We start from the raw sequence: 45,766 nt of genomic DNA on the forward strand, positions 1-45,766 counted from the left end.
CATCGCATCGGCTTGTGGAATCCGCAGGTGTATGCGATCCAGAACATCTTCGGCTACGGCTGGTTCACGCCGTTCAAGGCGATTCGCACCGGCGACAACTGGTTCTACAACGGTGCGCCGCACTACAACCCAGGTGCAGGCATCGGTGCGCTCGATGTCGCGAATCTGGATGTGTTCCTGCGTAGCGGGTTTTAAGTAGCCGCCCCTTCCCTCCCCCGTTATCGGGGGAGGGAACTCAAGCGCACGCATGCATGGTTATGATGGCAGTTCTCTCCGCCATCTCATACGCCATGTCTTCCAAGCGCCGCTTCATGCAACTGGATGTGTTCTCGCACCTGCCGATGAAAGGCAATCCGCTCGCGGTCGTGATCGATGGCGACGGCTTGGACGAGGCCACCATGCGCGCCTTCGCGCGCTGGACGAATCTTTCCGAAACCGCTTTTCTGCTGCCGCCGACGGTGCCGGATGCGGATTATCGCGTGCGCATTTTCACGCCACGCCGGGAATTGCCGTTTGCCGGGCATCCGAGCGTCGGCAGCGCCTATGTGGCGATCGAAGCAGGCTTGGTCGATAGCGGCAAGACAAGCTTGATCCAGCAGTGCGCCGCCGGCCTGCTGCCGGTGACCGTCGAGTGTTCCGGCACCGAACGGGTGATCCGTGTGCAGGCACCGGCCGCTCGCGTGCATGACGTGAGCGCCGATGTGCGCCAGGCCATCGCGCAGGCGATCCACGTGGCGCCCGGCGATGTTTCGATCAGCCTGGTGGACAACGGTCCGCACTGGTGGGTGTGCGATATGGCGGAGGCATCGCGCGTGCGCGCCTTGAAGCCCGATCTGAGCGCCATCGCGGCGTTGACCGAACAGCATGGCGTCATTGGCCTCAGCGTGTTCGGCCAGGAACACGGCGGTATCGCGAAGATGGCCGTGCGCGCCTTCTGCCCGGCGGACGACATGCCGGAAGACCCGGTTACCGGCAGCGTTAACGCCGGCATCATGGCGCTGCTTGCCGAACGCGGCGATCGTCGTTTCGGCTTCGATTACGTGGCCAGCCAGGGGCGCGAAGTGGGCCGCGACGGATACGTGCACGTCAAGCGCGATGCCGCCAGCGGCGCCATCACCATCGGCGGGCGATGCGCGCTGGTGATTCGTGGCGAGCTGGATTTGGGCGAGACGGCTTCTGCTTAAGCGATCTGCTCCCTCCCCTGCGAAGTAGGGGAGGGCCGGGATGGGGTGAAGCAAGCTCGCGGAGCATTTCAATATTGCAGCAAGCCCAAACAACCCCACCCCAACCCTCCCATGCGCGCAGGGGAGGGAGCCATTGCTCGCACAGGAGCAGGAACTGTTCGCAGCGAACCCTTCATTTCTGCGCTGACACCTATCCAACGCTTGAGACCTTGCCGGATCAGCTGCCGATTGCCATGCTCTGCCTTTCCATTCCAGGGGCATCCCCATGACGTCACCGGTTACCGGCTATCAGCGCAGCCTTCGCCTGCGGGACGCGGCGCTGGTGGTGATCGGCGGGATCATCGGCGGCGGCATTTTCCTGAATCCAGGCATTGCCGCGCAGCGTACGGAATCGGGACTGGCGCTGCTGCTGATGTGGGTAGGCGCGGGCGTGCTGACCTTGATCGGCGCGCTGTGCTACGCCGAGCTTGGCGCGCGCCGTCCGCATGCCGGCGGCACGTATGTGTATTTGCGCGAAGCCTTCGGCCCGCTCGCGGGATTCCTGTTCGGCTGGACCATGCTGTTGGTGATCTATTCCGGTTCGAGCGCGGCGGTGGCGACGATCTTCGCCAGCTACGCGGCCTCGGTGTTCGGCCTGCCGGCGGGCGTGGCCACGCCGCTGGCGGTGGGCGCGCTGGCGATGGTGGCGGTGATCAACCTGTTCGGGCTCAAGTTCGGCGTGCAGATGCAGAACCTGTTCACGCTGCTGAAACTGCTCGCGGTGGCGGTGCTGGTGGTGTGCGGCCTGTTCCTGGCCGGCGTCGGCAGCGGCGCGCCGTGGCTGGCGGCCGATCCGGCACGCGCCGACGTCGGCTTCATGAGCGCGTCGCTGCCGGTGCTGTTCGCCTACTCCGGCTTTACCTATCTCAACAACCTCGCCGGCGAAGTGCGCGAACCGCAGCGGACGCTGCCGCGCGCGTTGTTCTTAGGCATGCTGGGCGTGATCGCGGCGTATGCGCTGGTCAACGTGGCCTATCTGGCGGTGCTGGGCCATGACGGGCTGGCGCACAGCCGCACGCCCGCGGCGGAGGTGATGAACAAGGTGTTCGGCCCGGCCGGTGCGAAGGTGATCGCCATCGGCATCGCCATTTCCACCTTCGGCTTCTGCAACATCACCCTGGTCGCCGGCGCGCGTGTACTGCAGGTGATGGGCGCCGACGGGTTGTTCTTCGCCAGCGTGGGACGGCTGCATCCGCGTCATCACACGCCGAATCTGGCGCTGGTGCTGCTGGTGGGCTGGTCGATCGTGCTGGTGCTGTCGGGCAGCTACGGCCAATTGCTCGATTACGCCACCTTCGGCGACTGGCTGGCCTGCGCCGTGGGCGTGGCCACGCTGTTCTGGTACCGCCATCGGCAGCAGGGCGAGGTGGCGTTCCGCGTGCCGGGCTATCCGCTGCTGCCGCTGATTTTCGTCGTCGTCATCGGGCTGGTGGTGGTGCAGAGCCTGCGTACAAGTTTGGTGAATACGGGCATCGGCGTGGCGATCATGGCGGCCGGCATCCCGGTGTATTTCATCTGGAAGCATTTGTTCAGGGCGGTTCGCACCTAAATTCCCGTGGCAATGCCAAAATGGGGGAATGAGGGATGCTCTGATCAATTCTGCGCAGGTGTCACCGGTTCTGTCTGTTCGCAGGCCACAGGGCCGTCGGCGAAGGCAGACTGGCCGTCTGTCGAGACGATGGACCGAAGGCATGCGGACAGACAGAGCCGGCCCGAAGGGTGAAGCCCAGAAAGCCCGCAGGCCGTGCCGCGCGACTTGAAAAGACGGCCAGTCTTCCCTGCATCGCGCAACACGCCCTGCGGGCTTTCTGGGCTTCATGCCACCTACGCAGAATTGATCAGAGCATCCCACTACGGAGACATCACCCGATGGCGCAAGACCACGCCGCGCTGCCCAGTAAGGCTGCGGATATCACGCCCACCCCAGTCCGCCCCGGCATCGAACTGCAGATCAACGGCGAGGCGTTCCGCCATACCGGCGATCCGGAGATGCCGCTGCTGTGGTACCTGCGCGATGTGCTGCGCCTCAACGGCACCAAGTACAGCGGCGAGCATGGCGAAGGCGGCGCGGACCTGGTGCTGGTCAACGGCAAGGCCACCTCCGCCATCGGTATGAGTGTGAGCAAGCTGGCCGGCAAGAAGATCACCACGGTGGAAGGCCTTGCCGATGCCAAAGGCAACCTGCATCCGCTGCAACTGGCGTTCATCGACGAAGACGCGATCGGCTGCGGCTACTGCACGCCGGGCTGGTTGATTGCATCGATGGATCTGCTTGGCCGCAACAAGGATCCTTCCGACAACGACATCGACGGCCTGCCCAACCTCTGCCGCTGCGGCTGCCAGACGCGCGTGCGCAAGGCGATCAAGCGCGCCGCCGCGGCGATGAAGCAAGGGGCGAAGGCATGAGCTGCCAGGTGAGATTGTCGCGCCGCCGCTTTTTGCAGGTACTCGCCGGTTCGGCCGGTGCGTTGATTGTCGGCATTCGTACTGTCCGCGCCGCCACCGCGCCGACACCTCCGGACATGCTGGGCGATACGCTGTACGACTTAGGTCCCTATGTGCGCGTCGATGCCGATGGCACCGTGCTGATCGGTGCGCGCGATCCGGAAACCGGCACCGGTGTGGCGACCGCGCTCGCACGCATCATCGCCGACGAAATGGACGCCGACTGGCAGTACGTGCGCGTGCTGCCGCTGGGCCTGGGCGTGGCCGACGACAACGGCAAGCCGCGCTGGCTCTACGGCCAGCAAGTGGGCGGCACCGGCAATTCCATGCCGCGCGCATGGCGCGACCTGCGCTCGGCCGGCGCATTGGTGCGCTGGCTGCTGATCCGCGCCGCCGTCCCGCAGCTTGGCGTACCACCGGAACAATTGCGCACCGAGCAAGGCGCAGTGATTGCACCGGACGGCCGCCGCATCGGCTACGGCGCACTGGCTGCCGCCGCCGCAAAAATCGCGCTGCCGCCCGGCCCGATCTCGCTGAAAACGCCGGACCGTTACACCCTGATCGGCAAGCCCGCCGGCGATATCGACGCACGCGCGATCGTCACCGGACAAACACCCTACGCACTCGATCAGCACCTGGGCGAGACATTGGTTGCCGTGCTGGCGCATTGCCCGTGGCCGGATGGCCAGCTCACCGGACTCGACAGCAGCGCCGCGCTCGCCATCAAGGGCGTGGTGAAAGTGATCGAGCTCAAGCCCGAGCCGAACCTGCCTCCGGGCCAGACGGTGATCGCGCCGGCGGTCGCCGTGATCGCGGAAAACACCTGGGCCGCCCTGCAAGGCCGGCGCGCGCTGAAGCTCACCTGGAAACCTGGCGCCAGCGGCAGCGAAAGCACCGCGGCGCTGGAACAACAGGCCACTGCCCTGCTCAACAGTGACGCCGCGCCCACCACACGCGTGCGTGACGAGGGCGACGTCGACAAGGCCAAACGCAAGGCCGCACGCCGCGTCGAAGCCACCTACTATCAACCGTGGCTGGCGCACGCCACCAGCGAACCGATGAACTGCCTGGTGCGCCTGGACAAGACCAGCGCCACGCTTTACGTACCCACGCAATCGCCGCAGCAGGCGTGGACGGTGGTGCAGCGTCTGACCGGCCTCACGCCGGACCAGATCGACATCCGCGTGCCGCGCATCGGCGGTGGCTATGGCCGTCGCCTCGATCACGATTACGTGGCCGAAGCGGTCATGCTGGCCAAGGAAGTCGACAAGCCGCTGCAACTGTTCTGGCCGCGCGACGAAGATCTCACGCACGATTTCTACCGCTCAGGCACCGTGCACAAGTTCAACGCGATCATCGACGCCAAACGCCATGTGATCGCCTGGAACCAGCGCGTCGCCAGCGCTTCCGCGCTCACCGGCCGCGGCGTGCCGAGCGATCATCTGTGGACGTCGGAGGTCGGCGCGAACCAGTTGCCGGCGGGCTTCGTTCCCAATTACCGCAGCGACTGGTTCGGGCTCACTTCCTCGCTGCCACGCGGTCCGCACCGCGGCATGCCGGATGTCACCAACGCGTTTGCCGTCGGCAGCTTCATCGACGAGATCGCGCATTCGCTGAAGGAAGATCCCCTCGTCACGCAACTGCGCCTGCTTGGCGAGCCACGCCTGGTACCGCTGCAAGGCGGCGGCGCGATCGACACCGCGCGCCTGGTGAATGTCTTGAAGCTGGTCGCCGATCGCATCAGCTGGAAAGATTGGCTGCACACGGTGAATGGCCTCGGCATCGCCTGCTGGTACACCGGCGGCGCGTACGTGGCGCATGCGATCGAAGTATCGATGAAAGGCGAAAAGCTCACCATCGAGCGCGCCGTGTGCGCGGTCGACGTCGGCCGCGTGATCAATCCCACCGGCCTGGAAGGCCAGGTCGCCGGCGCCACGCTGGATGCGCTTTCCACCACGTTGAATCTTGCCATCACCACCAAGGATGGCAAGGTGCAGCAAAGCACCTGGAAGGATTACCCGCTCGCCGGCATGTCGCAGTTGCCGCGCACGGTCGAAGTGATCGTCGTGCCCGGCGAAGGCGATCCGGCCGGCGCTAGCTTCCTCGCCATGCCGACCGCGGCGCCGGCGCTCGCCAATGCGGTGTTCCGCGTCAGCGCGGTACGCGTGCGGCGGTTACCGTTAATGAAGGAACTGCTGCGGTTGTTGTAAGCGCAGCGGCGCGACCGAACCCAACATCGCTCTGCATGTCGACATGGCGATGCTGGGTTTCGCTTCGGGATCAAGTCCAGGGCTCTGCCTAATGAAATTGATCGCTGGCCGGCACCCACGAACCTGATTTCGGCGTACCCACCGGCCTGATCGGCTGCGGCAGGGGTTTCAACGGCGCCGTGGGTGATGGCGGACAGTTCGGCGGCATCGGGCCGCCACTCACACGCGCCGCCGCGCATTCGGCACTGTTGTCCAGCACCACTGGCGCGACGGGCGCAGGCGTGCTTGCCGCGCCAGCCGTTTCGCTCTTGGGGATGGATGCGTTCTGCGTGGGCAGGTTCAGGCGGTCGTAGATCTTCTTGTCCAGCGGTTGCGCCGGTGGATCCGGGTTGTGGCAACTGAACAGAGCCGACGGCAGCAACGGCATCACGCCGCATTCGATGCGCACGCCCTGCGGCAGATTGAAGGTGTGTTTCACCGTGGTCTTTTCGACCGCGTGGCGCAAGGCGGTGTCGACCGAGCTCTCGCCTTCGGGCGTCCAGTATTTGTCGAAGCGCGTCGCCTTGTAGCGCGGCAGGTTGGTGTTGTGCGACATGATTTCCGTATCGCCGCGCGGCTTGAGCTGAATATACGTACCGTTGGGCGTACCTGGCGTGCCGCCACCCTGCTCGCCCGCGGTGTTGTTGCCGGTGCCGATCGACGACGACGGCTGCGTGCCCTGCCCGGTGTTGTTTTCCGTCTGCGACTGGATCACGCCGTTGGGTTGCCCCGGATTGCCGGTCTCGCTGCCTTGCGGCGTGGCGTTAGGCGCGGTGCTCGCGCTTGCGTTGCCTTCGCTGGCGGCAGCGCTCGATGGCGATGGGTTGGGCGAGGATGTCGCCGCAGTTTGCTGCTCGCTGCTGGACGACGTCGACGGCTTGGATTCGTTCTGTGGCGTGGTCGGCGTCGGCGAAGGCGCCGGGCTCGATTGCGGACGCAGCGAAACCTCCGGCACCGCCAGCTTGGGCGCTTCGATATTCAACGCCGGGGCCGAAGGCGTAACGCTCGGCGCCGGCGCGGCAACCGGCGTCACCGGCACGGGCGCAAGTTGCGATTGTTCCTGCGGACGCGCGACGGGGCCGGCCACCTGCTGCGATAGCTGCGGCACGCTCGGCGCCGCCAATGGCGTGGCCGATGGCTGCAGGTTGACCGTGGGCGCCACCTGCGCCGGCAAGGGAATCGGCTGCAAGGTTGGCGATGGCGGCGCCGCGGTCGCGGTGCTGGGTTGAACCGCCGCCACGGTTGGCATGGGTGGCGGCGTCAACGACGGTTTTTCCACGGCGATCTGTGGCGGTGTAACCGTGGGCGCCGATTGCGCCGGCTGCGTGGGCAAGGCCACCGACGGCAACGGCGGCATCGGCTGCGTACCTTCCGGCTGCGCCTTGCGCACTGGTTCGGGCTGAAACGCCGGCGGCACCGGTTGCGGCGCCTGCACGGCCTGCAACGACAGCGCCGCGGGTGGCAGGCCGCTGGGCGTCGGTTGTTCGATCGGCGGCGCCGACGGCTTCGGCAGCGTGATCGGCGGCATCGGCGCGGCTGGTGCTTGGGCTTTCTCCGCGGCTGGCTGCTTGGCCTGCGCCACCACCGGCTCCTGTTTTGGCGCGGGCACCGGCGGCTGCGCTACCGCCGCCACCGGTGCGGCGGTGGAGGTTTCATGCGTGGCGTGCGTCACCTGCGAGGTGTTGCCGCGATGCGTAGGGCCATGCTCCTTGGGCGGCACACCGCGCACGGGCGGCGGCGGTGGCGGCTGCGGTTTGTTCTGGATCAGGCGCACCAGCAGCGCATTGCCCTTCGGTTCCGGCGGTGGGGGCGGAAGGTCGTAGGGCGAACCGAGGATCATCGTAAGCAGCACCACCAGGTGCACCAGGATGCTGCCGATAAGCCCGATCGATTTCAGCAGCCGATCGCGCGGCCGGTCCTGCCTGCGCCGCCGATACACCAACGCCCACGTCGCCGCATCGCGCGGCGACTTGATCATCAGCACCTGCTGGGGCGGTTTGGATTTATCGGGAGATGGCGGCGACATAAGCGCCAGTGTAATGGCGGACGCGCTTCTTTCTTCGTCCGCCGGCACGCGGCCGTAGGCGGAAATGCCAACCCGGGCATTGCGCGCGAAGCGATCTGCCGAAACCAGCGCGCGGATTTTCTCAAGCGCCGAAAAGCATCTCCGCCAGCGCGGCTTTGGACACGCCGCGCTGCTCGGCCACGTCCGCCAGGATCGCGGCAAGCGTGCCGAGCTTCAACGGAGCATGGTTAGGAACAGTGAGCGAATGCGGCTGTGGGTGATCGGTTTGCAACCGTATGTGGCTGCCTGTTTGTCTCACCGTGCGGTAGCCAATGCGATGCAGCGCCTTGATCAGTTCAGAGGCGTCCACATCCCTGGGCAACCTCATGCGGCCAATACCTCGTCACGCACATAATGAAGGCGTATGACCGCAGGACCCTTGCCCGGATCAAAATGACAATGCACCGCATCGCGCACGTTCTGGCGCAACGCTTCTACCGTTTCGGCCTGAGTAAAGATCGACTCGCCCAGTGCGCGCGCGGAATAACCGCCTTCGGCAGCTTCTTCGACCAAAAAAACGATTTCGCTCATGGAGGTCTCCGGGCGTTTTGACCTGATGGTACGCCAGAACGTCAAGCCGCCCAACATGCGATCTACGATCCTGGCTGCTTCTTTTCCGCATCCACCGCACGCGCGGGCGTATCGACCGGGCAACCTTGGGGCAGCGGTTTGCCAGCCCGGTAATCGGCAATGCAGGCGGCAAGATCCGGTTTCGGCGGCGCATTGCCCTTGACCAGCGCTGCTGGCGCCATGTTCAAGCGTTCATCACCATCGGTGGGGGGAGGCGGAGGCGGCGGATCGCCACCGCATCCACCCGCAAGCGCGGCAAATGAAATGCCACAGTGGATGCGCACGCCACCCGGCAACTGGATCGTTTTCTTCACCGTGGTTTTTTCGACGACTTTCTGCAGGGCATCGTCGATGGCGTTCGTGCTCTTGCGCCAATACGGATCCAATTTGGTCGGTTTGTACTTGATCGGATCCTTGTCATGCATGATCTGCGTATCCCCTTGCGGCGCACGCTGCACGTAGTCGGCGGAAGGCGCGGCCGACGCACTGGATGCATTCGCCGGCAGCACGATCTGCCCTGTGCGATCGAACAATACCGGGCGCGGCGCCGAGCTGGCGGGCACGGGCGGCGGTGGCGGCGATGCAGGCATGTGCAAGGTCATCGCGTTCTTCGATACCGGCTCGCGCGCCGGCGGCGGCAATGGCGGCGGCGTGATGGGCGGTGGCGCGGCTTTGGCGGTCGCCGGGGCGCGCGCGATGAAACGCACCTGGATGCCCTGGTCGAGCTGCACCTGCACCACCTGTGGCGGCATCGACGTGGGCTTCATCTCGTACCACACCACCACCACGAACAAAGCATGCAGCACCAGCGCGATCGCCAACGCCATCCACAGCCGTCGGTGATCGCGCGGCGGCTTGCGCCAGCGCAATTCGTGCAGCATGGCGCGGGTGGGGCCGTCGAGCAGCGCCAGGCCGCGATGGGCTTCTGGTGACCAGCGGTGATGCTCGACCTGATCGGGGCGTTCGATAAGCGTCCTCGCTGCGGGGATGGCGGTGTCGGTGGGTGCAGACAAAGACCGTGAGTTTCCCCGGCAGTTCCATGCGCAATCACACCGCTTTAACGCCTGCCGTCCAGCAGGGTCTTCGCACTGCAACTTGACCATCCCGGCCAATGAGAGAAGGCTAACCGAACGCGAAGCCAGCAGGCTCGCCGGTATTCCCGCCATGACCCGCCCAGCGTCCCATACGCAAAGGACGAGCATGACGCCCCGCCACGAACTAGCCGCCACGTGCGGCTCTTGCAGAGGAGGGTCGCATCGTGTCCTACAACACGGAAAACATCCGCAACATCGCGCTCGCCGGTCACGCCGGCGCCGGCAAGACCACCCTGTTCGAGGCCTTGCTGCAAGCCGGTGGCGTCATCCAGAACGCCGGATCGGTCGAGCGCGGCACCACGCAATCGGACACCGACCCGCAGGAAAAGGCGCGCGGCCACTCCATCGACAGCTGCATCGCCGGCATCGACCGCAACGCCTGCCACATCAACCTGATCGACACCGCCGGCTACACCGATTTCCGCGGCGGCACGCTCGCTGCGTTCGCGGCCGTGGAAACCGTCGCCGTAGTGGTGAATGCCGCCAACGGCATCGAACACGGCACGCGCCGGATAATGGAACGCGCACGCGAGCGCGGCCTGGCGCGTTTGCTGGTGATCAACAAGATCGACGCCGACGTCGCTGCCCTTCCCGCCCTGGTGAACGCGCTGCGCGAGGAATTCGGCAGCGAATGCCTGCCGGTGAATCTTCCGGCGAACGACGCCGGCAAGGTGCTGGATTGCTTTTTCCATCGCGACGGCGCCACCGATTTTTCCTCGCTGGCCGAAGCGCACCAGCAGATTCTCGACCAGGTAGTGGAAGTCAACGAAGCGACCATGGGCGCGTACCTGGATGCCGGCGAAGAGGCGCTTACGCCACAGCAATTGCACGATGCGTTCGAGCAATGCCTGCGTGAGGGCCACCTGGTGCCGATCTGTTTCGTCAGCGCGCGCAGCAGCGCGGGCGTAGGCGAATTACTGGATATCTTCGATCGCCTGCTACCCAATCCGGCCGAGGCCAATCCGCCGCCCTTTCGCAATGCGCAGAATTTGCAGATCGCCGTCGAACCGGACCCGAACGCCCATGCGATCGCCGACGTCTTTAAGGTGGTGAACGATCCCTTCGTCGGCAAGCTGGCGATTTTCCGCGTATGGCAAGGCACGGTGCGCCGCGAAAGCCAACTCTTCATCGATGACAACCGCAAGGCGTTCAAGGTGGGACACCTGTTTCGCCTGAACGGTAAAACGCATATGGAAATGGAACAGGCCATACCTGGCGACATCGCCGCCGTGGCGAAAGTGGAAGACATCCATTTCGACGCCGTGCTGCACGATTCCCATGACGAGGACAGCATTCGCCTGGCGCCGGTGCATTTCCCACAGCCGATGTTCGGTCTTGCGCTCGAACCCAAGCACAAGGGACAGGAACAGAAACTCTCGCAGGCGCTGTCGCGGTTGGCCGAAGAAGATCCCTGCTTTCGCGTCGAGCACCATAAGGAACTCAACGAAACCGTCATCCGCGGGCTGTCGGACCTCCATTTGAAGATCATGCTGGAGCGCATGAAGGAGCGCTATGGCGTCGAAGTCATTACGCATCCGCCACGCATCGCCTATCGCGAAACCATTTCCGGCTCGGCCGAGGGTCATCATCGTCACAAAAAGCAGACCGGTGGCGCGGGACAATTCGGCGAAGTATTTCTGCGCGTGGATCCGCTCGAACGCGGCGCAGGTTTCGAATTCATCGATGCGGTGAAAGGCGGCGTCATTCCCGGCCAGTTCTTGCCGGCGATCGAGAAAGGCGTGCGGCAGGCAATGGAGTTCGGCGCGGTGGCCGGTTATCCATTGCAGGACCTGCGCGTTACCGTGTACGACGGCAAATACCATCCGGTCGATTCGAAGGAAGTCGCCTTCGTTTCCGCGGGAAAAAAAGCGTTTCTCGACGCGGTCGGCAAGGCGCGACCGATCGTGCTGGAACCGATCATGGATGTGGAAGTGGCCATTCCCGAACCGAGCGTCGGCGACGTCACCGGCGGCCTGGCCAGCAAGCGCGCACGCATCATGGGCACGGACGCCAAAAGGGACGGCGAGCTGGTGATCAAGGCGCAGGCGCCGCTGGCCGAACTCACCGATTACCCGACCGAGCTGAAAGCCATGACGGGCGGACGCGGCCGCTACAGCCTCGACCTGAGCCACTACGAACCGGTGCCGCCGCCGGTGCAACGCCAGCTCAGCGAGGCGTGGAAACCCAAACTGGACGAAGACTGACTTCGCCAGACTGAACCGGTCGGCCGGCATGGCGTTGCAGCCATCCGGACCGACCTTATGTACTCAGAAGACACCCGCCGCCCAGGCAGGTTTTGAACACATGATTCCTATAGGAGGGCCGCAATGAGCCGAGCCTTCGTCAAAGACAATGATGACGACAACCAGGATGCCTTGCCCGAATTGCCGGCAAGCACGCACCCCAATTACGTCACGCCGCGCGGCCTCGCCGTCCTGCGCGAACGCCTGGCCGATGCGCTGGCGCGCCGCGATGCGCTCAAGGCCAACGAACAGGATGCGCTCGCCCAGCGCAACGAACTGGCTGCGCTGGAGCGCGACCTGCGTTATCTCAACGCACGCGTCGCCAGCGCGATCGAAGTGGACCTTTCCAAGCAGCCACACGATCGCGTGGCGTTCGGCGCGACCGTCACCGTGGACAGCGATGAAGGCGAGCGGCGTTGGCAGATCGTCGGCGAAGATGAAGCGGATGCCGAGCATGGCCTGGTGAGTTATGTATCGCCGCTGGCGACGGCGTTGCTGGGTGCGAGTGTGGGTGATGAAGTGCGCTGGGAGCGGCCGGCGGGGGATATGACGATCGAGGTGTTGCGGATCGAATACGGTGATTGATGACCAATACGCTTCGATGCTGCCGACATTCAATTCGTGCCTCACCGTCATTCCGGCGAACGCCGGAATCCAGTTTTTGAATACATCGTGCGAAGCACACAAAACCCATATGCCGTGTGCTTCGCACGTAATTCTTGACTGGATTCCGGCGTTCGCCGGAATGACGGTGAGGTGAGATTGCGACCTACAGGCGGCTTTCGCGTTTCAACCGCAGATAACGCTCGATCAACGCGCTGGACAACTGCGCGCATTCCACATCCAGCGTCATCACGCCGCGACGGTTGAGATCGTCATGCACGCGCTCGCGCCCGTCCAGGTAATGCATGGCCGCGGCGCTGCGGATGGCGCTCTCCAGCTCGTCGCCCGCATGCTGCGCCGCCTGCTCCACCGCCTGTTCGCGCAAGCTCGCGACCAGCACCAGATGACGTTGCGCGAGCAGCGTCACGGCCATGGCCAACTCGCTGTCGTCTTCGTCACGCACGTTGGTGATCAGGATCACCAGTGCGCGGCGGCGCTGCCGTTCCTGTAATGCGCGTGCAGCAGCGAGGTAGTCGGTCGGCGCGGAGGTGGCCTGCAAGTCGTAGCCGGTGCCGAGCAGCAGATCCATACCGCCGCTGTCGCGCTGGGGCGGCAACCAGCGTTGCGTGCGCCCGGTGCAAGCCAGCAGGCCCACCGCATCGCCCTCGCGCATGGCGATGTAGGCCAGCGACAAGGATGCGTTCAACACGTGATCGAAATGCGAGAGCGTGCCATCCTTTGCCAGCATGCGGCGGCCGCAATCGAGCAGCAGCACGATCTGCTGGTTGCGCTCCTCGCGGTATTCACGCGAGATGAAATGGCCCATGCGCGCGGTGGCTTTCCAGTCGATCTTGCGCATGCTGTCGCCGACGCGGTAGTCGCGCAGCTCCTGGAATTCCGTCCCTTCGCCGCGCCGCCGCTGCAGACGCGCGCCAAAGGTATGCGAAGCCAGTTCCACCGTGAGGCCGGCCATCTTCGCCAATGGTGCGAAGTTGGGATAGACGCGCACGGTATTTACCACGTCGAGCGTGCGGCACTGCCGCCATAACCGCCAGGCGGACTGCATGCGCAGGTGGCAGCCGGCGAACAGCGCAGATCCGCGTTCGTCCGGCGTCAGGCCATATTCGAATGCGTAATTGGTTTCTGCAGGCAGGTGCAATCGATGCGGCAGCCCACGTACCGGCCAACTGCCGGGATGCAGGTCGTGCACGTCGATCGTACGCAGGTTTTTTCCGGCCGACTGCATGCGCAGGCGCACCAGCATGTCCACGCCCAGCGGCACTACCGGGGCCACGTCGCGCTGCACGGCGGGTGACGCGGTACGTTGCAGCCGCCACGCATCCAGCAGCATCACGCACGCCAGCGCGGCACCGCAGGCCAGCCATGCGTTCAATGGAAGCATGTCCAGACTCGCCAGCACGCCCACCAGCGTCCAGCCGAACAGCAGCCACAACAGCAATGGAGCCGGTCGCATCATTGCCGCGGCGCAGCCACCTTGTGCAGCAGCGCGCGGATCACGTCATCCGGACGCTGCCGTTCCACCAGCGCTTCGGGCGCCAGCAGCAAGCGATGGCGCAAGGCCGGCAACGCCACCGTGCGCACGTCGTCCGGCGTGACGAAATCGCGTCCGTCCATGGCAGCGTGCGCACGCGCCAGACGCGCAAGCGCCAGGCCACCGCGCGGCCCCGCGCCACCGACCACCGCCGGCCATTCGCGTGTTGCACGCGCGATGCGCACGGCGTAATCGGTGACGGCCGGGTCCATGTGCATATGCGCTACACCCTGCTGCATCGCCTGCAATGCTTCCTGCGTCATCACCTGCTGCACGCGCGATACGTCGAGATCCGCCGCGACTTTCCCATGCAGCACGTTTTCCACCATGCGCTTTTCGTCATCCAGCGAGGGATAATCGATCAGCACCTTGATCAGGAAGCGATCGAGTTGCGCTTCGGGCAGCGGATAGGTGCCTTCCTGCTCGATCGGGTTTTGCGTGGCGACCACCATGAATGGCGCAGGCAACGGAAAGCGGCGCCCTTCGATGGTGGCCTGCCCTTCCTGCATCGCTTCAAGCAAGGCCGCCTGCGTCTTGGCGGGTGCGCGGTTGATTTCATCGGCCAGCAGCAGGTTCGCGAACACCGGACCGCGGCGAATCTGGAAGCGCTCGGCTTTTACGTCGTAGATCGCGTGGCCGGTGACGTCGGTGGGCATCAGGTCCGGCGTGAACTGGATGCGCCCGAAGCTGCAGTTCATCGCTGCCGCCAGGGCACGCACCAGCAAGGTCTTGCCGAGACCCGGCACGCCCTCGATCAACACGTGTCCGCCGGCCAGCAAGGCCATCAGCACCTGGTCGAAGACCTCGGTCTGACCGATGAAGGCGTGCGCCACCTGCTGGCGCAACGCGTTGGTACGTGCGTGGATGATGTCGACCGTCATCGGCGCAGGCGGCGCGGCGGGCGCAAGGGTTTCGGCCAAAGTATCGGATTTCGTCATAGGTGGCTCCTCAGCCGCGCCAACGTGATCATGCTGCCGCGGAACGCAGCGGCGTTCGCGGGCGAAAGGAATGCTTGCTCGATATGGGAAGCGTCCAGCCGGCTGCGTTGCGCCAGCCATGCATACAACTCGTCGCGCTTGAGCGTGGTGCTGACCGGGTCGCGCCGATGTAGGCGTGCAAGCAGCGCCTCGCACGCCAGCTGGTGCAGGCTGCGCCCGCCATCGCGCCGGAACAGGAACTCGCCGACGGCCTGGATGTGTTCCAGCAAGGCGCGCCGATGCGCCGCGGGCGCCGGCACCAGCGGACCGAGCCGCTCGCTGCGCATAAGCATCCAGCCTGCGACAAGCAACAACGATGCAAGCAGTGCCGGCCAGCCACGCACGAACAGGCTGACCCAGAACGAACTGCCGGCCAACTCGTACAGCAGATAGCAATGGCCGCGCCCGAAGTTCGGCGCCAGCAAACGCCAAGCGAACGCTTGCTGTGCAGGCTTTTTCAGGCTGTTGTCGGCCAGCACGCCGAGATTGCTCAACATGCTGACAGCGCCATCGCCTTCGGCCACGCGCGCAAAGACCAAACCCTTGTCCGCATTGTCCCCAAGCAGCACCTGGGCATGCGCGAGCGCCTGCCTGGTCAGATGAAAACCGCTGCCGCAGATGCGCATGGGATTCTTGTCGCCGTTGCCCGCAAGCGCGACGCAGGTGTACTTGCTTTCCTGATTGCTGAGCAGGCCCAGTTCGTCCAGCAAAGGCACGTCGCGCTTGGCATAGGCGGTAGGCGAGAACACCAGATGGCCGCCCTCGCGAACCCATTCGGCCAGGTTCACCGCATCGTCGGGCTTGATGCGGCCGATGTCATCGCCGATCACCACCGTGTCGCCGGCATCCAGCTCGGGAAGGATCTTGTAAAGCAGCACGCTGCTGCTGGCCGGTTGCCCCATGCTCTTGAGCACATTCTGGAGCGCAAAGAAACGGTTGTAGCGTGCCTCGCCGGTGGCGGGCGTGGTTTCCGTGGTCCACTCGCGCTTGAAGGTCTGGAAAAACATCGCGACGCACGCAGCGACCACAATGATCGCCAGCAGCACGAAGATGCTGCGGCTCTTCATGGCGTCACCTGCTGCGCGGGCCAGCCCGACAGCAACGCGTCGATGTCGGCGTCGCCGGGATAACGGTCGGCGTAGGCGGCAAGCTGCCAGGTGCGCACGATGATGATCAGTCGCTCGCGCCGCGCAGCGTCTTCCAGCGAACGCGCGTGCCGCAACCAGTCCGATTCGGTCGCATCGATCGGCGGCTGCATGCGCAAGGCGACGGCTGCACGCTGCACGCTGCCGCGATAAAGCAAGGCCAATGCTTCGCGCCGACGGCCTTCGCGCCACAGTTCGCGCACGGCGGCGGGCAAGTCGTCCGGCACCGGCGCTTCGTGGACGACACTGCTGCGCAACGCCTTCGGCTTTTCGGCGGGTTTTATCGCAGGCATCGAGATGCCGCGCAGATGACGCACGGCGAACACGATCAAGGCTGCCACCACGGCCGCCAGCAACGCCCATAAACCCAGGTTCAACAAGCCGGATCCAAGATTGCCGAATATAGCCAGCCACCCGCCCGAGGAATCGGTCGACGGCTTGGGCGGTTTCAAGTCCCAAGGCTTTTTCAAAACCCAGTGCATCACCTTGTGTTCCTGCCCGAAGCGCGGATCGCGATAGACCTCGGCGGCCTTGCGCGCGAACAAGGCATCCTTGTCGTTCACCGGCTGATGGAACACCTCGGCGATGTTCTGCGGTGCCGGCTCGGCGTCCGCATGCTTGTCGGCGGCGCGTGCGATGGATGGCGCGCCGACGATGCACGCAAGCAACACCATTGCCACGCCTGCTTCCAGCAGACGCTGACGCAAGCGCCGGAAAGCGAGATCGATATCCCACGCCTCCAATTGCGTACGGCGATTGAGGTACAGCGCAAAACCGGCCGCTACGTACAGCGGCTCGACGATGCTCATCGACAGGTATGTCACGCCCCATACGATCCACACCAGCGCGTGGCGGAAGGCCGGCATCGTGAAGGCCTGGTTCATATCACGCATCGAATCGGGCAGCGATTCGCTCGGCAGCATCCACACCGCAAAGATGCACAAGCTGAGCGAGATGGTCAGCTCGAACGCGATGCAGGTCCAGGTCAGGCCGCTCGCTACACCCACCAGCGGCCGGCTGAGCACGCGCCAGCGCGCACGCCGCTGCTTGGCGGCCACACCTTCCAGCAGTTCCATCGGCAAACGCAGCGAACGGTTGGTATCCACGCGCAGGTAGGACAAGGCGGCGAGCGTTCGCTTCCATGGCCACGCCCACTGCGCACGCAGCGTGGCGCGCCAGGTCGGCGCTTGCTCGAACACCGCGCGCGACAGCACATAGAGCGGAATGCGATCGAACAGCGGCCGCAGCCACCAGGGCAAAAGCAAGCCCAGCCACGGTGCGCCGAGCAGCCAAGCCAAAGCTTGGCAAAGCAGAAAAATCGGCAAGGTAAAGGCGAACCACGCCAGCCACACCGCACGCGCATGCGCGCGCAGCATGGTCATGCCCAGGTCCATCGCTTCGGGCGAAGTGCGCGGACGCAAGGCGACGCCGATGCGTTCAAGCTGCATGACGGCTCCCTGCGCCACCGCGCGCCAGCCACCACAGCACCAGCAACCAGATGCCGGCGCCGCTGCTGAATTTCACCACGTCAGGCAACGCAGCAATCGACGACCAATACGCCTCGATAAATGCCGCGGCGATCAACATCGCGAACGCACCCATCGCCAGTCGCGCGCCGGTCCATGCCGCCTCGCGCAGCGCGTCCTCGCGCCGCAATCGTCCCGGCGCGAGCAGGCGCAGGCCAAAATGCAGTCCCGCGCCGCCGGCGATCACGATGGCGGTCAGTTCGAATCCGGAATGGCCCACCACGAAGCGCCAGAACGGGCCGCCATAGCCGATCGCGTTCAAGTGTCCCGCCACGCCGCCCATGATCACGCCGTTGGCGGCCAGCACGTAGATCGCGCCCACGCCGAACAGCAAACCCGACGCGAACGTGCGGAACGCGATGCTGACATTGTTCATGATGTAGTAGCCGAACATCTGCAGATCGGTACCGCTGCTGCGCCCGATATGGCTGTTGGCCGGGTCGTACATCTTGTCGAAGTCGGCAAGCTGTCGCGTGCTGAACAGCGAATACGCCAGCGCCGGTTTCCACTGGATCAGGATGTACGCCACGATCGCCGGCAGATACAGCAGCAACGCGGCGATCAGCATGCAGCGCCATTGCTGGCGCACCAGGCGCGGAAAATCGGCCAGCAGGAACACCGCCACCTTGTGCCAGCGCGGCGCCGGCGGGCGATAGAGCTGGCGGTGTCCCATCTGCACGATGCGCTGCAGGCGATCGGTCACTTCGCGGCTGTAGCCGCGCGCCTGCGCCAATGAAAGCTGATGGCAGACGCGTCGATAGGCTTGCGGGAAATCCAGCATGCGCTCGGCGCGCATCGCCGCTTGCGGTTTTCGATCGAGTTGCGCGAGCCACGCTTGCAACGTGTCCCACTCTTGCGCATGCGAGGCGACGAACTGCTCCTGCTTCATGGTCTTCCCAGCAATCCATTGGCATAGGCGGTGAGCTGCACGACCGCCGCGGTGCCTTCGCGGCCGGTCAGCGGATACAGGATATCGGCCAGTTCTTCCTGCCGCTGCACCGTGAGCTGCGGCGAGCGCTCGGCGAATTCGATCACCGCGGCTTGCTCGTCCTGATCCAGCGGCAAGGGCAGCGGCTGCGCAGGCGCGACCGGCACCTTGCTGCCCGCAGGCAGATCGTCCGCATGCACCACCAGCGTGCCGGCCACGATGTCGCCGATGCGGCGCGCGGACGGATCGATCATGCCGCACACCAGGCCAACCCCGTAGATGCCCGGCAGGCCATCGACCACGCGCAGCAGGTTGCGCGTGATCGACGGCAGCAAGGTCACCGGTGTGCCGTCCGCGCTGACCACGCGCAGGCCCAGCGCGCGCTTGCCCAGCGTCTGGCCGTGGAACCATACCTCGCACACCACGTTGTAGCCCCAGGTGAGCGCGAACAGCAGCAGCAAGGCCAGGCCCGTGCCGCCGCGGCCGAGCGCGGCAAAGATGCCGACCGCGGTGGAATACACGATGGCGCGCAAACCCAGATCGAGCAGCCACGCCTGCGCACGACTGAACGCGCCGGCGGCACGCAGACGCAGGCTGACGCCTTCCGGCGTTTCGATCTCGCGTACCGTATCGAGCATCAGTCGGTGATGACGATGGTGTCCGCGATGTAATCGTGGATGCAGCGTTTGTCGCTGCCGAAGATCACCAGCGCGTCGGCGAGGCCCGCCAAGCTGCCGACAAACGGTATCCAGCGCACGACAAACAGCGGCAGCCAACGCAACACGACCACACGCCAGACTTCGACCGTGCTGCCGTCGGTGCGCACGAGCTTGGTGCCGACCGTGCGCTTGCCGATGGTCTGCCCGTTCTTGCTGAGCAAGTTGAGATTGATGGCAACGATCACCAGCAACAAGACTGCGCTGACGGTCATGGCCGTCGTCCCGGTAAAGGGAAGCTTTTCCAGCAGCTGCGCGGTGGCGGCATGATTGATGCCGTAATGCGAGGCCCACCACATCGACAAGGGCCAGGCGAACATGCCTACGATGAAGCTATCGATGAAGGCGCCCCAGAACCGCTGCCATCGCGTCGCCTTGCGCGACTCCAGATCTGTATTGACCGGTGCATCTTCCACCACCGCGCCCGGCGCGGCATACGGATTCGTTTCCATGTTTCGTGTTCCTCCTGCGTCAGCTGTTGATGACGATGGTGTCCGCAATGCGGTCGTGCAGGCAGCGCTTTTCCTGGCTGAAAATCATGAGCGCGTCGATCAACGCAGCGAACCGACCCACCAACGGAATCAGGCCAAGCAAGCCAATGGGCAGGGCGCGCAGGAAAAAGATGCGCGCAAGCGACGCCCGATCACCATCGGTTCGAACAATCTTGATGCCCAGTACACGCTTGCCGATGGTTTGGCCGCTGCGATGGAGGAGAATCAAGTTGTAGACAGCAAGGCAGAAAAAGATGGCGGCACATAGCGCGGCAACGGCCCCATAAGTGGAAGCTGGCGCCGTTTCCCCACGCGCTCTTGCAAGGTAACCCGTGTATGCCGGAACGGCGACTGGCAGCAAGCACAGGCCGAAGAACAGATCGTCGAGCAAAACCGCCCCTAGACGTCGTCCACGCGTTGCTTTGCGTGCCTCCAGGTCATCACCGCCAAACGCAGACACATCGTCGACCACCGCGCCAGGCGCGGCATACGGATTGTTTTCCATGGCTTGTTTTCCCTGTCAGAACCGGCCCCCATGCCGGCGCCCGAGTATATGGGCAACTCATGACAGGCGTACAAGTGCCCGCGAAGGTTCGTAGGTTGGGGTGTGAACCCCAACGTTGCCATGTATGGACGAATCGGATGTTGGGGTTCGCGCCCCAACCTACGCCGCCAGCAGCTCGATGAAGGCCTTGCCGAACGCCGGAATATCGTCGGGCTTGCGACTGGTGATCAGGTTGCCGTCGCGCACCACTTCGCGGTCTTCCCAGCGCGCGCCCGCGTTTTCCAGATCCTGCTTCAGGCTGGGCCAGGAGGTCATGGTGTGCCCCTTCACCTGGCCGGCGTTAATCAGCGTCCACGGACCATGGCAGATCGCCGCGATGGGCTTGTTCGCTTCGCCGAAGGCGCGCACGAACGAGACGGCTTCCTCTTTCATGCGCAGCTTGTCGGGGTTGATCACCCCGCCAGGCAGCAGCAGCGCCTGGTAGTCGTCGGGCTTGGCCTGGTCGAGCGGCCGGTCCACTTTCACCGCGCCGCCCCAGTCGCTGACTTTCCAGCCCTTGATTTCTTTGGCGTCGCCGGGGGCGATCACGTCGACCTGGGCGCCGGCTTCTTCGAGCATCTTCTTCGGCTCGGTCAGTTCGGCGTATTCGAAACCGTCGGTGGCAAGCAGCGCAATTTTCTTGCCGGACAAGGATTTGCTGGGGCTCATGGCGCAGACTCCGGATGGTAAGGCCCGAAGTCTGCAAACAGCGCTATACAAGTTACGTATGCCGCCGGTGAGGGCGGCGTGACGCGGCTTACTTGGCGCGCTTGGGCTTGAGCAAGGTGCCCGTGCACTTGGGCGAACCGCACAGGCAGGCCCATTTCTTCTTGAGGCGCGCGGTATGCGGCACTTCCAGCACGATGCCGTAGTCGTAGGTGAGTTCCTCGCCGGCCTTGATGTTGCGCTTGGCTTCGATGATCACCTTGTCCTTGCGCAGATCGCCCTTCTCGTTTTCGATCACGAAGGCCACGCAGTTGGGCGCGCAGCTGTGGTTGATCCAACGCGCGATGTTGCCCTTGCGGTTGGCGTCGAGGATGTACTCGTCGTTGAGCGTAAACAGGAAGGTGTGCCCGGTTTCGCCACCGTCGCCGTACATCTCGTCGGCGTCCTCGTGGGTCATCAGCGTGCCCTTGTATTCGATGATTTCTTCACCCTTCTTGATCGGGGCGACGGCAAAAACGCCATTGCCGTGGATGGGTGAGCGGCGAGCAACGATGCGACGGGACATGGATATCCGGATTTGGAAGGATGGAAAGTGCAATCGCTAATGATGCCTGCTCTGTGTGACGTTGGGAACCGTGACGGCGATGCGATGAGCGACATGCATCGTAGGTTGGGCTGAGCCCCGGACTTGAACCGGGGCGAACCCCAACATCGGGATGCGACTGGCGAGCTGGATTTCGGCTGCGCCTCCACCCAGCCTACGGGGCCGTTTCAAACATTTGGCATGTTGCGCGGTCCCATTTCACCTGTCCCGTTCCCTGCTATATTCAAACAATCGTTTGAGGTGCTTCCATGAAACGACTGCTCCACGGATTGGCTCTCGTACTGCTGGCTGGCGTGCTCACCGCCTGTGGGCCGCAGCGCCAGAGCGTATTCCCGCCCACGATCACCATCCAGCAAATGAAAGTGGAGCCCAACGGCGCCTGGCAGCTCAGCCTGCGCATCCAGAACAACAGCTACACCGGCATGGACTACCAGTCGATCGAAGGCCGGCTGCAGATCGCGCAAGGCATGCCGGTGCGCGTGCACGCCAAGTTCGAGATGGATATCCCCACCTTCGCCGGCGACGTGGTGCAGGTCCAGGTGCTGCCCACGCCGGAGATGAGCCAGGCCCTGCAGGCGATCGCCGGCAAGGGCAGCGCCGGCTCCCTGCCCTACACGCTCAACGGCATCGTGCATGCCGTGCCCAATCTGGAAGATCACCCGGACAACAAGAATCCGCGCGATTTTCCGTTCACCAGCAACTCTTTCCTTTCGCCGGTTCCCGGCGTACCCAACACGTATCGCTAACGCTCCACGAAGGATCCCGTCATGACGCTCTACAAGGCCCCGCTCGACGATCAGCGCTTCGCACTCTTCGATGTACTCGGCGCGGAAACGGCACTTACCAAGCTGCAAGGGGGCGAGGGCCATACCCGCGACCTGCTCGATGCGGTACTGGAAGAAGCCGGCCGCCTGAGCGAGCAGGTGCTGGCGCCCACCAATGCTTCGGGCGATGAAGAGGGCTGCCATTTCGACAAGGCCAGCCGCACCGTCACCACGCCCAAGGGTTTCAAGGAAGCCTTCAGGCAGTTCGCCGAAGGCGGCTGGGCCGGGCTCACCATGGCGGAGGAATTCGGTGGCCAGGCGCTGCCCTCGGTGCTGGGCACGGCCACCACCGAGCTGTTCCAGTCCGGCAACTTGTCGTGGAGCCTGTATCCGCTCTTGTCCGAAGGTGCCTGCCATGCGCTGGAACTGCATGGCACCAACGAGCAGAAGCACACGTATCTGAAGCCGATCGTCGCCGGCCAGTGGACCGGCACCATGTGCCTGACCGAACCACAGGCCGGCTCGGATCTGGGCCTTTTGAAGACGCGCGCCGAACCCGGCGAAAACGGTAATTACAAGATCACTGGCACTAAGATTTTCATCAGCGCCGGCGATCATGACCTGGCCCAGAACATCATCCACCTGGTGCTCGCGCGCCTGCCCGATGCACCGGCCGGCAGCCGCGGCATCTCGATGTTCATCGTGCCGAAATTCAAGCTGAAGGCCGACGGCTCGCTGGGCGAACGCAACAACGTCTACGCCGGCGCGATCGAGCACAAGATGGGCATCCGCGGCTCGGCTACCTGCGTGATGAATTTCGATGAGGCCGAAGGTTATCTGATCGGGCAACCGAACAAAGGTTTGCCGGCGATGTTCACCATGATGAATGCGGCGCGCCTTGCCGTGGGCGTGCAAGGTTTGGCATTGGCCGAACGCGCATGGCAGAACAGCGCAAACTACGCGCGCGAACGTTTGCAATCGCGTTCGCTTTCCGGCGCGAAATTTCCCGACAAGCCGGCCGACAACCTGCTGGTGCAACCGGACGTGCGCCGCATGCTGCTGACCCAGCGCGCTTTCGTGGAAGGCTCGCGCATGTTGCTGCTGTACGCCGCACTGCAGACCGATATCGAAGCGCGCGGCATCGACGATGCGCAGCGGCAAAAAGGCAGCGAACTGCTCGCCTTCCTGATCCCGATCGCCAAGGGGCTGGTCACCGAACTGGCGCAGGAATGCACCAAGGAAGCGCTGCAGGTGTACGGCGGCCACGGCTTCATCGTCGAGAACGGCGTGGAGCAGTTCGTGCGCGATGCACGCATCATCACACTGTACGAAGGCACCACCGGCATCCAGGCCGCCGATCTGCTCGGCCGCAAGATCCTGCAATTGAAAGGCGTGGGCCTGCAGCACTTCCTTGCCGAGATCGGCGCGTTCTGCAAGCAGCATGCGGCGGACGAAAGCCTGAAACCGTACATCGGCCCGCTCGGCGCCTTGGCGAAGGAATGGGGCGAGCTGACCATGCAGCTGGCGCAGCGCATCCAGGCCAATCCGGAAGAACTCGGCGCGGCCGCCAACGATTATCTCTACTACAGCGGCTACATCACGCTGGCGTATTTCTGGGCGCGCGCGGTGGCGGCGCTGGCGCACAGCACGCAGCAGCCCGAGTTCAAGCAGGCAAAAAGGGATACAGCATCGTTCTACTTCGCACGCCTGCTGCCGCGCACGCATATGCACAAGGCGGCGATCGAAGCGGGCATCGATACCATTCCAGCGATCGCGTAGGCTGGGGGCGCAAACCCCGACATTTAGCTCCGACCATGCATGGCAACGTTGGGGTTTGCACCCCAACCTACACGCCGCCTGCCGTCATTGCGGCGAAGGCCGGACGTAGCGCGCAGTGCGGAGAACGTCCGAAGGACGGCCCCGAAGAGGTAAGCGAAGCGAATCATCCATTGCCAGTCCGCAGCATAGATTCCGGCCTTCGCCGGAATGACGATTGGGCGTTTACAAGATTCACGCCTTACAACACATAACGACGAACACAGAAATTTTTCTGCGTTCGCCGCATGATTACTCCCTATTTGTGTCAGTGCAGCGCCGTATGCGCGATATCGCACTGGTTGGTGTCATTGGACCACGTGCTTTGCATTGCATAGCTGCCATTGCCCATGGCCACGTTGGCCGAAGCGCCCTGGCCTGAGCTGATCCAAGCGCATTCGTCGCCGTTTTCCTCGCCGTTGTAGGAACTGCCCGTCTGGTTGGTCCAGCCGCCCGCGGGATTCTGGTCGGTGCTGGTTTCGGCATATTCATGACCCTCGACGATGGTGACACCGTCCAGCGTGCCGGCTGCACCGGCATTCACGAAGTTCGCGCCGCAGCTTGCCCCGGCGTCGGGGACGTAAGGCATGTTGGTGAAGGCGATATCACCGTAGGGCGAAGAGACACCGGCGTCCTTGTTGTAATCGTGCCACGCACAGAAACCGCCGCCGGCGTTGAAACCGTCCGGATGCGTACCCGTCGGCGATACCACTACATATTGCGTATAACGATTGCTTGCCGCGGTGGTATTGCCGAAATGCGCTGCCGCCTTGATCGCCTCCTGCGCCAATTGCTTGGCAGTGGCCCGGCTCGGCGACTTGGCTGAGTTGTCATACCACACGCCGGCGAGCACCGTGGACTTCGGATACGGCACGAACGAAGCGCCCGACGGACAGGACGTGGCACCCGCCGATACCGCGCCATCGCAATACTGCGTGAGCACGCCCGACCAAAGCTCGCCACCCGTGCCCAGGCCCTTGAACATCATCTGCAAACGCGGCGCCACCCCGGCGGTGTCATTGGACAGCACTACGTTGCCGTTGGAATCCTTACCCGCCGTACCCCACTGCGAGCCGTAGATCACCAGGTACACTTTCTGCGGACCGCTGGTGACGCCGATACTGTCGATCCCGCCACCATAGGCGAGCGTTTCCGGACCGGTCGCGGCGGCGTTCGGATAGGCCATGCGGAATGTTTTCATCAGGTTCAAGGTTTCGCGCGTGGGTACGGCGCCGTGCCGATAGGCATGCCCGTAAGCCGGCGAATAAGGATTGGCGACTTGCGCCGCAGCGTTGTCGCTTGCCATGGCCGTGCCAGCGGCAAGGACCAGCAAGCCTGATACGGCGACTTTGACGAGAGCACACTTGGAATAACCGAACATTTCGTATCCCCATTCAAAATGGACAGAAAAGCCCGCTGCGGCCGGACGACCTCAGAAGCATCTGCACGACAGCGGGACCCGTTCACTAAAATCACGCTTAAACACACTTGCGACCTTTGGCCAGCCGCGTTTGCTGATCCGATCCCTGTGGCAAAGACCATCGCGTACAGCGATGGTCCGGATGTGCGGCATGTCCCCGGCAAGGTCATTCGCCGCCCCCCCCCGGCGACGAATGCGCGGACGCTAGAAGAAGCCGTGTGAGCGGATCATGTGTGTAGCGTGATGGACAGCTATACAAATCGGGCACGAGCAGGACTTCTGCGCAAATACGCTCGGGACATGCGCAACAAGGCACAACGGGCCGACGCAGTCGCCTACACACCGCCGGCTGGCGTACCCACGCACCCAACAATTACCGCTAGGCTAGGCCTGCTTATCCAAAGGGGAGTCACCATGAAGACTGCTGTATGCGGTATCAAACCCGCCTTGCTTGCGCTGCTGCTCACCCTGAGCGGCGCGGCACTCGCCACGGATGACACCACACCGCAGTATTCCAATTACCCCAGCGAAACCCCGGCCGCGTTCAAGCCGGCCACCGAAAGCTTCGACTACGTCGAGCGCGACGTGAAGATCCCGATGCGCGATGGCGTGAAGCTCAACACGGTGATCCTCATTCCGAAAGGCGCGCACCACGCCGGCATCGTGATGACGCGCACGCCCTACGATGCCAAGGCGCTTACGCATCACGTGATGAGCGGCCATCTCGGCCCGATGCTGGAAGGCTACGACAATGCCGCCGACGTGATCGTGGAAGACGGCTATATCCGCGTAATCCAGGACATTCGCGGCAAGTATGGCTCTGAAGGCGATTACGTGATGAACCGTCCGGTGCACGGGCCGCTCAATCCCACGCCGGTCGACGATGCCACCGACACCTACGACACCATCGACTGGCTGGTGAAGAACGTGCCCGAATCGAACGGCAAGGTCGGCACCATCGGCATTTCCTACGACGGCTTCGAACCGCTGATGTCGCTGGTCAGTCCGCATCCGGCATTGAAAGTGGCGGTGCCGATGAATCCGATGGTGGACGGCTGGATGGGCGACGACTGGTTCCATCACGGCGCGTTCCGCCAGCAGAACATGTCCTACATCTACGAACAGAGCGCCAGCCGCGACAACAGCTACAAGTGGTGGACCAACTTCCACGACGAATACGACCTGTTCATGCACTACGTTTCCGCCGGCGAGATGGGCCGCGCGTATGGCATGGAGCAATTGGGCTTCTGGACCAAGCTGACGGCGCATCCGGCGTACGACGCGTTCTGGAGCGAACAGGCCGTCGATAAACTGCTCGGCGCGCAGCCGCTGAAAGTACCGACCATGCTGGTGCACAGCCTGTGGGACCAGGAAGACATCTACGGCGCGCTTGCCGTGTATCGCGCGATCAAGCCGAAGGACAAGAATGGCGACATGGTGAAGCTGGTGATGGGTCCGTGGCACCACGGCCAGGAGATCGATGAAGCCAGCTCGCTCGGCGCGATCCGTTTCGGCAGCGACACGGCCAAGTATTTCCGCGAACACATCCTGCGGCCGTATCTGGCGCAATACCTGAAGGATGGCTCGCCCAAGGCGGACATCGCAGCGGTAACCGCCTATCAGACCGGCAGCAACCAGTGGCAGCGCCTGGGCCATTGGCCGCTGGCCTGCGAGGAGGGTTGCAAGGTGAAGAGCCGTCCGTTGTATCTGCAGGCGGATCGCAAGCTCGGCTTCAGCGCGCCCGGCGGCAGCGATGCGTATGACGAATACGTCTCCGATCCCGCGCATCCGGTGCCGTTCCGCGCGCGCCCGATCCAGCCGGTCGGCTACGACAACAGCCTTACCTGGTCGCAGTGGCTGGTGGACGACCAGCGCGAGGCGTCCGGCCGTACCGATGTCGTCAGCTATGTTTCCGACGTGTTGACCGAGCCCTTGATCATCAGCGGTTTCCCGGTGGTCCACCTGACCGCCTCCACCAGCGGCACGGACAGCGACTGGGTGGTGAAGCTGATCGACGTTTACCCCGACCAGGTAGCCGAGCAGCCGGAGATGGGCGGCTATCAGCTGGCGGTGTCGATGGATATCTTCCGCGGCCGTTATCGCGAAGGCTACGACAAGCCCAAGGCCCTGGCCGCCAACCAGCCGCTCACCTACCGCTTCGACTTGCCCACCGCGAACCACGTTTTCCTGCCGGGCCACCGCGTGATGGTGCAGGTGCAATCGAGCTGGTTCCCGCTGTACGACCGCAACCCGCAGACCTTCGTGCCGAACATCTTTTTTGCGAAGCCGGCGGATTACCAGAAGGCGACGCAGCGGATCTATCACTCGGGGCATCAGGCCAGTTACATCGCGCTGCCGGTGATCGGCGGCTGAGGCGCTGCGCTCTACTCCCTCCCCTGCTTGGCAGGGGAGGGCTGAGGTGGGGTTGAACGAGCTTGCCGCACAATTGAAATTCATCGCGAGACGGCTTCACCCCACCCCAACCCTCCCCTACTGCACGTAGGGGAGGGAGCTGTTCTGGGTAGATTTGCAGTTCGCATCTCGTGCCCAGTGGGGGCTTCCACCCACAACCCCGTTGGGTGTAGAACCGGGCTTACGCGTTCCTATCAACCGGCCGACGCATGAGCGACACCCATTTCCTGATCCGTCTGGCCGAGGATGACGACGACTTTATCCTCGGCCTGGTCCCGCGTTTCGTGGATTTTTCGCTGCCCGCCTGGCGCAAGCGGCACGAATGCATCGAGGGCATCCGCAAGGATCTCACCCGTCATCTGGACGACCAGCCTTCGAACAGCTACGTCTTCGTCGCCGAGAACGACGATGGCGACCGCGTGGGCTTCATCCATCTGCAGCGCACGCAGGATTACTTCACCGGCCGCTACAACTGCCACATTTCCGACCTTGCCGTGGCGCCGCGCCACGAAGGCCAGGGCGTGGGCAAGGCCTTGATCCAGCACGCCGAAGCATGGGCGCGGGAACATCAATGCCAGTTGGTCACGCTGGCGGTGTTTCCCGGCAACGAACGGGCCAAGGCACTGTACGAAGCGGCCGGATTCAACCTCGATCTGCTGCGCATGGCCAAGCCGGTACACGGATAACGGGATGGCATGTAGGTTGGGCTGACTACTCCAACAAGGGGCACGTGATGCAAGGGGAAGATGCCAAGCTGGCGATGACGCGTCGCGATCTGCTGCGCCTGATCGGAGTCAGTGCCGGCGGCGCGGCGATGTATGCGGCCATGCATCGCATGGGCTTTGCCGCCGAATCGCCATATCGAGGCGCACCCGCGCTGCAAGGCGCGCCACCGGGTATCTCCGTGCTGATTCTCGGCGCAGGGTTGGCCGGCATGGTGGCCGCCTATGAACTGCGCGCCGCCGGCTACCAGGTGCAGGTGCTGGAATACAACGCGCGTCCCGGCGGTCGCAACTGGACGCTGCGCGGCGGCGACAGCTACACCGAACTCGGCGGCTTCACCCAGCACTGCCAGTTCGATCGCGGCCTGTACATCAATCCCGGTCCGTGGCGCATTCCGTATCACCACCGCGCCCTGCTCGATTACTGCAAGAAACTCGACATACCGCTCGAGCCGTTCGTGCAGGTCAACTACAACGCCTACCTGCACCGCGCCGATGCGTTCGGCGGCAAGCCACAACGCTACCGCACCATCAACGCCGACTACCGCGGCCACATCGCAGAACTGCTCGCCAAAGCCACACAGCAAAGCAAGCTGGATGCGCAAGTGAGCAAGGACGATCAAGCCTTGCTGCTCGACTCGCTGCGTCAGTGGGGTGCGCTCGACAAGAACTACGCGTATGCCGCCGGCCCCATGGCCAGCAACCGCCGCGGCTATGCAAAACCGCCGGGCGGCGGCCTGAGCGCCAAACCGCTGGATTCACAGCCGCTGCAACTGCACGACGTACTCACCTCGCGGCTGTGGTCAGGCCTTACGGACGGGGAAATCCTCGAATTCCAGACCACGCTGTTCCAGCCGGTGGGTGGCATGGGCCGCATCGGCGAAGCCTTCGGAAAACAGCTCAAAGAAGTCATCCGCTACAACACCAAGGTCATCGCCATTCACCAGGACGACCACGGCGTTACCGTCAGCCACGAAGACACACACCATCCTGGCCATACGCAAACCGCGCAAGCCGACTGGTGCATCTGCACGATTCCGCTATCCATCCTCAGCCAGATTCCGATCAACGTGAGTGCACCGATGGCCGAAGCGATCGGCGCGGTGCCCTACGCGGCGTCGGTGAAAATCGGCCTGCAATTCAAGCGGCGTTTCTGGGAAGAGGATGAAGGCATCTATGGCGGCATTACACTGACCGACCTGCCGATCAACACCATCAGCTATCCCAGTACCGGCTTCAACGGCAAGGGCAAGGGTGTGCTGCTGGGCGGCTACGCCTACGGCCTGGACGCCTACCAGCTCACCGCCATGACGCCCGAAGCGCGCGTGCGCAAGGCAGTGGAGTACGGCAGCCAGATCCATCCGCAATACGCACAGGAATTCGACAACGGCGTGGCCGTGGCGTGGCATCGCGCACCATTCACGCTCGGCTGTTTCGCCACCTGGACGGACGAATTGCGCGACAAGCACTACCAGAACCTTTGCCAGGTCGATGGCCGCATCGCGCTGGCCGGCGAACATGCGTCCTACCTGCCGGCATGGCAGGAAGGTGCGGTGACGTCCGCGCTGGACGTGATCACACGCATCCATCAACGCGTGGTGGCGGAAGGTGCAGCATGAAGCGACTATCGGCCATCGCCCTGCTCTTGCTTGCCTGCACGCCATTCGCCTGCGCGCAGACATCCGGCCAGACGTTCTACACCTATGCCTCGCTTACTCACGCCAATGGCGAGGAAATCTTCCATGCCATCTGCCAGGGCTGCCATATGCCCGACGCCAAGGGCGCGATCGGCGCCGGTGCGTATCCCGCCTTGACCGGCAACCCGAAGCTGGCTTCACCGCAATACATGGCGGCGGTGATCCTGTTCGGCCGGCACGACATGCCATCGTTCGTGATGAAGCCTTCGGATCACAAGAATTTCTTCGAGGATGCCAAGCTCAGCGATGCGCAGATCGCCGACGTGATCAACTACGTGCGCACGCATTTGGGCAATCACTACATCAACAGCATCACGGCGGCGGAAGTGACGGCGATGCATCCGCAGTACATGGCGACAAAACCGTAGGTTGGGGTGCGAACCCCAACATGGATTTATCTGCGTAGATGGCGACGTTGGGGTTTGCACCCCAACCTACGGCAATAAAAAATCCCCCGTTCGATGAACGGGGGATCTTGAACATCAACGCTGCAACGAACGATCAGTTCTTGGTAGCGCCCACGCCTTCGGCTTCTTCACGCTGCGCCAGGCGCTGGCCGACGCGGTCGATGTTCATCAGCGACAGCAGGTGGGCGTAGATCCAGCCCAGGGTGCCGTCGGCGAGGAAGCGGTGCGTGGTTTCGGCGTCGAGCTTGCGCAGCTTTTCCTCGTTGACCACGAACAGGCCGTTCAAGTTGATCACGTTGCCGTTCCGCTCCAGGCGGATATTGCGCGGCTCAAGCAGGTCGTGCTTGCGCAGGTCTTCCATGAACTGCTTGGTGCGCGCCACGTGCTGCTGGAATTCGCCGAGGAAGTTCACGGCGTTCTTCAGCATGTCGGTTTCGCTGCCGTCTTCCTTGAACAGGCGCTCGCCTTCGGCGCTGTTGAAGCCTTCGTAGGCTTCGTCCAGGAACACGGTGAAATCGTCGCCTTCCACTTCCGGCGGCTTCTCAGCCAGCACGAACGGATAGCGGCGCACGAAGGCCGGAATGTAGACGTTTTGCGCCCACTGGCCATCGGCGTCGACGAACAGGTTTTCGTTCTGGCGCAGGCCCAGCAGTGCCATCGGGCCGGCGCTGGCCTCGTCGGGGCCGGCGAACAGGATCGGAATGTCGCGGGCGGTGATGGGGAATTCCGTGCAGGTCAACGGCACCGAGTGCACGTTGTGCGCGAACTTGAGGTTCTGCAGCCCTTTTATGCGCAGATCCTTGTGTGCAGCGCGGTTCAGCGGAACCGGACGCTCGTAGAAAAGTACTTCGGCCACGTTCATACCTCTGCCCCGCCGTGCCGGGGTCGCCACGTGCGGCTCCCCCTCCCAAACCCGGCGTCGGGTCTACAGATGAACGAGCACTATATCAGCGCCGCATTTCCGGGGCGAGTTGGCAAATATCCCGGCGGCGCAGGGTCTTGACGCCGCGCATTGCATGCGATTTGCAATCAATTTGGTCTATGCTGCGGAAAAACCGAGCGCCATTGCATTGGAAAGACGCTCTTTCGCCAAAAGTGAAGGACGAAACGCATGCTTATGGAAGTGCCACATCGGGCCGACCTGAACTCGACCCGGGTACTGTCACTGGATGCCGCGGGCCGGATTCTGGACTGGATCAGTTGGCAGGACGCGGTATGCCTCTATGTCCGGGACGCCGTCGCGTGGACTCTCGGCGACCCCTGCCTTACCGTGCACGGCGGCCATAACCGCAACTTAGGGATGCAAAGCCGCATCGAGCTGCATCCCATTGTCGCCAGCCGCGGGCATTGCCACGACCACGCCATCGATCCGGCGCCCGCCTTGACCAATGTCGCCCTGTTCAGCCGCGACCGCTACCTGTGCATGTACTGCGGCGTACGCTTCAGCCGCGGCGAGCTGACCCGCGACCACGTGCTGCCGATCTCCAAGCGCGGCCGCGACGAATGGGAAAACGTGGTCAGCGCCTGCCTGGCCTGCAACCTCAAGAAGGGCAACCGCACCCCGCAGGAAGCCAACATGCCGCTGCTCGCGGTGCCGTACCGGCCGAGCTGGGTGGAGCACCTGATCCTGTCCAACCGCAACATCCTGGCCGACCAGATGGAATTCCTGGTGAGCCATCTGCCGCGGCACCGGCGCGAGGCGATGGCGTAGCGCTTTCTCCTCATCCCTTTCAGAGAGAGGGATGAGGGGCGAACCTCGCGAGAAACCTTCATGGAATGTACGTTGGGGTTCGCACCCCAACCTACGCGGCTCCGATTCAGAAGCGAGGCAAGGTGTCCCCTCACCCAGGAGGGGAGAGGGCGCACAATACGCGGATGATCGATCTCTCCCGCTACCCCCACCTCGCCTCCATCGAGTCCCCCGCTGACCTGCGCCGCTTCCCGGACGATCAGCTTCCCGCCATCGCCAACGAACTGCGCCGCTACCTGATCGAAGCGGTGGCCAGCTCCGGCGGCCATTTCGGCGCCGGCCTGGGCGTGGTGGAGCTGACCGTCGCGCTGCACTACGTGTTCGACACGCCACACGACCGGCTGATCTGGGACGTGGGCCACCAGTGCTACCCGCACAAGATCCTCACCGGCCGCCGCGACCGCATCACCACCATCAAGAAAAAGGGCGGCCTGGCGCCGTTCCCGCGCCGAGAGGAAAGCGACTATGACGCCTTCGGCGTGGGCCACTCCTCTACCTCGATCTCCGCCGCGCTGGGCATGGCTATTGCCGCCCAGCGCAAGGGCGATGCGCGCAAGTTCGTGGCGGTGATCGGCGATGGCGCGATGACCGCCGGAATGGCCTTCGAAGCGCTCGACCACGCCGGCGACCTCAGCGCCAACCTGCTGGTGGTGCTCAACGACAACGGCATGTCAATCAGCGAGAACGTTGGCGGCCTAGCCAAGCGGCTGGAAAAGCGTGGCGATGGGGTGTCCGTGCCCAGTTCGATGTTCGAGGAACTGGGCTTCGACTACACCGGCCCGATCGACGGCCACGACGTGCCGAAGCTGCTGGAAGTGCTGCGCGCGCTGAAAACCCAGCAAGGTCCGCAGTTGCTGCACGTGATCACCACCAAGGGCAAGGGCTACGCTCCGGCCGAGCTGGAGCAGATCGAATACCACGCAGTGGGCCCGTTCGATCCGCTGGCCGGCGTGGTGAAGAAGCCTCCCGGCAAGCTCACCTACAGCGACGTTTTCAGCGACTGGCTATGCGACATGGCCGCCGTGGATGCGCGCCTGTTCGGCATCACCCCGGCCATGCGCGAAGGCTCGGGGCTGGTGCGCTTTTCCCAGGAACATCCCGACCGCTACATCGACGTCGCCATCGCCGAACAGCACGCCGTCACGCTGGCCGCCGGCATGGCCTGCGAGGGTGCCAAGCCGGTGCTGGCGATCTATTCCACCTTCCTGCAGCGCGCCTACGACCAAACCATCCACGACGTGGCGCTGCAGAATCTTGACGTGACCTTCGCCATCGACCGCGCCGGCGTGGTCGGTCCGGATGGCCCCACGCATGCGGGCAGCTTCGATCTGAGCTTCCTGCGCTGCCTGCCGAACATGCTGGTGATGGCGCCGGCCGACGAGGACGAGTGCCGCGCCATGCTGAGCACCGGCTTCCGGCACCCCGGCCCCGCCGCCATCCGCTACCCGCGCGGCGGCGGTCCCGGCGTGGTGGTACGCACGACGGTGGATACGCTGCCGATCGGCAAGGCCGAGCTGCGCCGGCGCGGCCACCGGCTGGCGCTTCTGAGCTTCGGCGCCATGCTCGCGCCGGCCGCGGAACTGGCCGCCGAGATCGACGCCACCCTGGTCAACATGCGTTTCGTGAAGCCACTGGACGAGGCGCTGCTGCTGGAACTGGCGAAAAGCCACGAGGCCTTCGTAACCCTGGAGGACAACGTCGTCGCCGGCGGCGCCGGTTCGGCGGTGGCCGAATGCCTGGCCGCCCACGGCGTGAACCTGCCGATCCTGCATCTGGGGTTGCCCGATGCATACCTGGAACACGGCAGCCGCGAGGAAGTGCTGAGCGAGGCCGGGCTGGATCTGGCGGGTATCCGTCGGGCGATACGGGCTCGTTTCCCGCAGCTGCATCAGGCAAGCGCCTGAGTCGCACGGGCAGGCTTGCACGCTCCCTTCACCCCCAAACCGCTGGGCTAGGGCCTGTTTACACTATTTGGGTGGCCGTCATGCGGCAGCGCGCGGCTTGCCTTGGCCACCAGCCAAGCCTGCGCCACGCATTACCACCTGACGGCCACCCAACGACAACGCGGGCTACGCAAATAGTGTAAACAGGCCCTAGTTACCCCCGCCTAAGGGAGAACGATGCGTTATGGAATATCCTTAACGTTTTCCCAAGGACTGAGGAGCCATTCGGCCCGTGACTGAGTTCATCGTCCGAGTTGTCCAATTCTGCCGCCGCTACGCTCTGCTCGTGGCGGTGTCCTTTTTCGCCCTGGCCGGCGTCGCCATCTGGATCGCCGCGGGCAAGCTGAGCGTCGACACCAATACCGACAACCTCTTCGCCAGCACACTCCCGTGGCGCCAGCACGCCATGGCCTTCGACCGCGAGTTTCCGCAGTTCAACAACGTGTTGGCGGTAGTGGTGCGTGGCGCGACGCCGGAGGAATCCGACGAAACGGCCGCGCAACTGGCCAAGGCGCTGGCGGCCGACAAGAAGCACTTCATCGACGTAAGCCGGCCCGACGCCGATCCGTTCTTCCGCCACGAAGGCCTGCTGCTGCTCGACCCGGACGACCTGAGCAAGATGCTCGGCTCGCTGATGAACGCGCAGCCCTTGCTTGGCCCCCTTGCGGCGGACCCTTCGGCGCGCGGCCTGTTGAACGGGGTATCGCTGATGGCGGCGGGCGTGCGCATCCAGCACGCCGATCTTTCGCCGTACAAGCCCGCGCTGGATCAGTTGCGCCAGGTGCTGGACAAGGCCGCCGACGGCCATCCCATCCCGCTGTCATGGCAAAGCCTGCTCGGTTCGGACGTGACCCAGCAGCCGCAGAATGTCACCTTCGTGCTCACCCACCCAGTGCTGGAGGAAGGCTCGCTGCAGCCGGGCCTGGCCGCGACGCAGACCCTGGAAGGCATCGCCAAGAACCTGCCGGACGTGAAGGCCGGTCGCGTGCGCGTGGACTATACCGGCTCGGTCGCGCTGGCCGATGTGCAATTCGGCGCGCTCACCAAGGGTATCGTCGCCAGCACGCTGGTCAGCCTGTTCCTGCTGGCGCTGTGGCTGTACCTGGCGATGCATTCGTTCCGCCGCATCATTCCGATTTTGCTCACGCTGCTGGTCGGCTTCGCGCTCACTACCGGCTTCGCCTCCCTGGCAGTGGGTACCTTGAACGTGATTTCCGTAGCCTTCGCGGTGCTGTTCGTCGGCCTGGCGGTGGATTTCGGCATCCAGTTCGCGGTGCGCCTGCGCGAGCAGCGCATGCTGCACGATGACATCGACGTGGCGCTGGCTGCCGGCGCACGCGTGTCCGGCAGCCAGATCGCGGTGGCGGCAGCCGCAACCGCGTGCGGCTTTCTCGCCTTCTCGCCGACCAGCTTCGTCGGCGTGGCCGAGCTGGGCACCATCGCCGGCGTGGGCATGGGCATCGCGCTGGTCTGCACGCTTACCTTGCTGCCGGCCCTGTTGAGCCTGATGAAGCCGGCGCGCCAGAGCAAGGAACTGTCGCTGCCGTTCGGGCCGAAACTCGATTCCCTGCTGCACTGCCATTACAAGCCGGTACTGGGCGTGTTCGCGCTGCTCGGCATCGCCGGCCTGGTGGCGGGCGTGCGCATGCCGTTCGACGCCAACCCGCTCAATACGCAGGACCCCAATTCCGAACCGATGCGCACGCTGCGCAGCCTGGCCGACAACCCGGTCACCAATCCGTTCAACATCAACATCATGGTGCCCAACCTGGACACCGCGCGCAGCCTGACGGAAAAACTCGGCAAACTGCCGGAAGTCTCGCGCGCGATTTCCGGCGCCACTTTCGTGCCGGCCGATCAGCAGGCCTCGCTCGACCAGCTCGACCAGGCGCAGGTGCTGATGCTGCCGTCGCTGGATGTCGATCCGTCCGGTCCGCCGGTCACGCCGCAAGCCTTGCGCGCGGCGATCAACGACACGCTGGACGCGATCAACGAGGCCAAGCCGGAGATGACGCCCGATTCGCCGCTGCATGGCATCGAGGCCTCGCTGCAGAAACTGGCCAAGGCGCCGGACGACCGCCTGATGATGATGAACGAGGCGATCAGCCGCTTCCTGCCCACGCAACTGGACAAGCTGCGCGATGCGTTGAACGCAAAGGGCATCACGCTCCAATCGCTGCCCGAATCGATCAAGCGCGATTGGGTCAGCCCCAACGGCCAGGTGCGCATCCAGGTCTCGCCCACCGTCAACGAGCAAGATACCTCCGGCCTGCGCAAATTCGTGGAAGCCGTGCAGCGCGTCGCGCCCGATGCGGGCGGACCGGCCGTCACCACCATCGCCTCGGCCGACACCATCATGCGCGCGTTCAAGCAGGCCGCGGCGCTGGCCATCGTCGCCATTGCCGTGGTGCTGCTGCTGGTGATCCGCCGTTTGAAGGACGCAGGCATCGTCCTGCTCACGCTGGCGATGTCCGCGCTGCTCACCGCGCTGCTCGCACGTTCGTTGGGGATGGCGATCAACTACGCCAACATCATCGCGCTGCCGCTGTTGTTGGGCGTGGGCGTGTCGTTCAACGTGTATTTCGTGATGAACTGGCGCGCGGGCATGCGGCGCTTCGTGAGTTCCGCCTCGGCGCGCGCGGTGCTGTTCTCCGCACTCACCACCGGCACGGCGTTCGGTTCGCTGGCCTTGTCGCACGACCTTGGCATGGCCAGCATGGGCCGCATGCTACTGGTAAGCCTGGTCGCGGTGCTGCTAGCCACGTTCATCTTCCTGCCGGCGTTGTTGTATGCGATCAAGCCGCCGGCGCAGGTGAGCGGTACGGGGCATTGACCGTAGGTTGGGGTGCAAACCCCAACATCGCGATCCTTGTCGACATGGCAACGTTGGGGTTTGCACCCCAACCTACGGGCAGGCATGAAACGCTCGGCTAGAACGGCACATTGAACGCCACACCCACCGTGCGCGGCGTCGACATCTGCACCAGCATCGGCCCGCCCACCGTGGCCAGGAAATTCACCGCTTCATCGTTCAACGTGCCGATCGGCACCTGGCGATTGAGCGCGTTGCGCACGTAGAAATCGATATTCGTACCGCCGCGCAAGTTCACGCCCAGGTTGACGTCGAGGAACATGAAGCCGGGCAATTTGAAATTCGGATCGCTGACGTCGCCATCGAAACCGGCATTGCGATGGCTGGATGCACGCACTACGGCGCCGATATACGCATCCGTGCCGGCCAGCAGGAATTTGTATTTGCCGCTTACCGTTCCCGCCCAGCGCGCCGAATACGGCAACGGCGCATTCGGCTGGATGCCGAGCTGCGGCGCGCCGTTGTTGGTGAATGCATCGGTGTAGGCGCCAGAAGCGCCCAGTTCCCACGGGCCGTTCGAATAGCTGCCCTGCATCTCCACGCCTTTGATGCGCGCATCGCCCGCGTTCTGGATGATCGCGTTGCCCAGCGTGAAGGTGTAAAGCTGCATGTGATGCCATTCGATGTCGTAACCATCGATGCCGACGTTCAAATGGCGATCGAGATAGCTGCCCTTGTAGCCAAGCTCGTAGCTTTCCAGGTTGTCGGAACCGAACGTGTTGGTGGCGTTTGGATTGGGTCCCAGCAGCGTGCCCTGAAGCGGTGCCTGCAAACCGCCCGGACGATAGCCGGTGGAGGCGCGCGCGTAATAACTGTCCCGATCGGTGGGACGCCAGGTCAGCGTGACCATCTTGGTGATGTCCTGGCTTTTCATGTGCTCGCGAAAACCGCCGGGGCTGCCCGCGAACGGACCTTGCTCCACGTTCGCCAGCCGCTGCGTATTGCCGCTTGCGCGCGCCCCGACGGTCAGATCCAGCGTCGGCTTGATGTGCCAGGTGAGATCGCCGTAACCGGCGTACTCCTCGAAACGTGCATTCACCGCTTGCTGAATCAACGCGGTGCTGCCGGGCGGCGGCAGGTTGTCGCCTTGCAGTGCGTATTGCTCCCACACGTTCTCACGGTTGAGCCACATGCCGAACAGCCAGTCGAACGTGTCGTTCTTGCGCGAGGTGAAGCGGATTTCCTGCGAACTCTTGTGCACGGTGTATTGCGAATCAACATACAGCGAACTCATCGGCTGGGTAAGACCAAACTCCGGTCCCAGCAGGTTCAATAATCCCAGGAACGCATCCGGATAATCCTGCACGCTGTGATTGACGAACTTCTGGTACGAACTGATCCAGTCCAGCGTGGCCCAGTCGAAGTCGTAGCCGGCGTGGAACGCATAGAGCTGCAGCGTCTGCGTGAACGGTTCGCGGTGATTGAGCGCGCGGCTGTACGGTCCGCCGGAAATCGGCTGTCCTTGCAGATCGAAATCGCCCATCGACAAGCCGTTGGCCATGATCTTCTGCGCCATCGCGGTGACGTTCAAAGTGAGCTTGTCGACCGGATCCACTTCCAGTTGCACGCGCGCGCCCCTGGTGTGCGTGCGATCGGCGCCGCCAGCCGGCGTTTCACCCACCGCCTGGTACACGCCGGTAGTGTGCTGATCGACGGCCGATATGCGCACCGCCGCCTTGTCCTTCACCAGCGGCAGATTGATCGAAGCGTGTTCCGCATAGCTCATGCCGCCGCGGTTGGTGTTGGAGATATCGCCGCCTGCGTTGCCGGATACACCGCTGAGATCGGGTTTCACCGTCACGTATTTCACCAACCCGCCCATCGACCCCGCGCCATACAGCGTGCCCTGCGGGCCATACAGAAACTCGATGTGATCCAGATCGAGCAAGGCGGGATCGAACAGGAACGTGGCCGATGCGGCATATACCGTGCTGCCACCCACCGGCACATCGTCAATGTATAGCGATACCGTGGGGCTGGTCTGGTTGCCGGTGGAAACGCCGCGCATCACCAGCTCGCCCTGCCCCGCACCGCCTGCGCTGGCAAAGAAAACGCCGGGTTGGTACGACACGTAATCGTTGAGGTTCTTTGCGCCGAGCTGCTGCAAGGTTGCGGCTTGCACGGCGTCGACGTGCATCGGCACTTCGTGTTCCGGTTCGCGGCGGCGGTTGGCCGTCACCATCACTTCGCTCAGCGTTACGGCCTGACCGTTCGAAGGTGGTGCGGCAGCGCTGCTCGATGGTGCAGGCAACGGGTTGTTCTGCGCCATCGCAAGCGGTGCAGCCAGCATCATCAGCAGCAGATGGATCGCGCGTGGCAAACGGCGCAATGCAAAAGGACGACAAACGACAACACGACGAATATTCATGGCAGTACGTCCGGGGCAAACGTTATGCGTTCATGCCCGGATGCGCCAAAGTTAATCCAGGCCCCTTATTGACGGCTGCAGTCTACGCCCAGGCTCGTGATCGATCACAACTGCTGTGGCAAACGCCCCAAACTTACGCGATCGCGTTGTTCCAGATCGCGCGCCGTCGAAAGATCCACGAAACCTGCGTCACGAAGCAGTGCACGCACCGTGTCGCCTTGCTGCCATCCGTGCTCGAACAACAGCCATCCACCGGGCAGCAGGTGAAGACCGGCATCACGAACAATGCGGCGAATATCGTCGAATCCATCGATGCCCGAGGCAAGAGCACTCATCGGCTCAAACCGCAAATCACCTTGCTGCAGATGCGGATCGCTGCTTTCGATATACGGCGGGTTGGAAACGATCACATCGAAGCGCTTATCACCGAGCGGCGCAAACCAGTCGCCATGAAAGAAGCTAATGTTGCCGATGTGATGGCGCCGTGCATTACGTTGCGCCACGCCGAGCGCATCGCTGCTCGCATCGGTCGCCGTCACTTGCGCCGCAGGACGCTCGTGCGCGATCGCCATGGCAATGGCGCCCGAACCCGTGCCCAGATCAAGTACGCGACAGGTTCGATCGATCGGCAGGCGTTCCAGGGCCAGCTCCACCAGCAACTCGGTTTCCGGGCGCGGGATCAGTGTGGCGGGCGTGACTTCCAGATCAAACGACCAGAAACCGCGACGGCCGGTGATGTAGGCGACAGGCTTTCCCGCTTCGCGTTGCTCGAGCAACAAGGCATACGCCGCGGCGCAATCGGGCAAGAGCGCGTCGTCCACATGCGCGATCAGCCAGCTGCGCGGCTTGTCCAGGACATGGCACAGCAATATTTCCGCGTCGATGCGATCGCCGAGCTGTTGTGTGGCTTCGGCGAGTGCTTGGCGTATGGTTTGAGACGGAACGTGTCGCATGGGTGTCATTCGTTTGCGAGGCCATCATTCTCGCCCCCCGTCATTCCGGCGAAAGCCGGAATCCAGGACAAGCATGCTGTGCGAAGCACTCGATACAAGAAGCACTCAATACAAAATGGATATCGTGTCCTTCGGACGCATATTTAAACTGGGTTCCGGCCTTCGCCGGAATGACGTGAGGTAAATTCACCAATTCATCAAGCCACCCGCCGCCGCTTCGCCGACGCGACAGCCGCCGTATGCGGATCAAGCAGATCATTCGGCAGATGCTTGAACACATCCGCCAACTGCCTCAGGAACCCACTCATCGCCGAACTCTTGCGCCACACCATCGCAATGCGCCGGCTCGGCGGATGCCCGCTGAATTCCACCAGTTGCAGATTCGGCGCCGGCGCCACCGGCGGCTTCACCGCGAGTGTGGGCAGCAAGGTGATGCCGACGTTGGCGGCCACCATCTGGCGCAAGGTTTCCAGGCTGGTAGCGCGAAAACCGCTTTTTTCGCCGGCGCCGGCCATATGGCACACCTCCAGCGCCTGGTCGCGCAGGCAGTGGCCGTCTTCGAGCAGCAGCAGGTTCTGGTCCGACAGATCGTTGAGTTTCAGCGACTGGCGCTTCGCCAACGGATGCGACTGCGGCACCGCCAACAGGAACGGCTCCTCGAACAACAGCTCCGCGTGCAGGTTATCGTCATGGATCGGCAGGGCGAGAATGCCGACATCGAGTTTGCCCTCGCGCAGGCGATGCAGCACGACTTCGGTCTTTTCCTCGACCAGCAGCAATTCCAATCGCGGGAAACGCTCGCGCACGATCGGTATCACATGCGGCAACAAATACGGACCCAGCGTCGGGAAGATACCGAGCCGCACCGTGCCTGATTCCGGATCGACCGTGCGGCGTGCGATGCTCTTGATCTGCTCGATTTCGTTCAACACTTCGCGCGCGCGATTGGCGATGTCGCGGCCCACTTCGGTCAACAGCACCTTGCGCGGGGTTCGCTCGACCAGCGCCACACCCAGCTCCTCTTCCAGCTTCTTGATCTGGGTGGACAGCGTGGGCTGGCTGACAAAGCAGGCTTCCGCTGCACGTCCGAAGTGACGATGCTCGGCAAGGGAAACGAGATAGTGCAGGTCGCGCAGGTTCATGGCCACCTCGGCAGGGGTCGCACCAATAATAGATAAAAACTATAAATAATTGAAATACTATCGACCGGAAAGATGTCTTGGAAAATAAGCTCCGACCTGTGCGCCCGCGAGCGAGCCGCACCTCTTCATAGACGGCGGGCGAACGAAATTCCCCCTGTCCTTGCTGACAAAAGGCAGGGCCGATGCCGCAAACCCTGCCCGGCGCAAAGATGCAGGACGCACCCGGGGCGGCAGGCGATACCAAGGCAACGAACCTTGCGTTGCGCTCCTCGGCCCTGCTGTCCCTGTGATCCATGTCCGCCCTGCATGAGCAGCGCTGGATGGGTATGGCAGCGGAGCATCCGGCGGGCCATGCCTTTTGGCACTGTGGCAAACCGCTTACGCAACCTAGCGTGGTTCCTTTTTGATCGTCGTAGGAGGCTCACTGTGCACCGTCTCGCCCGCTCATTCGTACTGACTGCGCTTGCCGCATGTTGTAGCGCTGCATTCGCGGCAACGCCGGCCGACCAGGTGCCGCACGGCAGGCTGCCGCGCTGGGCGCAACCGCAGTCCTATCAACTGGCGTTCAAGGTCGATCCCGCGCAGAAGGATTTCACCGGCACCACCGTCATCAAGGTCGACCTGAAACAAGCGGCCGACCATCTGTGGATCAACGGCCACGATTTGAACGTGAGCAAGGTGACGGTCACCGATGCGAACGGTACGCAGCACGACGGCAAGTACGCTGTCGTCGCCTTGCAGGAAGGCGTGGCACGCGTCGATTTCGGCAGCGTGCTGCAACCGCAGGCGCTGACCATCGCGCTCGAATTCAGCGCGCCGCTCAACCAGCAGTTGCAAGGCCTGTACAAGGTGAGCCACGCCGGCACGCCGTATGCGATGACGCAGATGGAACCGATCAGCGCACGCTTCGCCTTTCCCGGTTTCGACGAACCGGATTTCAAGACGCCCTATGACATCACGCTGACCATTCCGTCGGATCTCACCGCGGTAGCCAACACCAAGCAGATCAGCGAAACCGCCGCGGGCGACCGGTGGAAAACATTGAGCTTCGCCCGCACGCAGCCGTTACCCACTTATCTGGTGGCGTTCGCTGTCGGGCCGTGGGATATCGTCAACGGTCCGGACATCGCACCGAGCGAATATCGTAGCGATGTATTGCCGCTACGCGGCATCGCAGCGCATGGCGAAGGCCATCGCCTGCAACACGTGCTGAGCGAAACGCCCAGCATCATCCACACGCTGGAGAATTACTACGGCTTCGGCTATCCGTTCGGCAAGCTCGACCTGCTGGCCGCACCGGATTTCTCCGCCGGCGCGATGGAAAATCCCGGCCTGGTCACCTTCCGCGACTGGCTGTTGCTGCTCGATCCGGATTCGCCGGCCAAGTACGTGCGCGGCTCGTTCAATGTCACCGCGCACGAACTGGCGCATCAATGGACCGGCGACACCGTGACGCTCGCATGGTGGGACGACCTGTGGCTCAACGAAGCCTTCGCCACCTGGATGCAGCAGAAAGTCACCATGAAGGTGCATCCGGAATACCGCGCCGATCTCGATCGCATCACCACCGCCGAAGACGCGATGGAGAACGACAGCCTGGTCAGCGCGCGCAAGATCCGCCAGCCGATCACCGGCAACGGCGATATCGAAACCGCGTTCGACAGCATCACCTATCGCAAGGGTGCCGCGGTGCTGGGCATGTTCGAAGGCTACGTTGGCGAAGGCACGTTCCAGCAGGGCATGCGCGCGTACATCCAGCAGCACAAGTTCGGCAACGCCACCGCCGATGACCTGATCGACGCCATCGCCACCGCGGCAAAACAAGGCGACGCGTTCAAGCATGCCTTCGACAGCTTCCTCAACCAGGCCGGCGTACCGTACGTGCAAACCAGGCTGGAGCAGAAGAACGGAAAAACCGTGCTGCACCTGAGCCAGAACCGTTACCTGCCGGCCGGCAGCACCGGCGATGCAGCACGTGTATGGGGCGTTCCGGTGTGCGTGCGCTATGGCACCGCCGAAGGCAGCAAGGTGAGCTGCGAAATGCTCGATAAAGCTTCCGACACCATGACGCTGGAAGGCGCCAGCACGCCCACCTGGATCATGCCCAACGCCAACTCGCGCGGCTATTACCGCTTCAGCCTGGCCAAGCCGGAATGGAATGCGCTCACCCAGCACGTCGCCGCGCTGGCCGATACCGAACAGCTTGCGTACGCCGACGGCATCGACGCCGGCTTCCGCCACGGCGATCTGAACGCCGCCGACGCACTCGCCGCGCTCAAGCCGCTGGCTGGTGCGAGCACGCGTGAAGTGGTGGTCGCTCCGCTCGGCACGGTCAACTGGATCTACCGGCATGAAGCCGCCACCGACGCGCAGCGCGCCGTCATCGTGAAGTGGGTGAAGGACGCCTACCTGCCACGCGTGATGCAGCTGGGCTACCACCGCAAGGCCGGCGAGCCCGACGGCGATTCCTTGCTGCGCGCGGCGCTGGTGCATGCACTGGCGCTGGATTTCAAACTGCCGGAAGTGCGTGCGGAACTGCTCAAGCAAGGCGATGTCGCGCTGGTGAAGAAAGCGGACGGCCATCTGGATCTCGCCGCGGCCGATGCGGATCTGCTCGGCGACGCGTTGGCCGTCGCCGTGCAGGAACACGGCAAGCCCGCGCTCGATGCACTGATCGCCGAACTGCCGCAAACCACCGATCCGGCCCAGCGCAATGCGATGCTGGCCGGACTTGCCGCGGCCGATACGCCGGAGCTGGCCAACCAGGCACGCGATTTTGCGCTCAGCAAGCAGGTGAAGGTCGGCGAGATGGCGGCGATCCTGCGCGGCGGTCGCGATACACCTGCCGCCCGCGAAGCGCTGTGGCAGTGGTTCACCGGCCACTACGACCAGGTGCTTGGCCGCACCGGCAGCTTCGCCAGCGGTGTGCTGCCCAAGCTGGTGGGCGGTGGCAGCTGCTCCACCGCCGAAGCCGATCGCCTGCAGGCGTACTTCAAGCCGCGCCTGAAGGACATCACCGGTGCCGACCGCGGCTTGGCGCAAACGCGTGAGCAGACCCTGCTGTGCGCCGCGTTGAAGGCGAAACAGAACCCTGCGATGCTTTTGCGCTAAGCGTTGGCTTTATGTCCCTTACGTCGCCCCGGCGTCTGCCGGGGCGACGTAATGCCAGCCATGGCAGCTTTATAGCCGCTGCCAATCATCCTCATAAAAATAATCAATTTCATAATTGCCCTAACGAACGCTAGGCTCGAAAAATCGACCGTCAGGTCCCCTCTTGCATTGCCCTCTCAAGCCCAACGCCACGAGGTGATGTCATGAGCAAGCTCAAAGGCTCCAAGACGGAGCAGAACCTGAAAGACGCGTTCGCCGGCGAATCGCAAGCCAACCGTCGGTATCTCTACTTCGCATCGAAAGCCGATGTAGAGGGTTACAACGACGTATCCGCCGTGTTCCGTTCCACCGCCGAAGGCGAAACCGGCCACGCGCACGGCCATCTGGAATACCTGGAGCAGTGCGGTGATCCTGCCACCGGCAAACCCTTCGGCCCCACCAGGCTGAACCTGGAAAGCGCCATCGCCGGCGAAACCCATGAATACACCGACATGTATCCAGGCATGGCCAAGACCGCGCGCGACGAAGGCTTCGAGGAAGTCGCCGACTGGTTCGAAACACTAGCCAAGGCGGAGCGTTCGCATGCGAATCGCTTTCAAAAAGCATTGAACGAATTGGCGTAAAGGCGCAAAGCCTGCGCAATGCCCAGCAGGTTGGGTTGAGGCGCCGCCCAAAAACCAACCCGAGATGCATAAAAGAAGACCGTGGGGTTTCGGCGGCGCCGCAACCCAAACTACGGGAAGCACAAC

36 protein-coding genes and 1 pseudogene are annotated in these 45,766 nt (G+C 63.6%); 18 read left to right on the top strand and 19 right to left on the bottom strand.

Translation table 11 applies throughout. The features are described from left to right. From ACTHNE_RS16440 to ACTHNE_RS16460, 5 genes and pseudogenes are all read left to right on the top strand, one after another. Nucleotides 1-195 (top strand): annotated as a pseudogene (locus ACTHNE_RS16440) (S53 family peptidase); the annotation flags it as partial. A gap of 95 nt (nucleotides 196-290) precedes the next feature. Next, entirely contained in the window at nucleotides 291-1,184 is an 894-nt protein-coding gene (locus ACTHNE_RS16445; protein WP_440269815.1) for a PhzF family phenazine biosynthesis protein, read from the top strand. Between the two features lie 265 nt (nucleotides 1,185-1,449). Continuing rightward, the gene (locus tag ACTHNE_RS16450; protein ID WP_324946018.1) at nucleotides 1,450-2,772 is read left to right on the top strand and encodes an APC family permease; all 1,323 of its coding nucleotides are present in this window, start codon (nucleotides 1,450-1,452) and stop codon (nucleotides 2,770-2,772) included. A 320-nt stretch (nucleotides 2,773-3,092) separates the two neighbouring features. Beyond that, entirely contained in the window at nucleotides 3,093-3,629 is a 537-nt protein-coding gene (locus tag ACTHNE_RS16455; RefSeq protein WP_324946021.1) for a (2Fe-2S)-binding protein, read from the top strand. After that, the gene (locus ACTHNE_RS16460; protein WP_324946024.1) at nucleotides 3,626-5,878 is read left to right on the top strand and encodes a xanthine dehydrogenase family protein molybdopterin-binding subunit; all 2,253 of its coding nucleotides are present in this window, start codon (nucleotides 3,626-3,628) and stop codon (nucleotides 5,876-5,878) included. Before ACTHNE_RS16455 ends, ACTHNE_RS16460 begins: the two co-directional genes overlap by 4 nt. Nucleotides 5,879-5,966: 88 nt before the next feature. Here ACTHNE_RS16460 and ACTHNE_RS16465 read toward each other — a convergent pair whose 3' ends face one another. From ACTHNE_RS16465 to ACTHNE_RS16480, 4 genes are all read right to left on the bottom strand, one after another. Beyond that, nucleotides 5,967-7,943: a hypothetical protein gene (locus ACTHNE_RS16465; RefSeq protein WP_440269816.1), complete on the bottom strand. Its 1,977-nt coding sequence runs from the start codon at nucleotides 7,941-7,943 to the stop codon at nucleotides 5,967-5,969. A 121-nt stretch (nucleotides 7,944-8,064) separates the two neighbouring features. Beyond that, the gene (locus ACTHNE_RS16470) at nucleotides 8,065-8,310 is read right to left on the bottom strand and encodes a type II toxin-antitoxin system HicA family toxin (RefSeq protein WP_324946030.1); all 246 of its coding nucleotides are present in this window, start codon (nucleotides 8,308-8,310) and stop codon (nucleotides 8,065-8,067) included. Then, nucleotides 8,307-8,513: a hypothetical protein gene (locus ACTHNE_RS16475; RefSeq protein WP_440269817.1), complete on the bottom strand. Its 207-nt coding sequence runs from the start codon at nucleotides 8,511-8,513 to the stop codon at nucleotides 8,307-8,309. Before ACTHNE_RS16475 ends, ACTHNE_RS16470 begins: the two co-directional genes overlap by 4 nt. 62 nt (nucleotides 8,514-8,575) lie before the next feature. Continuing rightward, the gene (locus ACTHNE_RS16480) at nucleotides 8,576-9,565 is read right to left on the bottom strand and encodes a hypothetical protein (RefSeq protein ID WP_440269818.1); all 990 of its coding nucleotides are present in this window, start codon (nucleotides 9,563-9,565) and stop codon (nucleotides 8,576-8,578) included. Between the two features lie 245 nt (nucleotides 9,566-9,810). Here ACTHNE_RS16480 and fusA point away from each other — a divergent pair, with 245 nt between their 5' ends. Next, entirely contained in the window at nucleotides 9,811-11,850 is a 2,040-nt protein-coding gene (gene fusA, locus ACTHNE_RS16485) for an elongation factor G (protein WP_440269819.1), read from the top strand. Between the two features lie 123 nt (nucleotides 11,851-11,973). Then, a complete protein-coding gene (locus ACTHNE_RS16490) occupies nucleotides 11,974-12,474 on the top strand; it encodes a GreA/GreB family elongation factor (protein WP_324946041.1) in 501 nt (166 codons plus the stop codon). A gap of 184 nt (nucleotides 12,475-12,658) precedes the next feature. Here ACTHNE_RS16490 and ACTHNE_RS16495 read toward each other — a convergent pair whose 3' ends face one another. From ACTHNE_RS16495 to ACTHNE_RS16540, 10 genes are all read right to left on the bottom strand, one after another. Next, nucleotides 12,659-13,966, bottom strand: coding sequence for a DUF58 domain-containing protein (locus ACTHNE_RS16495; protein WP_414649773.1), 1,308 nt, complete (start codon nucleotides 13,964-13,966; stop codon nucleotides 12,659-12,661). Continuing rightward, nucleotides 13,966-14,982, bottom strand: coding sequence for an AAA family ATPase (locus tag ACTHNE_RS16500; protein WP_440269820.1), 1,017 nt, complete (start codon nucleotides 14,980-14,982; stop codon nucleotides 13,966-13,968). The genes ACTHNE_RS16495 and ACTHNE_RS16500 overlap by 1 nt, the downstream gene beginning before the upstream one ends. Beyond that, a complete protein-coding gene (locus ACTHNE_RS16505; protein ID WP_324946046.1) occupies nucleotides 14,979-16,088 on the bottom strand; it encodes a hypothetical protein in 1,110 nt (369 codons plus the stop codon). The genes ACTHNE_RS16500 and ACTHNE_RS16505 overlap by 4 nt, the downstream gene beginning before the upstream one ends. Then, nucleotides 16,085-17,614, bottom strand: a complete 1,530-nt coding sequence (locus ACTHNE_RS16510; protein ID WP_440269821.1) for a DUF4129 domain-containing protein — start codon at nucleotides 17,612-17,614, stop codon at nucleotides 16,085-16,087. The genes ACTHNE_RS16505 and ACTHNE_RS16510 overlap by 4 nt, the downstream gene beginning before the upstream one ends. Further along, a complete protein-coding gene (locus ACTHNE_RS16515; protein WP_324946051.1) occupies nucleotides 17,604-18,581 on the bottom strand; it encodes a stage II sporulation protein M in 978 nt (325 codons plus the stop codon). The genes ACTHNE_RS16510 and ACTHNE_RS16515 overlap by 11 nt, the downstream gene beginning before the upstream one ends. Continuing rightward, nucleotides 18,578-19,258 (bottom strand): RDD family protein, encoded by a 681-nt coding sequence (locus ACTHNE_RS16520; protein ID WP_440269822.1) that lies wholly within the window; start codon nucleotides 19,256-19,258, stop codon nucleotides 18,578-18,580. Before ACTHNE_RS16520 ends, ACTHNE_RS16515 begins: the two co-directional genes overlap by 4 nt. Then, a complete protein-coding gene (locus tag ACTHNE_RS16525) occupies nucleotides 19,258-19,788 on the bottom strand; it encodes an RDD family protein (RefSeq protein ID WP_324946057.1) in 531 nt (176 codons plus the stop codon). The genes ACTHNE_RS16520 and ACTHNE_RS16525 overlap by 1 nt, the downstream gene beginning before the upstream one ends. 19 nt (nucleotides 19,789-19,807) lie before the next feature. Further along, nucleotides 19,808-20,332, bottom strand: coding sequence for an RDD family protein (locus ACTHNE_RS16530; protein WP_324946059.1), 525 nt, complete (start codon nucleotides 20,330-20,332; stop codon nucleotides 19,808-19,810). Nucleotides 20,333-20,491: 159 nt separating this feature from the next. Further along, nucleotides 20,492-21,040 carry a type 1 glutamine amidotransferase domain-containing protein gene (locus tag ACTHNE_RS16535; protein WP_440269823.1) on the bottom strand — a complete coding sequence of 183 codons (549 nt, stop codon included), beginning with the start codon at nucleotides 21,038-21,040 and terminating at the stop codon, nucleotides 20,492-20,494. Between the two features lie 88 nt (nucleotides 21,041-21,128). After that, complete coding sequence (locus ACTHNE_RS16540) at nucleotides 21,129-21,602, bottom strand: SET domain-containing protein (protein ID WP_324938083.1); 474 nt, start codon at nucleotides 21,600-21,602, stop codon at nucleotides 21,129-21,131. Between the two features lie 287 nt (nucleotides 21,603-21,889). On the opposite strand from ACTHNE_RS16540, the gene ACTHNE_RS16545 reads away from it, so the two are divergent. After that, nucleotides 21,890-22,387, top strand: coding sequence for a hypothetical protein (locus tag ACTHNE_RS16545; protein WP_324938081.1), 498 nt, complete (start codon nucleotides 21,890-21,892; stop codon nucleotides 22,385-22,387). Between the two features lie 21 nt (nucleotides 22,388-22,408). Then, nucleotides 22,409-24,184, top strand: coding sequence for an acyl-CoA dehydrogenase C-terminal domain-containing protein (locus ACTHNE_RS16550; protein WP_324938079.1), 1,776 nt, complete (start codon nucleotides 22,409-22,411; stop codon nucleotides 24,182-24,184). A 304-nt stretch (nucleotides 24,185-24,488) separates the two neighbouring features. Here the strand turns inward: ACTHNE_RS16550 and ACTHNE_RS16555 are convergent, their stop codons facing one another. Further along, entirely contained in the window at nucleotides 24,489-25,526 is a 1,038-nt protein-coding gene (locus tag ACTHNE_RS16555) for a hypothetical protein (RefSeq protein WP_440269824.1), read from the bottom strand. Between the two features lie 528 nt (nucleotides 25,527-26,054). Between ACTHNE_RS16555 and ACTHNE_RS16560 the strand changes: the two genes are divergently transcribed. The 4 genes from ACTHNE_RS16560 to ACTHNE_RS16575 all read left to right on the top strand — a co-directional run bounded on the left by ACTHNE_RS16560 (nucleotide 26,055) and on the right by ACTHNE_RS16575 (nucleotide 30,839). After that, complete coding sequence (locus tag ACTHNE_RS16560) at nucleotides 26,055-28,013, top strand: CocE/NonD family hydrolase (protein ID WP_440269825.1); 1,959 nt, start codon at nucleotides 26,055-26,057, stop codon at nucleotides 28,011-28,013. 248 nt (nucleotides 28,014-28,261) lie between these two features. After that, entirely contained in the window at nucleotides 28,262-28,738 is a 477-nt protein-coding gene (locus ACTHNE_RS16565; RefSeq protein ID WP_324938073.1) for a GNAT family N-acetyltransferase, read from the top strand. Between the two features lie 47 nt (nucleotides 28,739-28,785). After that, nucleotides 28,786-30,393, top strand: a complete 1,608-nt coding sequence (locus tag ACTHNE_RS16570) for a flavin monoamine oxidase family protein (protein ID WP_440269826.1) — start codon at nucleotides 28,786-28,788, stop codon at nucleotides 30,391-30,393. Next, a complete protein-coding gene (locus ACTHNE_RS16575; RefSeq protein WP_324938069.1) occupies nucleotides 30,390-30,839 on the top strand; it encodes a c-type cytochrome in 450 nt (149 codons plus the stop codon). The genes ACTHNE_RS16570 and ACTHNE_RS16575 overlap by 4 nt, the downstream gene beginning before the upstream one ends. Before the next feature lie 133 nt (nucleotides 30,840-30,972). Here the strand turns inward: ACTHNE_RS16575 and ACTHNE_RS16580 are convergent, their stop codons facing one another. Then, nucleotides 30,973-31,734, bottom strand: a complete 762-nt coding sequence (locus tag ACTHNE_RS16580; RefSeq protein ID WP_324938067.1) for a SapC family protein — start codon at nucleotides 31,732-31,734, stop codon at nucleotides 30,973-30,975. 255 nt (nucleotides 31,735-31,989) lie between these two features. Between ACTHNE_RS16580 and ACTHNE_RS16585 the strand changes: the two genes are divergently transcribed. The 3 genes from ACTHNE_RS16585 (at nucleotide 31,990) to ACTHNE_RS16595 (ending at nucleotide 37,404) form a co-directional block, all read left to right on the top strand. Continuing rightward, nucleotides 31,990-32,589: an HNH endonuclease gene (locus ACTHNE_RS16585; RefSeq protein WP_324938065.1), complete on the top strand. Its 600-nt coding sequence runs from the start codon at nucleotides 31,990-31,992 to the stop codon at nucleotides 32,587-32,589. A gap of 164 nt (nucleotides 32,590-32,753) precedes the next feature. Then, nucleotides 32,754-34,532, top strand: coding sequence for a 1-deoxy-D-xylulose-5-phosphate synthase (gene dxs / locus ACTHNE_RS16590; RefSeq protein ID WP_440269827.1), 1,779 nt, complete (start codon nucleotides 32,754-32,756; stop codon nucleotides 34,530-34,532). Between the two features lie 271 nt (nucleotides 34,533-34,803). Beyond that, nucleotides 34,804-37,404 (top strand): MMPL family transporter, encoded by a 2,601-nt coding sequence (locus ACTHNE_RS16595; RefSeq protein WP_440269828.1) that lies wholly within the window; start codon nucleotides 34,804-34,806, stop codon nucleotides 37,402-37,404. Nucleotides 37,405-37,501: 97 nt separating this feature from the next. Here the strand turns inward: ACTHNE_RS16595 and ACTHNE_RS16600 are convergent, their stop codons facing one another. The 3 genes from ACTHNE_RS16600 to oxyR form a co-directional block, all read right to left on the bottom strand. Beyond that, nucleotides 37,502-39,811 (bottom strand): TonB-dependent receptor, encoded by a 2,310-nt coding sequence (locus ACTHNE_RS16600; RefSeq protein ID WP_324937786.1) that lies wholly within the window; start codon nucleotides 39,809-39,811, stop codon nucleotides 37,502-37,504. Nucleotides 39,812-39,915: 104 nt separating this feature from the next. Next, on the bottom strand, nucleotides 39,916-40,764 hold the full coding sequence (gene prmC / locus ACTHNE_RS16605; RefSeq protein WP_324937784.1) for a peptide chain release factor N(5)-glutamine methyltransferase: 849 nt from the start codon (nucleotides 40,762-40,764) through the stop codon (nucleotides 39,916-39,918). A gap of 197 nt (nucleotides 40,765-40,961) precedes the next feature. After that, nucleotides 40,962-41,906: a DNA-binding transcriptional regulator OxyR gene (oxyR, locus tag ACTHNE_RS16610; protein ID WP_324937782.1), complete on the bottom strand. Its 945-nt coding sequence runs from the start codon at nucleotides 41,904-41,906 to the stop codon at nucleotides 40,962-40,964. Between the two features lie 426 nt (nucleotides 41,907-42,332). On the opposite strand from oxyR, the gene ACTHNE_RS16615 reads away from it, so the two are divergent. Together ACTHNE_RS16615 and ACTHNE_RS16620 are read left to right on the top strand one after the other, a co-directional pair. Beyond that, nucleotides 42,333-45,017: a M1 family metallopeptidase gene (locus ACTHNE_RS16615; protein WP_440269829.1), complete on the top strand. Its 2,685-nt coding sequence runs from the start codon at nucleotides 42,333-42,335 to the stop codon at nucleotides 45,015-45,017. Nucleotides 45,018-45,220: 203 nt separating this feature from the next. Then, complete coding sequence (locus ACTHNE_RS16620; RefSeq protein ID WP_324937778.1) at nucleotides 45,221-45,640, top strand: rubrerythrin family protein; 420 nt, start codon at nucleotides 45,221-45,223, stop codon at nucleotides 45,638-45,640. Nucleotides 45,641-45,766: the final 126 nt, after the last annotated feature.

It is taken from the genome of Dyella sp. (genome assembly GCF_051954575.1).
Lineage (GTDB): Bacteria > Pseudomonadota > Gammaproteobacteria > Xanthomonadales > Rhodanobacteraceae > Dyella_B.

What these genes read in the sequence shown, in the direction of transcription:
- ACTHNE_RS16445 (WP_440269815.1), top strand. Translation starts at nt 291, where the DNA reads ATGTCTTCCAAGCGCCGCTTCATGCAACTGGATGTGTTCTCGCACCTG.
- ACTHNE_RS16450 (WP_324946018.1), top strand. Translation starts at nt 1,450, where the DNA reads ATGACGTCACCGGTTACCGGCTATCAGCGCAGCCTTCGCCTGCGGGAC.
- ACTHNE_RS16455 (WP_324946021.1), top strand. Translation starts at nt 3,093, where the DNA reads ATGGCGCAAGACCACGCCGCGCTGCCCAGTAAGGCTGCGGATATCACG.
- ACTHNE_RS16460 (WP_324946024.1), top strand. Translation starts at nt 3,626, where the DNA reads ATGAGCTGCCAGGTGAGATTGTCGCGCCGCCGCTTTTTGCAGGTACTC.
- ACTHNE_RS16465 (WP_440269816.1), bottom strand. Translation starts at nt 7,943, where the DNA reads ATGTCGCCGCCATCTCCCGATAAATCCAAACCGCCCCAGCAGGTGCTG.
- ACTHNE_RS16470 (WP_324946030.1), bottom strand. Translation starts at nt 8,310, where the DNA reads ATGAGGTTGCCCAGGGATGTGGACGCCTCTGAACTGATCAAGGCGCTG.
- ACTHNE_RS16475 (WP_440269817.1), bottom strand. Translation starts at nt 8,513, where the DNA reads ATGAGCGAAATCGTTTTTTTGGTCGAAGAAGCTGCCGAAGGCGGTTAT.
- ACTHNE_RS16490 (WP_324946041.1), top strand. Translation starts at nt 11,974, where the DNA reads ATGAGCCGAGCCTTCGTCAAAGACAATGATGACGACAACCAGGATGCC.
- ACTHNE_RS16495 (WP_414649773.1), bottom strand. Translation starts at nt 13,966, where the DNA reads ATGCGACCGGCTCCATTGCTGTTGTGGCTGCTGTTCGGCTGGACGCTG.
- ACTHNE_RS16500 (WP_440269820.1), bottom strand. Translation starts at nt 14,982, where the DNA reads ATGACGAAATCCGATACTTTGGCCGAAACCCTTGCGCCCGCCGCGCCG.
- ACTHNE_RS16505 (WP_324946046.1), bottom strand. Translation starts at nt 16,088, where the DNA reads ATGAAGAGCCGCAGCATCTTCGTGCTGCTGGCGATCATTGTGGTCGCT.
- ACTHNE_RS16510 (WP_440269821.1), bottom strand. Translation starts at nt 17,614, where the DNA reads ATGCAGCTTGAACGCATCGGCGTCGCCTTGCGTCCGCGCACTTCGCCC.
- ACTHNE_RS16515 (WP_324946051.1), bottom strand. Translation starts at nt 18,581, where the DNA reads ATGAAGCAGGAGCAGTTCGTCGCCTCGCATGCGCAAGAGTGGGACACG.
- ACTHNE_RS16520 (WP_440269822.1), bottom strand. Translation starts at nt 19,258, where the DNA reads ATGCTCGATACGGTACGCGAGATCGAAACGCCGGAAGGCGTCAGCCTG.
- ACTHNE_RS16525 (WP_324946057.1), bottom strand. Translation starts at nt 19,788, where the DNA reads ATGGAAACGAATCCGTATGCCGCGCCGGGCGCGGTGGTGGAAGATGCA.
- ACTHNE_RS16530 (WP_324946059.1), bottom strand. Translation starts at nt 20,332, where the DNA reads ATGGAAAACAATCCGTATGCCGCGCCTGGCGCGGTGGTCGACGATGTG.
- ACTHNE_RS16535 (WP_440269823.1), bottom strand. Translation starts at nt 21,040, where the DNA reads ATGAGCCCCAGCAAATCCTTGTCCGGCAAGAAAATTGCGCTGCTTGCC.
- ACTHNE_RS16540 (WP_324938083.1), bottom strand. Translation starts at nt 21,602, where the DNA reads ATGTCCCGTCGCATCGTTGCTCGCCGCTCACCCATCCACGGCAATGGC.
- ACTHNE_RS16545 (WP_324938081.1), top strand. Translation starts at nt 21,890, where the DNA reads ATGAAACGACTGCTCCACGGATTGGCTCTCGTACTGCTGGCTGGCGTG.
- ACTHNE_RS16550 (WP_324938079.1), top strand. Translation starts at nt 22,409, where the DNA reads ATGACGCTCTACAAGGCCCCGCTCGACGATCAGCGCTTCGCACTCTTC.
- ACTHNE_RS16555 (WP_440269824.1), bottom strand. Translation starts at nt 25,526, where the DNA reads ATGGCAAGCGACAACGCTGCGGCGCAAGTCGCCAATCCTTATTCGCCG.
- ACTHNE_RS16560 (WP_440269825.1), top strand. Translation starts at nt 26,055, where the DNA reads ATGAAGACTGCTGTATGCGGTATCAAACCCGCCTTGCTTGCGCTGCTG.
- ACTHNE_RS16565 (WP_324938073.1), top strand. Translation starts at nt 28,262, where the DNA reads ATGAGCGACACCCATTTCCTGATCCGTCTGGCCGAGGATGACGACGAC.
- ACTHNE_RS16570 (WP_440269826.1), top strand. Translation starts at nt 28,786, where the DNA reads ATGCAAGGGGAAGATGCCAAGCTGGCGATGACGCGTCGCGATCTGCTG.
- ACTHNE_RS16575 (WP_324938069.1), top strand. Translation starts at nt 30,390, where the DNA reads ATGAAGCGACTATCGGCCATCGCCCTGCTCTTGCTTGCCTGCACGCCA.
- ACTHNE_RS16585 (WP_324938065.1), top strand. Translation starts at nt 31,990, where the DNA reads ATGCTTATGGAAGTGCCACATCGGGCCGACCTGAACTCGACCCGGGTA.
- dxs (WP_440269827.1), top strand. Translation starts at nt 32,754, where the DNA reads ATGATCGATCTCTCCCGCTACCCCCACCTCGCCTCCATCGAGTCCCCC.
- ACTHNE_RS16600 (WP_324937786.1), bottom strand. Translation starts at nt 39,811, where the DNA reads ATGAATATTCGTCGTGTTGTCGTTTGTCGTCCTTTTGCATTGCGCCGT.
- prmC (WP_324937784.1), bottom strand. Translation starts at nt 40,764, where the DNA reads ATGCGACACGTTCCGTCTCAAACCATACGCCAAGCACTCGCCGAAGCC.
- oxyR (WP_324937782.1), bottom strand. Translation starts at nt 41,906, where the DNA reads ATGAACCTGCGCGACCTGCACTATCTCGTTTCCCTTGCCGAGCATCGT.
- ACTHNE_RS16620 (WP_324937778.1), top strand. Translation starts at nt 45,221, where the DNA reads ATGAGCAAGCTCAAAGGCTCCAAGACGGAGCAGAACCTGAAAGACGCG.